Origin of the sequence: Catenuloplanes sp. NPDC051500, from assembly GCF_044454585.1 — a bacterium.
In the GTDB taxonomy this organism is placed as follows: Bacteria; Actinomycetota; Actinomycetes; order Mycobacteriales; family Micromonosporaceae; genus Catenuloplanes.
Genome location: NZ_JBITDX010000020.1, coordinates 112,309 through 156,261, shown reverse-complemented (window position 1 = coordinate 156,261; position 43,953 = coordinate 112,309). Strand labels below are relative to the sequence as shown.

Below are 43,953 nucleotides of genomic sequence, written 5' to 3'. Positions count from 1 at the left end.
CAGACGCGACACCGTGTACCTGTCGTGGAACTCCGACATGTCCAGCTGGATCAGCGCATCTTCCGAGCCGAACAGGAACTCGGCAAGCGCCTTGGTCAGCTCGGTCTTACCCACGCCGGACGGGCCGGCGAAGATGAACGAGCCGGACGGGCGCTTCGGGTCCTTGAGGCCCGCACGCGTACGCCGGATCGCCTTCGACACGGCCTTGACCGCGTCGAGCTGACCGACGACCCGCTTGTGCAGCTCGTCCTCCATGCGCAGCAGCCGGGAGGTCTCCTCCTCGGTGAGCTTGTAGACCGGGATGCCGGTCCAGTTGCCCAGCACCTCGGCGATCTGCTCGTCGTCGACCTCGGACACGACGTCGAGGTCGCCGGCCTTCCACTCCTTCTCGCGCTGCGCCTTCTGCGACAGGAGCTGCTTCTCCTGGTCGCGGAGCTGGGCGGCACGCTCGAAGTCCTGCGCGTCGATCGCGGACTCCTTGGCCCGGCGCACGTCCGCGGTCTTCTCGTCGAAGTCGCGGAGGTCCGGCGGCGCGGTCATCCGGCGGATGCGCATCCGTGCGCCGGCCTCGTCGATCAGGTCGATCGCCTTGTCCGGCAGGTAGCGGTCGGAGATGTACCGGTCGGCAAGCGTCGCGGCGGCCACCAGCGCGGCGTCCGTGAAGCTCACCCGGTGGTGGGCCTCGTAACGGTCGCGCAGACCCTTGAGGATCTCGATGGTGTGCGCCAGCGACGGCTCACCGACCTGCACCGGCTGGAAGCGGCGCTCGAGCGCGGCGTCCTTCTCGATGTACTTGCGGTACTCGTCGTTGGTGGTCGCGCCGATCGTCTGCAGCTCACCCCGGGCCAGCATCGGCTTCAGGATGTTCGCCGCGTCGATCGCGCCCTCGGCCGCGCCCGCGCCGACCAGGGTGTGGATCTCGTCGATGAACAGGATGATGTCGCCGCGCGTGCGGATCTCTTTGAGCACCTTCTTCAGGCGCTCCTCGAAATCACCGCGGTAGCGGCTGCCCGCGACCAGCGCACCCAGGTCAAGCGTGTAGAGCTGCTTGTCCTTGAGCGTCTCCGGGACCTCGCCCTTGATGATCTTCTGGGCCAGACCCTCCACGACGGCGGTCTTGCCGACGCCGGGCTCGCCGATGAGCACCGGGTTGTTCTTGGTGCGGCGGGACAGCACCTGCATGACCCGCTCGATCTCCTTCTCGCGCCCGATGACCGGGTCGAGCTTGCCCTCCTGGGCTGCCTGGGTCAGGTTCCGGCCGAACTGGTCGAGCACCAGGCTCGTCGACGGCGCGGACTCGCCCGGCGCGGTACCGGCCGTGGCCGCCCCGCCCTTGCCCTCGGAGTAACCGGAGAGGAGCTGGATGACCTGCTGACGCACCCGGTTCAGGTCGGCGCCGAGCTTGACCAGGACCTGCGCGGCGACGCCCTCACCCTCGCGGATCAGGCCGAGCAGGATGTGCTCCGTACCGATGTAGTTGTGCCCCAGCTGAAGAGCCTCGCGGAGCGACAGCTCCAGCACCTTCTTGGCCCGGGGCGTGAAGGGGATGTGTCCGCTCGGGGCCTGCTGCCCCTGACCGATGATCTCCTCAACCTGCTGGCGAACGCCCTCCAGCGAGACCCCGAGGCTCTCCAGGGCCTTCGCGGCGACGCCCTCACCCTCGTGGATGAGACCGAGCAGGATGTGCTCGGTGCCGATGTAGTTGTGGTTGAGCATCCGGGCTTCTTCCTGAGCCAGGACGACAACCCGACGCGCTCGGTCGGTGAACCGCTCAAACATGCCCATCACGTCCTCACTGCGGAATCCCACGCACTCCCGCTGAAACGTACGGCACAAGCAGCACTTCAACCACAGCGCCACCAGTGCAGCACTGTCGAAACACCAGCACCACAACGACAGGGCGCCCGATTTATCCCCAGGGTTGCGCTGAGGAAAGCCTCTTGGCCGCGATCGCATGGGCTCTCGCTGTGCCCCGTCGTCACGCTCGGGACCGCCATGCAGGGCTCGGGCAGGCGCTCTGCCGCATAGCTCACCCTACCGCAGTGAAGATCTTTCACAGTGCGGGAACGGCTCAAAACGGACCACTTCCGCTGTCAGGTGAATGCCTTCCGCCCTTAGCGGAATCCGCCGGGTGTGTGTGGATGGTCGCGGCGGTCAACCTGGGCAGCGCGTGGATCAACGCGTGCTCCGCCTCGTGCGCGATCAGGTGTGCCTCGTCGACCCGCAGCGCGCCCGGCACCGCGATCTCCGCCTCCGCGTGCAGGCTGTGTCCGAGCCAGCGCAGGCGTACCCGGTCCACGCCGGTGACCTGCGGCGTCGCCCGCAGTGCCGCATGCGCCCGATCCACAAGCGCAGGGTCCACCGCGTCAAGCATCCGGCCGCACACCTCCTTCGCGGCCACCGCCAGCACAATCGCGATCCTGGCCGCGATGCCCAGCCCCGCCACCGGATCCGCCCACCGCCAGCCCAGCGCCGCACCACCGGCCGCGAGCAGCACCGCGAGCGAGGTGAAGCCGTCCGCGCGGGCGTGCAGACCGTCCGCGACAAGCGCCGCCGAGCCGATCCGCCGCCCCACGGTGATCCGCCAGCGCGCGACCGCCTCGTTCCCGGCGAAGCCGATCAACGCCGCGATCGCGACCGCGCCGGCGTGGGTCAGGTCCCGCGGATGCAGCAGCCGGTCGGCCGCCTCCGTCGCCGCGAACACCGCCGACGCGGCGATGACAAGCAGAATCACCATTCCGGCGAGATCCTCCGCCCGCCCCAGTCCATAGGTGAAACGGCGACTCGCCCGACGGCGCCCAAGAACAAAGGCGATCCCGAGGGGTACGGCCGTGAGCGCGTCACCGACGTTGTGCACGGCATCCCCGAGCAGCGCGACCGAGCCGGTCCACGCGACGACGGCACCCTGGATCGCCGCCGTCACCGCCAGCACCGCAAAGGACCACCAGAGCACACGCATGCCGGTACGGCTGTCCGCCAGGCGCGCATCGACCCGGTCCGCCGCGTCGTGGGAGTGCGGTGTGAGCGCGTGCCTCAGCCGCTGACCGTGTGCGTGACTCATTGACTGCCCCCAGTGGTCGTCCCCGCCTGCCGGATGGCATCATATGTGCTCATGTACGCACGCGACTACCCGTCAACTGCCGCTCCTGTGCAGGAACCCGCAGCTCACAACGGTCACGGCCACGCAACCGGGCCGGTGTTCACCGCCGCCGTCGCCGCACTGCGCATGCTCGGCGACGAGACCCGTCTCCGCCTCCTCTGGCACCTGCGCGACGACGAACAGGACGTGACCGCCCTGACCGCCGCCCTCACCACCGCCGCCCGCCCCGCCGTCTCCCAGCACCTCGCGAAACTCCGCCTGGCCGGCCTGGTCACCACCCGCCGCGACGGCCGGCGCGTCCTCTACCGCCTGACCGGCCCGCACGTCCGCCGCCTCGTCCTCGAATCCCTCGCCCAGGCCGAACACTTCCTCGCCACCACCCCGGACACCCAACGCTGATCTTGGCCATATTGGTGGATCGAGCCGAGCCGAGAAATGGGCCCGGTCCGGTCGCGGGCTTCTGGCCAGTGCGGATGCCCTCCTGCCCGATCCGGCGGGTAAGGCGCAGACGCAGGTGGGCGTAACTGAGCTTTCGGGTTCAGGGCCCATGCCCGGCGAGACCGTCCAGCCCGCCGGCCGGAAAAGGATCTTCCGCTATGCGGGAATCAAGATCCTTGTTTTGCTCACGGTCCTTTGCACCGCTGGGAAAGGACCGTGAGCAAAACAAGGATCTTGACCATCCCCGGCCACGTGCTCATAAGACGACATTTCCGATGCAGGAGGCTTCGTCCTTACGCGCGAAGCCTGCCGCTCCTGATCCAACCTGCGGGACAGACGGACCTTCCGGATTCACGGTGAGCATCGCCGAGCCAGGCGGGCCCCTACTGACCCTTTGCGGTCCAGGTCCGGTCCCACGTACCGCCGGGTGCGTCGCGCCCGAACGTTCCGTGATCCAGCGGGCTGCGGCGGCGCTCATCCCGCCCCCGAAAGGTCAGTAGCAAAAGCCCAGGTCGGAAACCATGATCAAGCTGAGTGGCATTGGGCGCGGGTCAGCGCGAGGCCCGCGGTCAGCGAGAGTGCCGCGGCGCCAAGCAGGACCGGCCGGTAGCCGCTCACCTGCAGCAGGACGGCGCCGGCCGGGGTGGCGACCGCTGGCGCGGCGAAGATCAGCGAATTCGCAGTGGCGGAGACGCGGCCGAGGGAGGACTCCGGGGTGGCGCGCTGAATCGCGGTGAACGCGGCCACCACCGCCCAGGGCAGGCCGATCCCGGTCAGTAGGCTGCCGGCAAGCACGGCCGGGAGCCACGGTACGGCGCGCAGCACCAGCCCGGCCGCGAGCACGATCGCGCCCACGGCGGCAAGCAGCATCTCGCCGGTCATCCGCCGGCCGGTCGACGCCATGATCCGGCCGGCCGCGAGCCCGCCGGCGATCGCACCTCCGCCCTGCGCGGCACTGAGCACGCCGGCGAACGCGGGCGACCGGCCCAGACCGTTGTCGATCATCGCGTAGAGGACGCCTGACGCCAGCCCGGCCGCACCCATCCCCACGGCCGCGACAAGCACGATCGCGCCCAGTCCCGGCTGCCTGCGCAGATGCCCGGCACCCACGGCCCACGACGACCACCAGCCAGCCGCCTGACCGCTCCGCGTCGACCCCGCAGCTACCCGGTCACCTCCCGGAGACGCCCCACCGCTCGCCGGCTCGGCCCCCAGCCCAACCCGATCGCCGACCGGCCGCGCGCCACGGGGCCAATCGGCCGGCAGGGTCCGCGCCCCCGACGAGGCCTGCGCGGCCGGAGCGACCTGCGCGGCCGTGGAGGCCCCCGCCGCTGGAACGATCTGCGCCGCCGGAGCGATCTGCGCCGCCGGGGAGGCCTGCGCCGCCGGGGGTGCGTGTCCGCTTTTCGGCAGGTGGAGGGAGGCGTAGAGGAGGGCGGAGGTGGCGAGGAGGGTGGCGGACAGGGCGATGACCGGGGGTGCGCCGGCCAGAGTGAAGAGGGTGGCGCCGGCCAAGGGGGCGAGGAGTTTGACGCCCTCCTGGGCGCTCATCCGCAGGCCGTTGACCGTGCCGAGCGTGGCGGCGGGCAGGGCGGCGGGGAGCAGGGCGGCCTCGGCGGCGTCGACGATGGTGAGTGCGGCGCCGTAGCCGAGCATGACGGCGCAGATCAGCCAGAGGTGGCCGGGGCCCCGCACCGCGAGCAGCGTGAGCAGCGCGGCCGCGGTGATCAGACAGGTGTGGACGAGCAGGGAACGCCGGGAGAAACGGTCCGCGAGCGCACCGAGCAGCGGGCCGGCCAGCGACGGGAGGTAGACGCAGGCGGGGGCCAGTGCGGCCAGGCCGGGGTCGCCGGTCAGGTCCATGACCCAGATGCCGGAGGTGAGGATCATCGCGGTGCCGCCGAAGCCGGCGACAAGCGAGACGGTCACGAACAGCACGGTGTTGCGTCGCGCAATGTTGAGTTCCACCGGCTCAACTCTGGCTGCTGCGCCGATCACTGTCAATGCCGGTCTCGCGCACCGCCGACTCCATCGCCGCGAGCGCGAGGCGCTGCGCCTGCGGCAGCGCGGCCCGGGGCACCTCCGCGAGATCACTGAGGACGTCGTTGACCAGGCTGTAGAGGCCGCCGGGCGGATCATCGGGATTCAGCGAGGCCGCGATCTCCAGACATTGCCGGGCGAGTGCGGCCCGCGGGGTGCGCCCGTCCCACTGAGGGTCGTCGGCCACGGCCGCGGACAGGGCGCTCACCGCGTCGCTTAGCGCCACTGACTTGTCAACAACCTGTTGACGAGGGGCGCGGCGGCGGAGGCGGGCGAGGCGCTGCTCGCCGGCCTGACGGGAGCTCAGGCCGAGCGCGGTGGCGATCGCGGACCAGCCGGCGCCGTCATCGCGGGCCGCCTCGATCAGCGCGGCCTCGGCGGCGTCGAGCTCGGCGCGCGCCTGCGGGAGGCGGGTGAGGGCGGCCAGCGCCGAGGCCGCGTCGGGGGTGGGAGCGGCGAGGGCGGCGTGGACCTCGTCGAAGGCGCGCATGGTGGCGATGCTCTCGTCGTACCCCGCTGATTGTCAATGGTTTGTTGACGTTGGCGCTGGTAGCGTCGCGACGTGAGTGCAGAGGCGCAGCAGGTGTTCGAGGAGTACGTGGTCGCCGGCGCGATGTTGCGGGATGCGGAGGCGGTGGCCGCGCTCTTCGCGGAGGACGGCGTGCTTGAGTGGCCGCTGCAGCGGGTGCGCTTCGCGGGCCGGGACGAGATCCGGGCGGCGCTGAGCGAGTTCTACGCGCTGCAGCCCCTGCTAGAGGCCGATCCCGAGCGTTCTCGCTACGAGTTGCACGCGTCCGCGGATCCGGACACCTTCTTCGTGGAGATCGACACGGCCTATCCCGGCAGCGACGAGATGACCTCAATGGCGCAGATCTTCCGGGTACGGGACGGGGCGATCGTGCGGCTGCGTGACTACTTCGGTGGGCAGCCGCAATGACGAACTTCGGCGGGCGGGCGTGATGAGCGGGCTACTGCGGGTGGATCTCGGCGAGGTCGCCTACGACGAGGCGAACACCGCGATGACCGGCTGGGCGGACGAGCGCCGCGAGGGACGCGCGCCGGACCGGTTGTTCCTGCTCAGCCATCCCCCGGTGATCACCTACGGGCGGTTGACGCCGCCGGGCGAGCTGCCGGGGCTGGACGCGATCCCGACCGTGCCGGTGGACCGGGGCGGCTACGCGACCTATCACGGGCCGGGTCAGCTGGTCGGCTACCTGATCGTGAACGTGCGGGAGCGGCAGAGCGGCCCGGTGGACGTGGTGCGCTGGGTGGAGAACGCGCTGATCGAGGCGGTCGGCACGCTCGGCCTGGACGCGGTGCGCCGGGACACGCCGAAGGGCGCGAGCAGCCTGGTCGGCGTGTGGACGCCTGAGCACCGCAAGCTCGCGTCGATCGGCATGCGCATCCGGGGCGGCGTGACCACGCACGGATTCGCCATAAACATCGATCCGGATCTGTCCGCGTTCGACACGTTCGTGGTGTGCGGGCTCGCGGACGTGGAGATGACCTCGCTGCGCCGGATGGCGGAGGCGCGTGGGCTCGCGGCGCCGAGCTTCGAGGAGGCGACTGAGGCGGTGGCGGCCGCGTTCGGCGCCACGTCGTGACCGATTGCACAGGCCTCCCACCTCCGGCGCCCATGATCGTTGAAACACGCGTTCGAGTGTGCCTAGGATCGAGCGCATGACCGCAGCTCACCAGCCTTCCCTGCTGGACATGGCGTTCGGCGCCCCGCCCGCGCTCGGCGCGCTGGCCGACGCCGTCCGCACTCCGCTGAGCCGCGGCGCCTGGGTGGACCACCTGCCCGGCTGGGTCTCCTCCTCCGACGAGGTGTTCCAGACCCTGCTCGGCGACATCGGCTGGCGGGCGGACCGGGTGCGGATGTATGAGCGGGATGTCGACGTGCCCCGCCTGCTCCGCTGGTTCGGCGAGGGTGAGACGCTTCCGCACGCGCTGCTGACCGAGGCGCGCGAGCGGCTGTCCGCGCACTATGCGCCGGAGCTGGGCGAGCCGTTCACCACGGCCGGCATGTGCCTGTACCGCGACGGCCGGGACAGCGTGGCCTGGCACGGTGACACCAAGGGCCGGTCCGCGGCCTCGGACACGATGGTGGCGATCGTGTCGTTCGGCTCGCCGCGGGTGCTGACGCTGCGGCCGCGCGGTGGCGGCGACAGCCTGCGCTTCCCGCTGGGCCACGGCGACCTGATCGTGATGGGCGGCTCCTGCCAGCGCACCTGGGAGCACGCGGTGCCGAAGACCGCACGGGCGGTCGGGCCACGCGTGAGTGTCCAATATCGACCGTACGACGTGGCTTGACCTGGAGCGCGCTCCAGGTCCTAACGTCGTGACTCGCCAGACCACATCAACGGGGAGGAAAATCCATGCGGACCAGGGATTTCGGGCGGCTCGGTCAGGTAAGCGCGCTCACGCTGGGCGGTGGCGGGATCGGCGCGGTGTGGGGCGAGACCAGCCGTGCGGAGGCGGTCGCGACGGTGCACGCCGCGCTTGACGCCGGCATCACGCTTGTGGACGTGGCACCGAGCTACGGGCCGGACTTCGAGGCGGAGCGGGTGGCCGCCGACGCGCTCAAGGGCCGCGACGTGCTGCTCGCCACGAAGGCGCAGGTGCACGACAGCGAGTTCGGCGACCCGGTGGCGCGACTGACCGAGAGCCTCGAGGAGAGCCTGCGGCGGCTCGGCCGGGACTCGGTGGACATGTTCCTGCTGCACACGCAGCTGCGCCCGGCCGGCACCGACGGGCCGGCCGGCACGCTCGACTACGAGCGGTACGCGAATGACGTGGCGCCCGCGTTCGACAGGCTGCGTACCGAGGGCAAGATCCGCTCCTGGGGCCTGACCGCGGTCGGCCACCCGGACAGCATCATCGCGGCGATCGGGCACGCCGCACACCGGCCGGACTACGCGCAGGTCATCGTGAACGCGCTGGACATGAACGGCGACATGTGGATCTTCGACGGCGTGGCTCCGCGCAGCCGGGAGATCGTCGATGCGGCGAACGCGGCAGGCGTGGCGGTGATCGCCATCCGCGCGGTGGCGGCCGGGTCGCTCGCGTCGTCGCTGGACCGGCCGATGGCGCCGGACTACCCCGCGGCGGTGGACTTCGCGCGGGCCGCGCCGTTCCGGGCGCTCGCGGCGGAGCTGGGTGAGTCCCCGGCCGGGCTGGCGCACCGGTGGGCACTTACCGCGCCGGGCGTGGCGACGGTGGTGCTCGGCGTGAAGAACCGTGAGGAGCTGGCCGAGTGTGTGGCAGCTGAGGATCGCGGGCCGCTCTCGGAGGAGGAGATGACCGCGATCGCGGCGCTTCACGTCTGACGGCTGTGGCCGCGGCCCGCGCTCCACGCGATCCGCGGCCACGCGTGCCACCCAGGCCCACACCCTCCCCGTACCCCGGAAGAATGCATTGTCATGGATCTTATGACCTACACGCCGGCCGAGGCGGCCGAGAAGACCGGGCTGACGCTCGACACGCTGCGGTACTACGAGCGGTCCGGGCTGCTCAACGACGTGGAGCGGACGTCCGGTGGGCGCCGCGTCTACACGGAGGCGCACCTCGGGTGGATCGACGTGCTGGTCTGCCTGCGGCGTACCGGGATGCCGATCCGGCAGATCCAGCGCTTCGTGGACTCGGCCGGGCGAGGGGCGGCGAGCGTGCGGCTGCGAATCCTCGCGGAACACCGGGCGGATGTGTTGCGGGAGATGGAGGAGCAGCGCCGCGCGCTCGGCGTGATCGACGGCAAGATAGACGCCTATCGGCGTCTCGCCCAGGAGGAACACCCGAACGAGTAACCCATCGAGGAATATTCCGGGCGAAGTTGAACTGTCTCGTGCAGCAAACCCGTATGAGTCGGCAACCAGGTCACCCGCTGCAGAGTCACCAGGACCCGGAGGATTACACACATGACGGAGCTGGCACAGATCGGTGTCACCGGTCTGGCGGTCATGGGCCGCAACCTCGCCCGTAACCTCGCTCGGCACGGCCACGTCGTCGCGGTGCACAACCGCACGGAGATCCGCACGAAGGAGCTGATCGAGGAGTTCGGGCACGAGGGCGCGTTCCTGCCCGCGCACAACACTGCCGAGTTCGTCGAGTCGATCGCCCGCCCCCGGAAGATCATCGTCATGGTGAAGGCCGGTGACCCGACGGACCGGGTGATCGACGAGCTCACGCCGCTGCTGGCGCCGGGCGACATGATCATCGACGGCGGCAACGCGAACTTCTCCGAGACCATCCGCCGCGAGGAGGCGCTGCGCGAGAAGGGCCTGCTCTTCGTGGGCGCGGGCATCTCGGGCGGCGAGGAGGGCGCGCTGCACGGGCCGAGCATCATGCCGGGCGGTTCCGACGAGGCCTACGCGGCGGTCGGCCCGATCCTGGAGGGCATCGCCGCGCGCGTCGACGGCCGCCCCTGCTGCACGCACGTCGGGCCGGACGGCGCCGGGCACTTCGTCAAGATGGTGCACAACGGCATCGAGTACGCGGACATGCAGCTCATCGCGGAGGCGTACGACCTGCTCCGCAAGGCCACGAACCTGGTGCCGGACGACATCGCCGAGGTCTTCGCGGGCTGGAACGAGGGCCGGCTCGCCTCCTACCTCGTCGAGATCACCTCTGAGGTGCTCGGCCAGGTCGACGCGGAGACCGGCCGCCCGTTCGTCGACGTGGTGCTCGACCGCGCGGAGCAGAAGGGCACCGGCCGCTGGACCGTGCAGGCCGCGCTTGACCTGGGCACGCCGGTCCCGGGCATCGCGGAGGCGGTCTTCGCCCGTACCCTCTCCGGCCAGGCCGAGCTGCGGGCCGCCGCACTGGAGCTGCCCGGCCCGCCGCCCGGCGCGCGCGAGGCGTCCCGCGCGCTCGTCGACGACATCGAGAAGGCGCTCTACGCGTCCAAGATCGTCGCCTACGCGCAGGGCTTCCACCAGATCGCGACCGCGTCCGCCGAGTTCGGCTGGGACATCGACCTCGGCGCGATGGCCCGGATCTGGCGGGGTGGCTGCATCATCCGCGCCCGGTTCCTGGACCGGATCTGGTCCGCCTACAACGCGAACCCGGAACTGCCGACGCTGTTGACCGACGAATACTTCCGCGAGGCGCTGACGGACGCGCAGAAGGCGTGGCGGCGGGTTGTCTCCACCGCGACCTGGCTCGGCATTCCGGTGCCGGGCTTCAGTTCCGCGCTCGCCTACTACGACGGGCTGCGCTCGCCCCGGCTGCCGGCCGCGCTGATCCAGGGCCAGCGCGACTACTTCGGCGCGCACGGCTACCGGCGGGTGGACCGGGCGGGCACGTACCACACGTCGTGGTCAGGTGACCGCTCCGAGTCGCCGAGCTGAGCCCCTCTCGCTGGTGATCCAGGCGTCCCACCTCCACGCCCCGCAGCAGGCGACGGGTGTCCGGATCCATGGTGCGAGTCTCGACCGTGGCCGCGCGGCTCAGCGCGGCCACGGTCGCCCGCCCTCGGGTCACGGGAGATGGGTCACGGCCAGAACAGCACCTCCGGGTGACCGGCGTCCGGCCCGCGCAGCAGCGGTGCCGGCTGGCCCTTCAGATGGCGTCCCACGAACTGCCCCACATAGTCCGCCGCGATCTCCGCGCACCGTTCGCCGTCAAGCGTCTGCAGCGGCACGCCGACCTGGTCGCTGAGGATGCCGTAGTCGGTGAGCGAGCTGTGCGTGGTGCCCGCGACGGTGAGCCACCGCTTCCAGCCGGTCAGGTTCGGATAGGTCGCGTCCCAGCTCGCGTCGTTGCCGGGCTCGCCGTGGTTCTCCGCGCCCAGCATCAGGAACGGCCTGTCGATCGGCCGGGTGACGGGCGGGAAGAAGGTGCCGTCGATGTTCACGCCGGCATCGATGCGCCTGTCGCGGAGCATGGTCTCGGCCGCTGAGGAACCGCCGATCGAGTGCCCGGCCATCGCCACCCGGTCCCAGTCTGCCTGCATGTCAGGGCGCTTCGACAGCGTGTCGAGCACGAACGACACGTCCGCCGCCCGGCCCGCCGTGACCTGCTCCGGCCGCACGGTGTCGTTCTCGAACAGCGCGCAGACCGTGCAGGTGGTGATCCGGCCGTCCGGGAACGTGATCGCGGCCGCCTCGTACGTGTGGTCCACGCCCACCACCAGGTAGCCACGGCTGGCCAGGTCCTCCGCGAGCCCGGTCAGCGACCCGCGCGGGAACGAGAAACCTGGTGACAGCACCACGACCGGCCAGTGGCCCCGGCGGGCCGTCCCGTTCGTGTGGGCGTGCGCGCCGACCCTGGTCAGCGCGTCGAGCGGCACGCCCGGCGCACCGATCTGGGTGAGGATCAGGCGCGATTCCTCCTCCGTCGCGTAGGGGTCGATGGGGCCGCGGTCGTTCACGGCCGGGTACCACAGCGTGAGCATCAGTTCTCGGCGGCGTTCCGGCACCCACGGGTCGGCCCGGTCCCGGTCGACCAGGTGCAGGTCGCGGGTGCCGACCGGAAGCGGCCCGCTCGGTGCGAGCAGCTCAAGATCAAGCCCCGGATCCGCCTGTACGGCCGCGGCCGGCGCCGTGACCAGCAGTGCGGCCGCGGCGAACACGGTCATCAGTCTGCGCATCGTCATGCCTGCCACTCTTCCGGGCCGCAGCGGAGGGCACATCGGGGATCGATCCCGGTGCTTTCTCAGGGTCCGCGGACGACTTCCGGCAGGTTGACCGGATCGGTCCGCCCCGGGACGGGATCGTGCCTGTCCGCGCAGCTCAGGCGTTGGCACGATGGGGACATGACACGAGCGCTTATCGTCATTGACGTGCAGGAGTCGTTCCGGCAGGGTGCCCGCTGGGCGTCCGTCTCGGTCCCGGACATCGCGGAGCGGGTGGGCCGCCTGGTGACTGCCGCGCGCGACCGGGACGAGACGGTGATCTGGGTGCTGCACACCGAGCCCGGCGGCGGCGCGTTCGACCCGTCGTCCGAGTTCGTCCGCATGATCGACGGCCTGGAGCCGCTGCCCGGCGAGGCGGTCCTGACCAAGACCACCCGGAACGCGTTCACCTCGACAAACCTGCAGCAGCTGCTCACCCAGGCCGGGATCCGTGAGTTGACCATCTGCGGGATCCAGACCGAGCAGTGCTGCGAGACCACGGCCCGGGTCGCGGGCGACTTCGGCTACGACGTGGAGTTCGTGACCGAGGCGACCGCCACGTTCCCGATCCCGCACCGGGACGCGCCGGCGGGCCGGTCCTGGGACGAGGTGCTTGCCGACCCGCGCACGCTCGGCACGGACGCGATCGCGGAGCGGACCGAGTACGCGCTGGCCGGCCGGTTCGCCACCATCCGTACCCTCGACGAGGTCTTGAGCCGGTGACCTCTGTCGTCTTTCTGCTCGTGCCGGGTCTGCACCTGCTGGATCTGGCCGGTCCTGCGCAGGTCTTCGGGACGGCCGGCTACGACCTGCACTACGTGGCCGAGCAGGAGGACGTCCGTTCCGCGCAGGGCCTGACGATGCGCGCCCGCCTGGACTGGCCGGACGCGGATCTGATCGTTGTACCGGGCTGGCGCGTCTCCCCCGGCGCCGGCTTTCTGACCGGCCGCACCCTCGACCGGCTGCGCGCCCACCACGACCGTGGTGGCACCGTGGCAAGCGTCTGCGCCGGTGCGGACGCGCTCGGCCGGGCCGGACTGCTCGACGGCCGCCGCTGCACCACCCACCACGAGCTTCAGGACGAGTTGGCCGCCCGCTATCCGCGCGCGACTGTGGTCCGCGACGTGCTCTTCACTGTCGACGGCCGGGTGGTGACCTCGGCCGGCATCGCCAGCGGCATCGACCTGTCGTTGCACCTGATCGCGGCCGCGCAGGGGCCCGCCGCGGCCGCCCGGGTGGCCCGCGCGATGGTCGTCTACGCCCGCCGCAACGGCGACGAGCAGCAGCACAGCGCCATGCTGCGGCACCGCGCCCACCTCAGCGACGTCGTGCACCGCGCCCAGGACGTGATCGACGCCCGGTTCGCCGATCCGCTGCCGCTGGCCGCGCTCGCCACGTCCACAGGCGTCGCGGAGCGCACGCTGACCCGGCTGTTCCGCGCCGCCACCGGCCTGACGCCGCTGCGCTATCAGCAGCTGTTGCGGGTGGAGCGCGCGGAGCATCTGATCGGCCAGGGCGCCACTGTCGAGTCCGCCGCGCACGCCACCGGCTTCGCGGACGCGCGCATGCTCCGCCGCCTCAGATCCAGACCTTCCTGACCACTGGGGTACGCCGTCGTCGCACACAGCGAGCCCGGTGGATGCCCGATACGGTGGATCGGGTGATCGTTGACAGATAAAGATCCGCCTTTAAACGGACAAATGCGCTTCCAGGTCCCCGCACGGACGTGACCGGTACGGCATTCTTGTGCAGGGCCCGCAGCCGGGCCTCCCGCACCCCGCAGAATGGTGCGGTCCCCCCTGTCTGCCGGCCGGAAACTGCCTGGAAGGAGCGTCTGGTGGAGAAGTTCATGTCGGGCAGTCGGATCTGGCCGGACGAGCAGACACGCCTGCACTTCTACCTGCTGCCGTCCCTCGATCTGAACGCCGAGCTCGACGCGCTGATCACCGACTACCGCGACGTGGTGGAGGAGTTCCCGTTCGTCTCGCTTGTGCAGGACGAGTGGCTGCACGTGACGCTGCACATGGTGACCGGCGTGGCGGCGGAGGAGGTCGGTGACCGGCAGCGGCGCGGGCTGATCCGGACGGTCGGGACGTATCTGGAAGGGCTCGGGCCGCTGACGTTGACGGCCGGGCCCGCGCTCGCCACCCGCAACGCGGTGGTGCTTGACGTGGACGGGGACCTGCCGGGCGACCCGTTCCACGAGGTGTACACGCGGATCCGGGCCGCGGTGGAGGACACCATCGGCGTGGAGGCTGTCGAGTTCGACGCGATGCCGCCGCACATCACGCTCGGCTACGCGAACAGCAGCGGCGACTCCGGGCGGGTGCAGAGTCTGCTGCGCCGGAAGGTGCGGCCGAGCCGGGCCGTGTTCACCGTGGACGAGATCCACCTGGTGGAGGTCGAGCAGGACGCGATGCGCACCGAGTACCGCTGGGATCCGATCGCGACGTTTCCCCTGCTCGGGTGACCTATCCCCGCCGGTCCTCGGCCATCCGGGCCGCGCTGAGGTAGTCGACGCCGACCGCGGCCAGCGCCTCGGCCAGCACCGCGTCCGCCGGGGTGGCGGTGACCGGGTCGGCGATCGCCCGGAGCAGGCCGAGCAGCAGGTGCTCGGTGCCGGTGCGGGGCTCACCGAGCCGGCGGGACTCCTCGATCGCGCGCAACAACGCGGCCTCGGCGGTGCTCGTGAACGGCAGGTTGGCGGGTGAACGGTCGTCGCCGGGCGTGAGCAGCGGGCGGACCGCCTCGCCGACGACGGCCTTGCCACCGGCCAGGTCGCGCAGGATCTGCGCGCCGGGGCCGCGGGCGCCGAGCACGCCCAGGATGAGGTGGATCGGGGCGATGACGACGTTGTCGACGTCTGTGGCCTCGGCGTGGGCGAGGCCGAGCACGCGCTTGACCCGGTCGGTGAGATCCATGGTGGGTGAGATCATCGGCTTCTCCCTCGGAGGTGGCGACCCGTCCACTGTCGCGCCGCACTCACATATGAGGCAAGGATTCCCGCTCGTTCGGTCACATTCACTCACCACCGCGGAAGCGCGGTCGCCCGTCCTAGGAGGCTAGCTCCTTACCCGGAGCCCACCGGTGCGATAGCGTCTCGGAATGATCTCCGGCGCCGCGCACGGCGTACCCCCGGCGGTTTTCGATCTTCTGGACGGCGACCCCGCGTCACCCGTCGTGCTGCATGTGCCGCACGGCGCGCGGGAGATGACGGACCTCGCGCGTGACGGGCTCCGGCTCACCGGCGCACTGCTTGAGCGCGAGCTGGACCTGCTTACCGACGCGCACACGCGGGAGATCGCGGCCGGGGCCGCCGGGCGGGCCGCGCGCCGGCCGTGGACGTTCGCAAACGCGTTCTCCCGGCTGGTGGTCGACCCGGAGCGTTTTCCTGACGACACCGAGGAGATGGCGCGGGTCGGCATGGGCGCGGTCTACACGCGCACCGCGCACGGCGAGATCCTGCGCGACGACAATCCCAGCCGTGACGAAGAGCTGCTCGCCACGCACTTCCGGCCCTACGCCGAGGGCATCGCCGACCTGGTCGACAGGCGACTCCAGGCGACCGGCCGCGCGGTGATCCTGGACGTGCACTCCTACCAGACCGACAGGCTCCCCTACGAGCTGCACGGGGACGGCCCGCGCCCGGCGATCTGCCTGGGCGTGGACGACTTCCACACGCCGCCGTGGCTGCTCGACGCGGCGCGCAGCGCGTTCGGGACGGACACGGGCATCAATTCCCCCTTCGCGGGTACGTACGTGCCGCTGCGCCACTACCGCAAGGAGGCTGCCGTGACCGCGCTGATGGTGGAGATCCGCCGCGACACCTACATGACCGAGCCGGGCGGCCCACCGCACGACGGCCTCACCACGATCGCCGAGCGGCTCGCGACGCTTGTGGACGCGGCATGAGCGAGCGTGCGAGCGAATCAAGGGCCCGGCGCGCCGCCTCAGGCCGGCGGAGGAGCGCAGCGGGGGAGGCGGCATGAGCGCCGACATCGCCCGGGTGCTGCGCGACTCGCCGGTCGTCGACGGCCACAACGACCTGCCCTGGCAGCTGCGGGTGCATCGTGGCTGCACGGTCGGGGGCCTCGACGCCGGGATTCCCGAGCTGCACACCGATCTGCCCCGGCTGCGGGCCGGTGGTGTGGGCGCGCAGTTCTGGTCCGTCTACGTGCCGTCCAGCCTGCCGGAGCCGGAGGCGGTGGTGGCCACGATGGAGCAGATCGACGCGGTGCACCGGCTGGCCGCGGCCTACCCCGCCGATCTGGCGCTCACCACCACGGCCGCGGCGACGCTCGCGGCGATGAAGGACGGCAGGATCGCGTCGCTGATCGGGGTGGAGGGCGGGCACAGCCTCGCCTCCTCCCCCGCGGTGCTGCGCTGCCTGGCCCGGCTGGGCGTCCGGTACGTCACGCTCACCCACAACCACCACACGCCGTGGGCGGACAGTGCGGCGCTGCCCCCTGTGCACGGCGGCCTGACCGGTGAGGGCCGCGCGATCGTGCGCGAGATGCAGCGGATCGGCGTGCTTGTCGACCTCGCGCACGTCGCGGAGGTCACGATGGACGCGGCGCTCGACGTCGCGACCGCGCCGGTGATCTTCAGCCACTCGTCGTGCCGCGCGCTCACCGGCCACGGCCGCAACGTGCCGGACCGGGTGCTCGCCCGGCTGCGGGACAACGGCGGTGTGGTGCAGGTGACGTTCGTGCCGGCGTTCGTGTCCGAGGAGGTGTGGGCCTGGGAGAAGGCGGCCGCCGAGGAGGCGCGGCGTCGTGGGCTGCCCGGCGACACGGTGGCCTGGCCGCCGGCGCCGAGGGCCCACGAGGAGGCGACGATCGGCCATGTCGCGCCGGACGATTCACCGATGCGCGACTGGCTTGACGCGAACCCGGCGCCGAAGGCCACTGTCGCGCAGGTCGCTGACCACGTCGAGCACGCGCGGGAGGTGGCGGGCGTCGCGCACATCGGGCTCGGCGGCGACTTCGACGGCACCGGGACGCTGCCGGCCGGGCTTGAGGACGTCGGGGCGTACCCCCGGCTGCTTGAGGAACTCGCCGGCCGGGGCTGGTCCGAGCCGGATCTGGCCGCGCTGACCGGCCACAACGTACTCCGCGTGCTGCGTGAGGCGGAAGACGCGGCCGAGGAGTTACTGGGGTAGCCGCTTCTTGAACCGGAAGGACTCGTCGTTCGCGTCCTTGAAGCCGAGCCCCCGGTAGAACCGGTGCGCCGCCTCGCGTTCCGGCCGCCGCCCGCTGGTGACCTCGACGAACAGGCAGCGGAACGCGCGCGCATACGCCTCGACCGCGGCCATCAGCGCCCGGCCGATGCCGCCACCGCGCGCGTTCTCGTCCACCACGAGTGCGATCAGCCGGGCGAAGTGGCCGCTCACCTCGAGCAGCGGGCTCACGTGCACGGCCGCCACGCCGACCACCACGCCGTCCGACACGGCCACGAACACCGCCGCGGCCGGTTCGTCGCCGAAATAGTCAAGGCGCTCCGCGACCGAGGCCTCATCGGTCGGGTAGCCGAGCTGGCCGAGTAGCTCCGCGAGCCGCTCGCAGTCCGCGGCCGCCGCCTGCCGCACCAAGATCGCCATGCGGCACAGTGTGGCAGAAGATTCACATTCAGGGGGTACGGCGGGGCGGCTCCGGATCGTGGCCGCGCACCGTCCGGCCGCCGTCGACCGGAAGCGTCACCCCGGTGATGAACGAGGCCCGCGGGGAGAGCAGGTAGGCGACCGCGTCCGCGATCTCCCCGGCCTCGGCGATCCGCCCGAGCGGGTGCAGGCGGGCCATCTCGTCGTCGTGCGCGCCCCCGAGTTCGCGGTAGCGGGCGGTGTCCACCGAACCGGGCGCCACCACGTTCGCGCGGATGCCGTGCGGGCCGTAGTCCACGGCGAGCGCCCGGGTGAGCGCCTCGATCGCACCCTTGGCGGTCGCGTACGGCAGACATCCCGGCACCGGCATGCGGGCCTGGTGCGAGGAGAGGTTGACGATGCTGCCACCGGTGCCCGCGGCCAGGAAGTGCCGCACGGCCGCCCGCGCGCCGGAGACCACCACACCCAGGTTAAGCGTGACAAGCGCGAGCAGGTCCGATGTGGTCGCGTCGTGCAGCGACGCGTCCCGGAACGCGGCCGCGTTGTTGACCCAGCCGGTGAGCGGCGCGCGCTCCGCGGCCAACTGTGCCGCGTGCTCGGTGACCTCGTCGTCCGACGCGTCACCGAGGACCGGGATCGCGCCGTCCGGCAGCGCGACCGCGTCCCGCTCGATCACCACCACCGGGTGGCCGTCGTCGCGCAGGCGTTCCACGATGGCCCGGCCGATACCGCGGCCGCCGCCGGTCACCACGACGGACCCGGTCATGCCGGGGTCAGCCCGTGCAGCGCCGCGAACGCGGACAGCTCGTCACGCTGCTCCGCAAGCGTCTCGCCGGCCGTGTTGATCACGAGGCGGTCCACGCCCTGCCGCGCGAAGCTCTCCACGCTCTCCGGCGTGGTGGAGGTGGAGCCCCAGCGGGTGTGCTCGATCGGGCGGCCGGACGAGCGGGCCGTCTCGAGCTGCGCGATGCGCTCGGCCGGTCCCAGCATGCCGCCGGGGAACCAGCCCGCGCCGAACCGGGCGGCGCGCCGGGCCGCCGCCATCGAGGAGCCGCCCACGTGGATCGGCAGCGCGCCGCCGACCGGCTGCGGCATGCTTGTCACCCGGTCGAGCTGGAAGAACTCGCCGTCGAAGGTGACCGAGTCCTTGGTCCACAGCAGATTCAGCACCTCGAGCGCCTCGTCCGCGCGCCGCCCACGGGTCTCGAACGCGACGCCGCTGACCGCCGCCTCCTGCGGGAACGCGCCGACGCCGACGGTGAGCAGCCGCAGCCTGCCTTTGGCCAGCACGTCGAGCGTGGCCAGGCGCTTCGCAAGCGCGACAGGGTGGTGGTACGGCAGCAGCAGCACGCCGGTGCCGAGCAGCAGCCGGGTGGTCGCGGCCGCGACGAACGTGAGGCAGACCAGCGGGTCCGGGAACTGCCTGTCGACCGGAAGCTCGTACTCGCCGAACCGCATGCTGGGCGAGAGCGCCATGTGCTCCGGCAGGTAGAGGCCCTCGAAGCCGGCCGCCTCCGCGTGCTGGGCGTAGCCGACCAGGTGATCCGGATCGACGCCGTTGACCGACCTGCCGTAACTGACCGCGAACTTCATGCCCGAACCCTAATTCATCCATAACAGTCTTCCGCTGCACTGTTAACAGTCCTAATAATTCCGGTGACGGCGGTCGACCCCCAACCGCCATGACCATGGGAGGCTGTCATGCGACGGTCCCGGCTAGCGGCGCTGGTGAGCGCGTCCGCGCTGATACTGATGGGCGGGGCGGTGGTGTGGGCCGCCGGGCCCGCTGCGGCCGCGGCGAACACCGCGACGTTCACGAAGACGTCCGACTGGGGTTCCGGGTGGGAGGGCCGCGTCACAGTCACGAACGGCGGCGGGTCACCGATCACCTCGTGGACCGTGGCGTTCGACCTGCCGGCGGGCAGCGCGGTCAGCTCGGCCTGGGAGGCGGACCTGACGGTCTCCGGGTCGCGGTACACGTTCCGGAACAAGTCGTACAACGGGACGATCGCGGGCGGGGCGTCGCTGTCGTTCGGGATGATCGGCACGGGCTCGGGCAGCCCGTCGAACTGCACGCTCAACGCCGTGGCCTGCGGCGGCGGGGTCACCCCCACAACGCCCCCGCCGACGACCACGTCCCCGTCGCCGACCACTCCCCCGCCCACGACACCTCCACCCACGACGCCTCCGCCGAACACGGGAACGCTGCCGAAGCACTTCCTCACCGGCTACTGGCACAACTTCGTCAATAACGCGGTCGAGCTGCGGCTGCGGGACACCCCCGCGCAGTACGACCTGGTCGCCGTCTCGTTCGCGGAGGCGACGAGCACGCCGGGCGCGGTCTCGTTCGGCCTCGACCCGCAGCTGTCCACCGCACTCGGCGGCTACTCGGACGCGGACTTCCGCGCCGACGTCCGCACACTCCAGGCACGCGGCACCAAGGTGATCCTCTCGGTCGGCGGCGAGGCCGGCCGGGTCGCGGTGTCGGACGCGACAAGCGCGACCGCGTTCTCCACCACGATGTTCACGATCATGCAGCAGTACGGGTTCGACGGCGTCGACATCGACCTGGAGAACGGCCTGAACCCGACGTACATGGCGCAGGCGCTCCGGTCGCTGCGGTCCAAGGCCGGCACCAACATGATCATCACGATGGCGCCGCAGACGATCGACATGCAGTCCACCGGCGGGTCGTACTTCGCGCTCGCGCTGGCCATCAAGGACATCCTGACCGTGGTGCACACCCAGTTCTACAACTCGGGCGCGATGCTCGGGTGTGACCAGGTGGGGGCGTACAGCCAGGGCTCGGTCAACTTCCTCACCGCGCTCGCCTGCATCCAGCTGGAGAACGGCCTCCGCCCCGACCAGGTGGCGCTCGGTCTCCCGGCCGGCACCGGAGCGGCCGGCGGCGGCGTCGTCTCGCCGAGCGTGGTCAACGCCGCGCTCGACTGCCTGGCCCGCGCCGTCAACTGCGGCACGTTCAAGCCGCCGCGCACCTACCCGGGCATCCGCGGCGCGATGACCTGGTCCGTCAACTGGGACGTCACCAACGGCAACGCGTTCGCGAACACTGTCGGACCGCACCTCGACACGCTGCCCTGACCGATCTCCAGTCCCGTTCGAGGCGTCGGCCGTACCCGGGCGGCGCCTCGAACGGCCTGCGCGTCTTTCCGATCGCGGCGATCACCGATACTGTGTCGCCCGCCGAGCACCGGCTCCGCACGGTTCCGTACCCCTCCGACGATCGAGGACTGTAACGATGCGCCCCCTCGCCACGCTCGCGTCGGCACGTCACGCGGACCCGACGCGGCGGCGCGAGCGCCCGGCCCTGCCCGTACCGGCCTGGCCGCTCCTGCCCGGACTGTTGTTCCTCGCAGCCTCGCTCGCCGTCTACTACCAGTACCAGCGGCACTTTCCGGCTGTCCCGCTCGACCTGGAGGTGTACCGGGGCGGCCTTGCGGCGTACCGGGACGGTGCCGCGGTCTACCGGGCCGACTACGGCCAGATCCACATGCCGTTCACGTACCCGCCCGCCGCGCTCGTGCTGTTCTACCCGCTGGGGCTGGCGAGCCTCACGGCCACCCAGGTCACGCTGACCGCGCTCGGATTCGCCGCGACGTACCTGGTGGCCTGGGCGGTGACCGGGATGCTCGGCTACCGGGGCACGGCCGGCCGGATCGGCATCGCCGCCGCGTTCACCGGGCTCGCGCTGTGGCTGGAGCCGTTCCAGCGAAGCGCCGACTTCGGGCAGATCAACGCGATCCTGCTCGGCCTTGTGGTGGTGGACCTGGCGCTGCTGCGGCGCACCCGCTTCGCCGGGGCGGGCATCGGCGTCGCGGCCGCGATCAAGTTGGTGCCGGCCGTCTTCGTGCTCTACCTGCTGCTCTCCCGCCGGTTCCGGGCCGCGGCCACCGCCGTCGGCACGTTTCTCGTGATCAGCGTCGCAGGCGTGGCGGCCGTCCCGCACTCGGCGGAGTTCTGGCTGTCCGGCCTCTTCATCAGAGGTGACCGGGTGACCGGCGGCAACGGTCCCGACTCCTCGGGCAACCAGTCGCTGCGCGGCTTCTTCGCCCGCCTCCTCGACGAGCCGTCGTCCACCGCGTCGCTCGCGCTCTGGGTCATATCCGTCGTGGTGGTCGGCGTGCTCGGCCTGGCCCTGGCGGTGCGCGCGGAGCGCCGGGGGGAGGACGCGGCCGCGATGTGCCTGGTCGCGCTGACCGCGCTGCTGGTGTCACCTGTCTCCTGGACCCACCACTGGGTGTGGGTCCTCCCGTTCCTGATGGTCCTCGCGGATGCGGTGCTCCGGCTCCGCGGCCCGGTCCAGACGCTCGCCGCCGCCGTGCCCGCGCTGCTCGCGGCCGCGTTCGCCGTCTGGCCGACCCAAATGACTGACGACGGCCCGCTCAAGGCGCACGGCATCATCTGGGTCGCCCACCGGCACGGCGGGCTCGGCTACCACCTCGGCCTGCAGCTCTATGTCTACGCCGGTCTGGCCGTGCTCGCGCTCGCGGCGCTGTGGCTGTGGAGTGATCGCCCGGCCGTGACCGAGCAGTCCGTCCCGGCCGTGCCGGCCCAGCGCGTACCGGTGGCGGTTCCCGGGCTGACCCGCACGGCCGCGCGCACTGAACCCGAAACCTTGACAGTACGCCGAGAGTGAGCGCTAACATGCCCTAAATCCATCGATGACCCTGATTGCGTGCCGGGCCGGTCTCCACCCGGGCGGCGCGCGGGTCAGCCGACCCCCGAAGGGGGACGCCCCATGCCCACGTCCCGGATCGCCCGCCGGGCACTGCTCGCGACCGCCACCGCTGCGGCACTGCTCACCGGCGGCCTCGCCACCCTGCAAGCCCACGCGGCGGAGGCGCCGCGGATCCTCGCCACACCGACCGTGCCGCCCGCGGCGTACCCCGGGCCGGGGGTGGTCAGCGGCGACATCGGGGTGCACGATCCGACGATCGTGAAGACGCCGGCCGGCACCTACCTGGTCGCGCACACCGGGGACAACATCGCGCTCAAGACGTCAGCGGACCGGACCGCGTTCCGTAACGCGGGGACCGTGTTCCCGAACGGCGCGTCCTGGACCACTGCCTACACCGGCGGCAGCCGCAACCTGTGGGCGCCGGACCTGTCGTACCGCAACGGGCAGTACTACCTCTACTACTCCGCCTCCACCTTCGGGTCGAACAAGTCGGCGATCTTCCTGGCCACGTCCACCACAGGCGCGTCCGGCAGTTGGACGCACCAAGGGCTGGTGATCGAGAGCTCGACGAGCAACGACTACAACGCCATCGATCCGAACGTGGTGGTCGACGCGTCCGGCGCCTGGTGGCTGAGCTTCGGCTCGTTCTGGTCCGGGATCAAGACTGTGAAACTGAACGCGAGCACCGGCAAGCGGGCGGACAGCACCGTGCGCAGCCTGGCCGGGCGAGGCGGCGGCGCGATCGAGGCGCCAGTCGTGTTCAAGCACGGCAACTACTACTACCTGTGGGTGTCGTTCGACAGGTGCTGCCAGGGCGCGTCAAGCACGTACCGGATCTTGGTCGGCCGGTCCACAAGCTCCACCGGGCCGTTCGTCGACCGGAACGGGACCGCTATGACAAACGGCGGCGGCACCCAGGTGCTGGCGAGCCACGGCAGCATCCACGGGCCGGGGCACCAGGCGGTTTTCGCGGACACCGACGCCGAGGTGCTCGTCTACCACTACTACACGAACAGCGGCGCGTCGCAGCTCGGCATCAACCTCATCGGGTACGACTCGGCCGGCTGGCCCTTCGTCTACTGAGGACTTCCGCCGAGGTAGGTGTCCCGGATCGTGATCTCCGCGATCCGGGACACCTCCGTCTCCAGCGGGTTCTCCTCGAGCACCACGAAGTCCGCGAGCCGGCCCGGTGTCAGCGCGCCCAGGTCGTCCTCCCAGCCGCAGGCCGCAGCCGCGCCGGTCGTGTAGGCCCGCAGCGCCTCCGCCACGCTGAGCCGCTCGTCCGCACCGACCAGGCGCCCACCCGACGTGAGACGGGCGGCCATGAACTGGATCGCGCGCAGCGGCGGCCCTTCGGTCACCGGCCGGTCCGAGCTGGCGGCCAGCCGCACCCCGCTGCGCAGGAATCCCGCGCCGCGGTAAAGCCAGTCCGCGCGACCCGGGCCCATGATCTGCGCATAGTCGTCGCCGAAACACCAGAGGAAGTCCGGCTGCACCACAGCCGTCACGCCCAGCTCCGCGAACCGGGCCAGCTGATCCGGCCGCACCAGCCCGGCGTGCTCGATCCGGTGCCTGGCCACCGCCGGCTTGAGCTTCTGCGCGAGCGCGATCGCGTCCAGCGCCAGATCCACCGCACGATCGCCGATCGCGTGCACGGCCAGCTGCCAGCCGGCGCGGTGACCTGCCACGATCGTCTCGGTCAGCGCGGCCGGATCGTCCGCAAGCACACCGCCGTCGTCAGTGCCCGCGTAGGGCTCGGTCAGCGCGGCCGTGCGCGCCATCATGCCACCGTCGGTGAACACCTTCAGCGCGCCGATCGACAGCCACTCGTCGCCGAAGCCGGTCCGTACCCCCAGATCCAATGCTCTGGGAATGTCATCGTCCGGATGCGCGGCGACCGAGTGCAGCACGTCCGCCGCCACCATCAGCCGCGCCCTGACCGGCAGCCGGCCCGCCTCCCGCGCCGCCTGATACGCCGCCAGCTCCACAGGCGTGTGCCCGACCAGCCCGCCCGCGATCCCGGCCTCCGACACCGCGGTCACGCCCTGCGCCCGGCACTCCCGGCCCGCGTGCTCGATCGCACCGACCAGCTCAGCGATCGCGTACGGCCAGCGCAGCCGCCGCACCGCCGCCATGTCCCCCTCGGTCAACAGCGCGTCCTCGTGCCGCACGCCGTCCGGCAGCATCGCGAGCACCGCGCTGTTTACCAGGCACGCATGCCCGGAATCATGCGTGACGAACACCTTCCGGCCCGCGCTTACCGAGTCCAGCTCCGCCGCGGTCAGGTGCCGGCCGAGCGGCCGCTGGTCATATCCGCCGACGTCCACCCAGCCGCCCTCGGGCGTCCGCAGCGCCGCCTCCGCGATCACCCGCAGCATCGCCTCCGCGTCCCGGGACGGCGCCACGCTCGCGGCCCGTGCCTTCAACCCGGTCCAGGCCAGATGCACGTGCGCATCCACAAAACCGGGAATCACAGTGGCACCGCGCAGATCAAGCACGTCACGCGCGGGCATCGCCGCCGCCGCATCTCCCACCGCGAACACACGGCCCCGCCAGACCCCGAGCGCCCGCACCACCGGCAGGCCCGGATCCATTGTCAGAATCGTGCCGTTCTCGATCCGCAGGTCGAGCACCCTGAACTCCTTCGGCGACAAGCATGAAGATCCGACAAGCCATCTTCCCGCTTCCGCGGTGGTCCGGCCCGCACGCTCCCGCGGGCCGCCGGCCCGTGGGCGGCCGGGCCCAGAACCACACCCTCGCGGCGGGTCGGGGTGGATCGGGGCGAGTCAGGCCGCGGTGAGGATGAGGGGGCCGGAGGCGGTGACCGCGATGGTGTGTTCGGCGTGGGCGGCGCGGGAGCCGTCGCGGGTACGGAGCGTCCAGCCGTCGCGGTCGGTGCGGTAGTCGTCGCGGCCGCTGGCGATGAGCATGGGCTCGATCGCGATGACCAGGCCGGGCTCCAGGGCGATGCCCCGGCCGGGACGGCCCTCGTTCGGCACGGAGGGGTCCTCGTGCATGGCGCGCCCGACGCCGTGGCCGCCGTGGTCGGCCATGATTCCGTAGCCCTCGAGACGGGCCACGGTGCCGATCGCGTCCGCCACGTCTCCTATCCGCGCGCCGGGGCGGGCCGCCGCGATGCCGGCGGCGAGCGCGCGGTCGGTGGCGGCGATCAGCGCCAGGTCGGCGGGACGTGGCGTGCCGACCGTGAAGCTGATCGCGGAGTCGCCGCACCAGCCGTCGAGGTGGGCGCCGGCGTCGATGCTGACCAGGTCGCCGTCCGCGAGCCGGTAGTCGGTGGGGATGCCGTGCACGACCGCGTCGTTGATGCTGGCGCAGATGACCGCGGGATACGGCGTCCGTGCGGACCGCGGCTGGTAGTGCAGAAACGACGGTACCGCGCCCGCGTCCGCGATCACCGTCGCCGCGATCCTGTCCAGTTCGAGGAGGCTGACGCCGACGGCCGCGTGCGCGCGCACAGCAGCCAGCGCGTTCGCGACGACGCGGCCGGCCTCACGAAGTGCCGCGATCTCGGAAGGTGATTTCAGCGCGATCATGTCGTTCTCCTCAGGTGCGACCTCACGATAACTATACCGGTATTACTATCGTGGGCATGGTACGGGTGCCGTTGAGCGAGGAAGAGCGGGAGCGCGGCGAGCGGCTGGGACGCGTGCTGCGGGACGCCCGCGGCGTGCGCAGCATCGTGGCGGTCGCGGCCGCGGCCGGAATCTCCCCGGAGACGCTTCGGAAGATCGAGACCGGCCGCATCCCCACGCCCGCGTTCTTCACGGTCGCGGCACTTGCCGGCGCGCTCGGCCTCTCCCTGGACACGGTCTCCGCCGCCGCAACACCCCCGCAGGCCAACGACGACGCGCCGGACATCCTGGCCGCCTAGAAGTGCACGGCACGCGCCCCCGCATCGGGGCGACGCCACTGCTCACGACCGGTCTCGCTCCCGGCCCGGCCACCACCACAAAGCCCACCCGGGCGCTCCGCACGTCGCTTTGACGTTGCCCTGGCTCGGTCCGGAAAACCTCCGCCCAGTCGGGTCGGCCGCATGGGGGACCGGCAGGGGTTTTGTTCTATGCGGGACCGCCCATGGGCGGGGAGCCCGCGGGAGCGTGCGGGCAGCACCACCCGCAGAGTGGGAAAGGAAATTCTGGATCTTGAATTGGCCGGCCATCTCGATGATGGGCGGGTCGCGGCGATGGTGGCATGCGGCGGCGGGAATACCAGCGTCCGTCGCCGATCGCCCTAAGATACGAAAAGTCCGGAAATCGTGGGCTGGGCGCGGTATCAAGGGATGGCAGGTGTGCCGAAACCGGAGGTGGGGCTCAGCATGACGACCGCTCGCGAGATCATGACGACCGATGTGACATGTGTCGGTGAGAACGAGTATCTGTCGGCGGCCGCCAAGAAGATGGCCGACCTGGACGTCGGGTCGCTGCCGATCTGCGGCGTCGACAACAAGATCAAGGGCATCATCACGGATCATGACATCGTGCTGAAGGTTCTTGGCAAGGGGAAGGATCCGGCGACGATCACCGCGGGCGCGCTGGCGCAGGGCGAAACGGTCACGATCGACGCGAACGACGATGCCCGCGCGATCCTGGCCACCATGTCGCAGCACCAGGTGCGCCGCCTGCCGGTGATCGACGACAACCACCTGGTCGGGATGATCGCGCTGGCCGACGTGGCCCGGTCGATGTCCGACCGTCCGGTCGGCGAGCTGATCCAGGCGCTCACCACGTCGGGCCGCTAGCGACAGAGCCCGTCCGCACTCAGCTAGCATGACCCGGTGCGGACGGGCGACTTCCACTACACCGCGAGTCCACAGTGCACTCCGGTGGAGGCGATGGCGCTGCTCGCCGATCTGACCCGGCAGGGCGAGCTGCATCCGCTGATCATCGCGGTGGTGCGGGAGACGGCCCGGCCCGGCGCGCTCCGCAGCTACACGATCACGGACGCGATGCGCTTGGGGCCGCTGCGGTTCCGGATCACCTATCAGGCCGACATCCTGCGTCAGGACGATTCGACGCTTGAGACTGTCGCCCGCCAGTCGCCGAACGTCACGGTCCGCAACCTGACCACTGTCAGCCCGGACGGCGATTCGACGCGCATCGCCTGCCACGTCACGCTTACCGCGCCCACGCCGCTGTTCGGCTACGCGTTCGGCCAGGCGCGGCGAGCCCACACGGAGCTCGCCGCGCGCATCGAGAAGCGGTTAAGCCCAGGCGGTCACCGGGCGGAATGAGCTGTCCGCCCGGAACGTGTCCGAGTCCTGGTAGAGGTCGAGCCGCAGCTCATAGTTGTAGTGCCGGAGGTAGCGGCCCGGGTAGTTGTACGACTCCAGCGCCACGGTTCCCGACGCCGATCCGACGCGCGCGCAGAACGTGGCGTCCTTCGCGTAGGTGGAAGTCCCGTCGTTCGCGTCCAGCCGCAGCCGGTAGTCCCAGTGCCGCAGGAAGTACCCGTTCGCCGCGCGCAGCGAGTAGCAGTTCGCGTCCGCCAGACCGGGCACGATTGTGAACGTCGCGTCCTGCTTGACAGTGGCCGCGGACGCGGATGTCACCTGGTCCACATATCCGAGGTAGTCGCGGTGCCGCACGTACCTGTCGGTGTAGTTGACCGACTGGAACGACCGGGTCACGTTCACCGGCAGCGACGCACCCCCGGACACGACCTCCTTGAGCACCGTGAAGTGCCGGGCGAACCCGGACAGGCCGGGCAGCGTCTGCGGCGCGCTCCACGACAGAAACCCGTCGTAGGAGTCACTGAAGTAGTACTGCCCGACCGTGTACCCGTCGAAGTAGATCCGCCAGCCGCCGTTGTCGAGCGGCACCAGCGCCTGGCCCTCGCGCGGGTTGCCCCAGCCGGCCCAGTTTCCGGTGCGGGAGATGGTGTACGGCCCGGTGAGCGACGACGCCGTGGCGTACTCGATGTATTTGGTGGTCTCGTTCTTGGTGAACGCGTGGTAGGTCGCGCCGACCTTCACCACGTACGTGTCGATGTTGTTCGGCCCGATGCCGCTGAGCACCTGCGGCGCCGACCACGCGCTGAGCGCCGCGTTCGACGCGGTGAGCTTGTAGGGCTTGAAGTCCGCCCCGTTCGTCGACAGGGAGACGATCACGTTCACGCTGCCGTTGGAGTCGATGAAGAACTCCGGCGCCCAGGTGTTCTGCACGGTCAGCGGGATCGTCACGTTCCGCACGAACGTCCAGTTGAGACGGTCGGTGCTGCTGGCGAGCCCGATCGTGTTGCCCGTCCAGTTCGTGGTGTAGACGACCCAGTACTTCCCGTCCGAGTGCTTGATGATGCTGGGATCGCGGATCAGCCCGGTCGGCGGCGTGAAGGCCGGCCCGCGCAGCAGCCGGAACCCGGTCGCGTCCGGCGACTCGTACACGTACATGTTGGACTCGCTGCTGTTGGTGAACGCGGTCATCGTGTACCGCGTCCACGAACCGGCCGGTGGCGCGGCCGCCTGAGCAGGGGCGGAAAGACCGAGAAGAGCACAGACCACAACCACAAACCCTGCGAGGGTACGTCTCACGGTGAGCCTCCATGGCAGCTGACACGCACGTGTCCGGCGTGTTGCTTCGATGTGTCGGCGAGGCATGTGGGAGACAGTGTTAGCGCTCACACGGTTTAAGTCAAGCTCGTCGATGGCCTTCGCAGATAGGCAAGCACCGCGAGCACCCGGCGGTTCGACTCGTCGTCCGGCGGGAGTCCCAGCTTGGCCAGGATGTTGCCGACGTGCTTGCCGACCGCGGCCTCCGAGACGTGCAGCGCCCGCGCGATCGCCGCGTTTGACAGCCCGGTGGCCATCGACGCCAGCACCTCCCGTTCGCGGGCGGACAGCTTCGCCACCGGGTCCGCGGGCGGGCGTCTGAGCAGCTGCTTCACCACGCTCGGGTCGATCACGGTGTCGCCGGCCGCTACCCCCCGCAGCACGCTTACGAACTCCTCCACGTCCGCGACCCGGTCCTTGAGCAGGTATCCGACGCCGCGCCCGCCGTCCGAGTCGAGAAGCGCGGACGCGTAGGAGCGCTCCACGTACTGGCTCAGCGCCACCACCGGCAGGCCCGGCGTGATCCGCCGCAGTTCCAGCGCGGCACGGAGACCGTCGTCGGACATCTGCGGCGGCATCCGGATGTCGGTCACCACCAGGTCCGGCGCGTGCTCCGCGACCGCGTCGATGAGCGCGGGCGCGTCCCCGACGGACGCGACCACAGGCAGCCCGAAGCGGTCCAGCAGCCCGGTGAGCCCTTCCCTGAGCAGCACGCCGTCCTCGGCGAGCACCACCCGTACCGTCATGACGCACGCACCCAGGGCAGCTCGACGCGGACCACGGTCGGGCCACCGGCCGGGCTGGACAGCAGCATTCTGCCGCTCGCCACCGCGGCCCGGTCCGCGAGCCCGGTCAGGCCGGAACCCTTGTCCGGATTCGCGCCACCCTGCCCGTCGTCCGTCACCTCGATCACCAGCAGCCCGTTCTCCCGGATCGCGGTCACCCAGACCGCGGTGGCGTTGCCGTGCCGGACCGCGTTGGTGAGCGCCTCCGCGACTACGAAGTACGCGGTGCTCTCCACGTGCGCGGCCGGCCGCTCGCCCAGATCGCTGCGTACCGTCACCGGCAGCCCGGTCCGGTCCGCGAGCTCGCGAAGCGCGGCGGGCAGGCCCAGGTCCGTGAGCACCTGCGGGTGGATGCCGGCGATCAGGTCGCGCAGCTCCGCCATCAGCCGTTTCGCCTCCTCGTGCGCCTTCGCCACCGAGCCCGCGGCCGGCGAGTCGGCCGGCACGTCGAGCTTCGCGAGCCCGAGTTGAAGCGTCAGGCTGACCAGCCGCTGCTGGGCGCCGTCGTGCAGGTCGCGCTCGATCCGCCGCCGCTCCGCCTCGAAGCCGTCGACCAGCCGGGCCCGGGACCGGGACACCTCCACAAGCTCGGTGTGCAGGCGGGCGTCGGCGGGCGGATCGTGCAGCAGCGCGGCCGCGGCCAGCCCGTGCAGACCGGCGATCACACCTACCACGTACGGGGAGCCGACCAGCAGGACCAGGCCCACAAGCGCGTACGGCACCGCGCCGCCGCTCGTGCTCACCTCACCGAAGACGATCGTGATCGGCTCCTCCTCGGAGACCACGAGCGGGGCTGCCACCATCCCTACCGCGAGCCCCACCCAGAGGAGCCCGACCAGGCTTGCGAACGACCCGACCGCGGCGAGCAGCGTGCCGTAGAGCGCCTCCCGCCAGGTCGCGACCTCGGTGTAGCGGGTGGTCAGCCACGACCACGGCCCGGTAGCCGGCGGGCTCCGGTGCCCCGACCGGACCGGCCCGGTGCGGATCAGCCGCAGCCGGTGACGCTCCACGGCCGCGAGCGGCAGCGCCAGCAAGGGCGCCCCGGCCGCGTAGCAGCAGAGCAGGAAGCCGAGCACGACGATCAGCACGCCGGGCTGCGCGGTCCGGTCACCGGTAAGCATCGCGATCAGCGCGACCACCGGGATCAGCGGGACGGCAAGCGGAGACGCCAGCGTGGCGGTCACCAGCGTGGTGAGAAGGTACAGCAGCGACCGCCAGGGCCACGCTGTGAGCAGGTAGTTCCGCCGCCGCATCACGGACAGCGCGTTCTCGGTCATGGCGGAAACGCTATGCGCCCGCGCCGCGCCGCAGAACAGTCCTGCGGCTACACCCGGGGTAGGTCTACCCCTACCCGCGCGCTGTCCAGGTGCGCGATCGGCGTGACCTCCGCAGGCGCGAACGCGGTGCCGCGGAGGCTGACGACGACCAGGACCAGCACCCCACCCACGGCCGTGAGCAGCGGCACGGCGGCGAGCAGGCCTGCCGAGTTGGCGGCGGCGCCGAGCGCGGAGCCGGTCACGATGCCGATCTGGAAGACGATGCCGGTGATCGCGTTCGCGGTCTCGGCGCGCGGGCCGAGCGCGCGGCGCAGCACGGCCAGCGCGACACACACGTTGAGCACGGAGAACGCGCCGCCCCAGAGCACGATCAGCGGGAGACCGGCGACAGCGAACTCACGCGTACCGGCGACCCACAGACCGGCGAGCGAGACAGTGAACGCGGCGGCCGCCACCCGTACCCCTGCGATCGGATTCCTGTCCGCGACGCCGCCGGCGAGCGTGCTGCCGACCACCGCGGCCGCGCCGTAGACAAGCAGCAGGACGGTCAGGCCGGTGCCGCTGACGCCGAACCGCTCCCCGACATAGGGCGCGATGTACGTATAAAGCGTGAAGTGTCCGGTGACGGCGAAGAGCACCACACCGAGGATCGGCAGTACGCCGGGCAGCCGCACGGTGGAGAGCACGCTGCCGCCGCCGCCCCGCACCTCCGCACCGCTCAGCGGGGGCAGCAGCCGCGCGACGAGCACGCCGAGCGCGACCGCCACCACGCCCACGGCGAGCATCGCCACCCGCCAGCTGGTCAGCTGGCCGAGCAGCGTGGCCAGTGGGGTGCCGACCACGAGCGCCATCGAGCCGCCGACCATCACCCGCGCGCCGGCCCGGCCCCGCGCCTCCGGCCTGGCCAGGCGCATCGCCGCGGGCGCGGCCACCGCGAAGTAGACGCCGTGCCCGAGCGCGGCCAGCCCACGACCGACGCCAAGCACTGCCACGTCCTGCGCGAACGCGGCCACCAGGTGCCCGGCGCCGAACACGGCCGCGCTGGCGAGAAGCACCTGCCGGCGGTCGATCCGGGACGTCCAGCGGGTCAGCGGCACCGCGGACGCGGCGGCGATCAGCGCGTACCAGCTGACGGTCAGCCCGACCCGGCTCTCCGAGGCGCCGATGCCGTCCGCCACCTCCGCGATCAGCCCGATCGGCAGCGTCTCGCCGGTGACCACGATGAACGCGATCGCGGCCAGCGCCACCGTCGCCACCGCCTCACCGCGTCGCGACAGCACGGCCGTCATCACATCCACCCCCGAGTCTCCGGCCCGGCACGGGCCACCGAACTCCATCATCCGGATGACCGTCCGCGATCTGAAGCCGGTGGGAGCCGCATCACCGGTGGGGCGTCGCGCGCCACACCGGGCGCTGGCATAATCGCCTGTCACACACGGGGAGAGAACAAGTGAACGGACAGCGGTCCGGCTTCCGGCCGGACGTGCAGGGCCTGAGGGCCGTCGCCGTGCTCGCGGTCATCGCGGATCACCTGGCACACTGGCCGACCGGCGGGTTCGTCGGCGTCGACGTCTTCTTCGTCATCTCGGGCTACCTGATCACCGGGCTGCTGCTACGTGAGTACACACGCACCGGGACCATCTCCTTCCGCGACTTCTACGTGCGCCGCATCAAGCGCATCATCCCGGCGTCCGTGCTGGTGCTGGCCGCGACCGTGGCGGTGGCGTACCCACTCCTCGACGCGGACCGGTTCGGCCGGCTGACCACTGACGTCGGCGCCTCGCTTGTCTTCGCGGCGAACTGGCGGTTCGCGGCCGAGGGCACCGACTACTTCCAGGAGGGCCTGCCGCCGTCCGCGGTGCAGCACTTCTGGTCGCTCGCGGTCGAGGAGCAGTTCTACGTCGCCTGGCCGTGGCTGATGCTCGGCCTGCTGCTGCTCCTGCGCCGCAACGCGCGGCTGGCCCGCACCGCTGCCGGCGCGGCGATCGGCGTGATCACGCTGACGTCGCTGGGCTGGGCGCTCTGGGAGACCGCGCACTCGCCCGCGATGGCGTACTTCTCCACCTTCTCCCGGGCGTGGGAACTGGGCATCGGCGCGCTGATCGCGGTGCTCGGCAACACGCTTGCGATCAGGTCGGCCGCGTGGCGTACCACCCTGGCCTGGCTGGGTCTGGGCGGCATCGCCGTCGCGCTCTTCGTGGTGCCGCAGTCGCCCGGCTTCCCGGCCCCCTGGGCGCTGCTTCCGGTGCTTGCCACCGCGCTTGTGCTGGCCGCGGGTGCGGGCGGCGAGCAGCGTCACCTGTGGCCGCTGACCAACCGGGTCAGTACCTACGTCGGCGACATCTCCTACTCGCTCTACCTGTGGCACTTCCCGGTCATCGTGCTGCTGGCCACGGTGCTGCCCACGGACGGCCCGGCCTACTACGCGGTCGCGGCCGTGCTGATCCTGGGCCTGTCCGTGCTCGGCTACCACGGCGTGGAGGACCCGCTGCGGCGCATGTCGTGGCGGCGGCCCCGCGCCGGCTCGTACCGGCCGGTGCTGGTGATGGCCGTGATCCTGCTCGGGCTGACCGTGCCGGTGGCGGTGTTCGCGCCGGGGCGGGACAGCACGCCCGCGGAGGCCACGCCGTCCGCGGTCGACAACAGGTGCCTCGGCGCGGCGGTACGGGACGCGGCGACCGGCTGCGCGCCGGTGCAGGGCGACTTCGTGCTGCCCGCGGTCGCCGACATGGCGAACGACACCGCCGGCGCGTTCGACTGCTGGATCGCTGAGGGCCAGCCGCTGAAGTCCTGCTCGTTCGGCACCGGCGGCACCTCGGTCGCGCTACTCGGCGACAGCCACGCCGCGATGCTGCTCCCCGGCCTGCAGCCCCAGCTGGCGGCCCACGACTGGAAGCTGGACAGCTACGTCGGCTGGGGCTGCCAGTGGATGCGGACCGGCACCGGCAGCACCTGCGACGCGACGATGCACGACATCCAGCAGCGGCTGGAGACCGGGCCGAAGTACGACTTCGTGATCGTCACGGCCGCCCGGCAGAAGACCGCGCCGGACAAGGACTGGGTGTCGGACATGTACGCCGCCGCCTGGCGCCCGGTCGCCGCGCGCGGCACGAAGATCATCGTGGTGGCGGACAACCCGGGCGTGCCGCAGAAGACGCTCGACTGCGTGCGGCGGGTGACGTTCTCCGTGCTCGACAACGACTGCGGGACGCCTGTCGCGGAGGCGTACAAGGAGACGGACGCGATGCTCAAGGCGGCCACGCTTGTGCCGGGCGTCGAGGTGGTGGACCTGCGGGCACACTTCTGCGACGACACGGTCTGCCCGGCCGTCATCGGCAACGTGATCACCTACCGGGACACGGTCGGGCACATCACCGGGACGTACAGCAGGACGCTTGGACCGTACCTGGCCGCGGCGGTGTCCACCGCCGCGGCCGGGTAGCACCGGGTCTACCGGCGCCTGGTCGCGCGCCGGTAGACCTTCGCGGACAGCGTCGACGGGCTGGAGGCCTCCGCCGGGGCGGCTGTCGACTCCGGGCCGCCGGCCACCGGCGCCGGCTCGTTGCCGCGGGCCAGCAGCCCCTTGCCGAGCGCGGTGAGCGTGGTCACGAACGCCACGTTCAGCGCGGTCGTCCAGTCGAACTCGACCACGTTGAACACACCGGCCGCCGCTATCGAGGCCAGCAGCGAGGCGAGGAACGTCTTGCCCAGGCGCACGAACACGTCGGGCCAGAACGAGAGATTCGTGGTACGCGTCAAGTACTGCAACGCCGTGAGCAGGATCGACGCGAGCGCGGCGCTGAACGAGACGGTGACCGCGTACTTCCAGGGCAGGTTCGCCACCGACGCGGACGTGCCGCCGGCAAGCAGCGTCGCGAAGAAGACCTGACCGGCGGACCAGCCGGCGCGCTCGGCGAAGTCGAGCAGGACCGGGTTGCGCCGCAGGTTCTCGAACCACATGTCGTTCCCTCCGAGATGTCCGGGATGGATGTCGCGCACATCCCACCACGGTGGTCACTCGACGCGAAAAACCCCCGGCCCTCAGGGCGCCGGGGGTTCTCTCGTGCGGAACGGTCAGCTGTGGTGCCAGGAACGCCCATCCCGCTCCAGCAGCCGGTCCGCCTCGGTCGGGCCCCAGGACGCGGCCTCGTAGAGCGGCACCGGGCTGCGGTCGTCTGCCCAGGTCTGCAGGATCGGGTCGACGATCCGCCAGCACTGCTCGACCTCGTCGGAGCGGATGAACAGCGTCGGGTCGCCCTTCAGCGCATCAAGCAGCAGCCGCTCGTAGGCCTCCGGCGACTCCTCCTTGAACGAGCTGCCGTAGGAGAAGTCCATGGTGGCGGACCGGACCCGGAAGTCGTGACCCGGCACCTTGGCGCCGAACCGGAGCGTGATGCCCTCGTCCGGCTGGATGCGCAGGATCAGCGCGTCAGGCGCGAGATCCTTGGCCTGGCCGACCGGGATCGGCAGGTGCGGCGGCCGCTGGAACTGCAGCATCACCTCGGTGACGCGCTTCGGAAGGCGCTTGCCGGTGCGGATGTAGAACGGCACGCCCGCCCACCGCCAGTTGTCGACGTCGAGCCGCAGCGCCGCGAACGTCTCGGTCCGGCTGAGCGGGTTGACGCCCTTCTCGTCCCGGTAGCCGGGCATCAGGTCCGCCTCGGTGCCGCCGCGCGTGTACTGGCCGCGCACCGCGATCCGGGAGATGTCCCGGTTGGTGGGCAGCCGGATCGCCTGCAGCAGCTTGACCTTCTCGTTGCGCACGTTCTCCGCGTCGAACGAGGCCGGCGGCTCCATCAGCGCGAGCGCGAGCACCTGCAGCACGTGGTTCTGCAGGATGTCGCGGGTGGCGCCGGCCGTCTCGTAGAAGCTGCCGCGGGTGCCGACGCCGAGCGTCTCCGCAACGGTGATCTGCACGTGGTCGACCCAGGTGCGGTTCCAGATCGGCTCGAAGATCGCGTTGGCGAACCGGAGCGCGAGCAGGTTCTGGACTGTGTCCTTGCCGAGGTAGTGGTCGATCCGGAAGACCTGCGACTCGTCGAACGCGTTGTGGACGGTGCCGTCGAGCTCGCGGGCCGATTCGAGGTCGTTCCCGTACGGCTTCTCGATCATGATGCGGGAGAACGAGCCCGGCCGCGGCTCGTTGAGCCCGGCGTCCTTGAGCCCGTTGACCACAAGCGGGAACGCCTCCGGCGGTGTGGCCAGGTAGAACAGGCGGTTCCCGGAGGTGCCGCGCTCCGCGTCGAGCGTGTCCAGAAGCTCACGGAGCCGCCGGTACGTCTCCGGGTCGTCGTAGGGCCCGGACACGTACCGGAAGCCGTCGTTAAGATCCGGGAAGACCGACTGCCCGCCGGTCATCCGGCTGCGGAAATCCTCGTCGGACATCGGCGAGCGGGCCACGCCGACCACCGCGAACTGCGACGGGAGGCGCTTGTGGCGGGCCAGGTTCTCGACCGCGGGGCCGAGCTTGCGGGCGGTCAGGTCACCGGAGGCACCGAAGATCACCAGCACGCCGGCGGGCGCGCGGCGATGATCCTCGGGGAACACGGTTTCCGGGGCCGGCAGTTCGTCAGTCATCAAGACCTCCACGGTTGATGCGGTACACACGACATTGTGTCGGGCCGGCCTGAGGCCGGACCGAGCCGGGCATGATCACTGACACCCCCGTTGTCACGTGTACCGGGGCGCATCCGGTTCAAGTCTTCCCAATGTGAATGCGGTTCGGGGGACGGATAGGTTAAAGACATGGGTGATCTTGGACAATCCGGCGCCAGCGCCGCCTCAGTCCTGCGGAAACTCGGGCTCACCGTCTACCTTCCGGCTACCGTGTACACACTTGGGCACGCGTCCATCCTGCCCGTCGTCGCGGTCCGCGCGGTCGAACTCGGCGCCTCACTGAGCGTCGGCGGCCTGATGATGGGCCTGATCGGACTCGGCCAGGTGACCGGCGCACTCCCGGCCGGCTCGCTGATCGCCCGCTTCGGCGAACGCGCCGCCATGCTGCTCGCCACCGCCGTCATCGTTCCCGCGCTGCTCGTCGCGATCTACGCGCACACGGTCTGGGCGCTCGGCGCCGCCGTCTTCGTCATCGGACTCGCGGCCGCGCTCTGGGGCGTCGCACGCCAGGCCTACGTCACGGACGCGGTCCCGGTCGCGATGCGCGCCCGCGCACTCTCCACGCTCGGCGGGGTGAGCCGCATCGGCGCGTTCATCGGCCCGTTCGCCGGAGCCGGAGCCGGAGCCATGATCTTCCTGGGTACGGCCGGCGCGTACTGGGTCTACGTCGTCGCCGTCCTCGCCGCGGCCGGCCTGCTCTTCCTGCTCCCGCCCACCTCCCACGACCGGGCCGCCGCCGGCCCGCCAGCCCGCCTCTTCGACGTGGTCCGGCAGCACCGGCGCGCGCTCGGCACGGTCGGCACGGGCGCGCTGATGATCTCCGTGATGCGCGCCTCCCGGCAGACCGCAATCCCTCTCTGGGGCACCCACCTCGGCCTGTCCCCCACCACGCTGGCCCTGATCGTCGGCATCTCCGGCGGCGTCGACATGCTCCTCTTCTACCCCGGCGGCGCGATCATGGACCGCTTCGGCCGACGCGCCGTCGCCCTCCCGTCCATGTCCACGCTTACCGTCGCGCACGCGCTGCTCCCGCTCGCGTCCGGTGCCTGGACGCTCACGCTTGTCGCGATGCTGATGGGCCTCGGCAACGGCCTCTCCGCCGGCATCGTCATGACCCTGGGCGCCGACGCCTCCCCGGACACCGGCCGCGCCCAGTTCCTCGGCGCCTGGCGGCTGGTCGCAGACCTCGGCAACGGCGGCGGGCCGCTGCTGATCAGCGCGCTCATCGCCGGCTTCTCACTGCCGGTCGCGGTGCTGACCATGGCCGGCGTGGGGGTGGCCGCAGTCGGCACGCTGTGGCGCTTCGTCCCCCGGCGCCAGCCGACGGTCGCGACGGGCGGCGGTTAGAGGCCCACGCGCAGCACCAGGTTAGAGGCCCACGCGCAGCACCAGCAGCGACCTCGCCAGAAGGCCGTACCCCCTCGCCGATCTTGGGGTTATCAGCAGGACTGCGGGAGAGCTGAGCGGAAGGTCAGCCGGACTTCGGGCGGGCGCGGAGGTGGGCGCGTTCGCCCTGGCTGCCGAAGAGGCTCAGGAACTCCACCGGGTCGGCGTCTGCCGCGCCGAACCAGTGCGGGACGCGCGTGTCGAACTCGGCGGCCTCGCCGGCTGCCAGGATCAGATCATGCTCGCCGAGGACGGCACGGAGGCGGCCGTCGAGGACGTAGAGCCACTCGTACCCCTCGTGGGTCTTCAGGTCTGGGGTGCGCCGGCTTCCGCCGGCCGGGATGACCATCTTGAACGCCTGGATGCCGCCCGCCCGCCGGCTCAGCGGCAGCACAGTCATGCCGTGGTGGCTCACCGGCCGCAGATGCACCCGCGGATCGCCTGTCTGCGGCGCGCCGACCAGGTCGTCGAGCGTGACGCCGTGCGCGCGGGCCAGCGGCAGCAGCTGTTCGAGCGCGGGACGGCGGTCGCCGGACTCGAGGCGGGACAGCGTGCTCACCGAGATGCCGGTGGCGGCCGCGAGCGCCGCGAGCGTCACCTTCCGCTGTTTGCGCAGCGCGCGCAGCCGGGGCCCGACCGCGTCGAGCGTCCTGCCAAGTTCCTCGTCCATGCGGCAAGTCTGCCAACCTCACGTGATCATCTTGGCGAGCGCGGTCCGCGAGCTGATCCCGAGCCGGTGGAAGATGTTGCGCATGTGATGGTCGACGGTCCGGGTGCTGAGGAACAGGCGCGCCGCGACCTCCCGGTTCGTCGCGCCGTCCGCCACCAGCCGGGCGATCTGCAACTGCTGCGCGGTGAGCGGCGCCGGGACCGCCCGCGGGTCACCACCGCACACCCGCAGCTCGGCGCGCGCCTGCTCCGCCCACGGCCGCGCGCCGCACCGCTCGAACGCGTCAAGCGCCGCCCCGACCTGCTCCCGCGCCTGCCCCGGCCGCCTCCGACGCCGAAGATCACGACCGAACAGCAGCTGGGTACGCGCCCGCTCGAACTCGCTCTCCCCCGCCAGATGCAGGCGCACCGCCTCCCGGAACCCCGCCTCCGCCGCCGCGCTCCCCCGTCGTGCCAGCAGCGCGTGACACCGTGCGGAAAGCGCCAGGCGCAACGGCTCCCCGGTGCTCGCCGCCCACCTGTCGAACGCGGTCAGCACCGTCCCCGCCATCCCCGGCTCCCCCGCCAGCACCGCCGCCTCCACCAGGTCCGGCGCGGCCATCACCTGCACAAGCGCGTGTCCGCGGCCGGCCAGGACGTCCGCGATCCCGCCGATCCGCGCCGCCGCCTCCAACGGCCGGCCGGCCTGCAGATCGAGCAGCGCCAGCGCCCACCGCCCCAACGCCCGCGGCCGCCCGTACCCGCCGCTCAACTGCGCCAGCCGCCACCGGCACGCGGCCCGATCCCCGCGCAACGCGGCCAGCAGCGCCACCATGGCCAGGTGGTTGTCCGCCTCATTCGGCTGGCCCGCCTCGACGGCCGCCCGTGCCCCGGCCAGCGCGGTGCTCTCGGCCGCGTCATGCGCCCCACGCCACAGCTCGGCAGAGCTTTTCAACTCCAGCGCCCGGGGTACGACCGAAGCCTCCCCGGCCGCCCGCGCCACCGCCTCCGCCCGGGCCGCCAGCCGCAACGCCGCACCGTCATCCCCGCAGGCCAGCGCCGCCGCACTCCCCCTGACCAGCCTGTTCGCCTCGGACCTGGCCAGCTCCGGGCCGGGAGGCCCGAGGTCGCGCATCGCGGGCCTGCCCGGGTCCAGCCCACCGGCGGCCCGCCTGCTCACCTCAAGCAGGTCCGGCTGCGGCCTGCCGCTCTCCGCCGCCGTGACGACGCGGCGGAGCGTGGACACGGCCCGCGGATACCGCCCCTCGAAGAGCGCACCGAACCCTTCGATCTGCGCGGTCAGCGCCCCCGTCTCGCCACAAGCGCCGACCGGGCCGCCACGCCGCCGGTCGTCGGCCGGGTCCGCGGTGGCCTCACCGGGCGGGTTTCCGCCCCGGACGAGACCGAGCCGAACGGCGCGGCGGGTCACCCCGTCGTAGCGGAGGTGGTCACCCAGGAAACAGATCGCCTCACCGACCCTGACCAGCGCGTCCGCCTCGGGCCAGCGTGAATCCGCAGCTCTGCCGGCGCCCGCGCCCGGTGTCTCGGCCCGCGGGCGGGCGGCGAGCAGGTCCGCGGCCTCGAACATGCTTGTCACAGCGTCGCCCGGCCCGCCTGTGCGCAGCGTGATCTCGCCGGTCAGCAGACGCGCCGCGGCGGCGGTCTCCGCGGACAGCGTCGCCGGGTCGAGCCGCCGCAGGAGTGCCGAAGCCCGTGCCGCGTCGCCGGACGCCCACGCCCGAGTCGCCTCCGCCAGCCCACGCCGCGCGTCCCACACGCGGTCCGCGGGCGGGGCGTCGCGCGGAGCAACGCCGACGCGGTCCGCGGGCGGGGTGTCATCGGGTACGGCGTCGCCGGGCGGGGCGTCGCCGGGCGGGGCGTCGCCGGGCGGAGCCTCGCCGAGGCGAGCCGCGAGGGCGGAGACAGCCAGCGGGTCGCGGTGGGAGCGATCGAGGGCGGTCGCTATCAGGGCGGCGAGGGCGTCACGCAGCTCCGGGCCGGACACTCGGGATATCTGCACCGACAATGCATCATCCACCCGGACAGTGTTACCCCGAGGTTACGCAGAAGGGAAGACCCCGGCGATTCTGCCGATGCGAAAACAGGCGGCCGGGGCGGACACTGACCGGATGCCGCACAGATTCGTGTCGTTCGACGGGATCGAGATCAGCTATCACGACTGGGGCCAGCCCTCCGGCGTACCCCCGGTGATTCTTCATCACGGTTTTGCGGTCGACGCCCGTACCAACTGGATCCTGCCTGGCATCGTCGACGCGATCGCGTCCTCCGGCCGCCGGGTCATCGCGCTCGACGCCCGCGGCCACGGCGCCTCCGGCAAGCCCACCGACCCCGCCCGCTACGGCGAGGACACCATGGCCCGTGACCTCTCCGTCCTGATCGACCGCTTGGGCGAGGCCGAGGTCGACCTGGTCGGCTACTCGATGGGCGGCGTCGTCGCCGCGATCGCCGCCACCATCGACCGCCGCATCCGCCGTCTGATCATCGGTGGCGTGGCCGCGAGCCTGGCCGAGTCCGGCGGCGTCGACTCCCGCGTCCTCCCCCGCGCCGAGGTCATCGCGGTCCTCCTGGCCGACGACCCCACCACGATCGCCGCCTCGCCCGCGCTCCCGTTCCGCACGCTTGCCGACGCCACCGGCGCGGACCGCCGTGCGCTGGCCGCCCAGGTCACCGCCGCCCACCACACCCCGATCCCGCTTGACACCATCACGGCCGAAACCTTGATCCTGTGCGGCCGCGACGACCTGTTCGCGGCCCGGCCGGAGGCGCTCGCCGCGGCAATCCCACGGGCCCGCCAGCACCTGATCCCCGGCGACCACCTCGGCGCGGTCCGCGACCCCGCCTTCAGCCGGGCCATCGTGGACTTTCTCAACGCCCGGCACGGGTCCCCGCTCGCGACCCCCGCTGAGATTCCCTGACGGCCCGGCCCACCGCGGGCCGGTCGAGGCGCACCTGAACAAGGTGTACAGGCCTCACCCGACGCTAGGCGCCGAGCCGGACCTGTCAGCGCTTCTCGCAGGCGATCTTGTCCTGGTCGCGGTCGAGGCGCTTGTTGAGGGCGTAGACCTTGGGGGCGACAGTGAAGTTGTGGACCGGCTTGGTGTTGCCCTTGACCTTGTCGACGGCGTAGCGCTTGGCGACTCCGTGCGGGTAGACCTCGCGCAGTTCCGTGCAGTTGGCGAAGGACGTCGCGGTCGGCTCCACCGGCTTGGCGGCCACGGCGGCCAGATCCGCGGTGGCCACGACCGGGCTCGCGAAGGCTCCGGCCGGCGCGGCCGTGGCGGGCTGCGAGAGCGGAGCCGCGAGCAGCAGCAGCGGTGCGGCAAGCGTCGTGAACAGCGTGTTCCTCAGTGTGCGTGACATGACGACATTCCCCCGTCGACGATCCGAATAACAATCACCGAGATCTTGACGGGTACGGGAACCCCGCGCGGCGCAACGATTCCATGTCACCCGACGGGGTGATGGGTGTGATCGTGCGACCGCGGATCGCGCAGAGAGGAGCCCTCGGCGACGACCGGTGCCCGCGGGAGCGAACGGTCGCAAGCCCGGCGGAAGCGGGTAGATCCGGCCCTTGACCTGCGCTCTGGAACGACGACGCTCTACAAAGTCCGCGCTCTGGAAGGGCTGCGTTCTAGAACGATGACGCCATCGCCGTGACCAGCAGGGCGGTCACCGTGCGCGACATGGCGGCGCGGGCGTCGTCGATGCTGAGGGACAGTTCGTCGCGGAGGAGTGACCAGCCGGCCCAGGTGGTGGAGATGCTCAGTGCGTCGAGGAGCTGGCCCCGGCCCGGCCCGGCGGCGAGCAGTTCGTGGGCGAAGAGGGCCTCGATCTCGGTGCGGACGCGGGCGATGTGGCGGCGCCGGTTGTCCTGGAGTTGGGCGGAGAACGGCTGCTTGATCGTCGCGGCGCGGGCGAGCGGCGCGACGATCTCGAGCATGCGGGCGCGCTGGCGGCAGAACTCGTCGACCCGGGTGGTGAACGGCAGCGCCGGGTCGATCTCGGTCCAGGCCGCTTCCTGCCGGGCGACGAGCAGCTGGTCGGTGGCGGCGAACAGCGTCTCCAGGTCCTTGAAGTTGGTCCACAGCGCGCGGAGGGAGACGCCGGCCCGTTCCGCGATGCGTTCGCCTGTGGGTTTGAGGTCGCCCTCGGAGATCAGCGAGTAGTGCGCGACGACGATGGCGCGGCGGGTGCGTTCGGCACGGGCGGTACGGCCGTCGACTCTGCCCGGGGTGGCATTCCCGCCATTGGCTATGGCGGTGCGTGCCTCAGCCATGTCCTTTACCGCCCCATGTCGCCGGCGCCGGGCACCGGGTGTCGTTGCCGGAACGGATCCCGGCGCCATCACAGTCACGCACCACCACAGTCACGCACCACCACAGTCACGCACCACCACAGTCACGCACCACCACAGTCACGCACCACCGCAGTCACGCACCGTCAACGGAACAGCGTCAGGAGGCGAGTTTCGCCCGCAGGCGCTTGCGGTCCACCTTACCGACCGAGGTCAGCGGGATCGCCTCGACGATACGTATCTCTCTCGGGTACTTGTTCGCGGACAGCACCGTCTTCGTGTAGGCGATCAGCTCCTCCGAGGTGCAGTCTGGCGCATTGACCGTGACCATCGCGACGACCTCCTCGCCGAGCCGGTTGTCCGGCCGCCCGACCACGGCGCACCCGGTCACCGCCGGATGCCGGATCAGCGCCTCCTCCACGTCGCGCGGATAGACGTTGTACCCGCCCCGGATGATCACATCCTTCTTCCGGTCGACGATGGACAAATAGCCCTCATCATCAAAAATGCCGATATCGCCGGTGCGCATCCACCCGTCGGCGGTGAAGTCACGCGTCCCGTCCCAGTAGGCGGACATGACGTTCGGCCCGGACGCGACCACCTCCCCGGCCTCCCCCACGGCCACCGGCTCGTCGTCGAAGCCGACCAACCGCAGCGACACGCCCGGCACCGGCCGCCCCACAGTCCCGGGACGGCTCTTCCCCGGCGGCGTCGACGTCAGGATCCCGGCCGTCTCGGTGCAGCCGTACCCCTCCAGGATCTGCACCGACGGCACCCGCCGCTGGAACTCCTCCGCCACCGCACGCGGCAGCGCGGCCGCACCGGAGAACACGTTCCGCAGTGACGACAGGTCGAAGTCCTCAAGCGGCTGGGCC

At 71.4% G+C, this 43,953-nt stretch carries 43 protein-coding genes (1 of these 43 only partly in view); 21 read left to right on the top strand and 22 right to left on the bottom strand.

Annotated elements, in window-relative coordinates; translation table 11 throughout:
• The coding region (locus tag ACIA8K_RS32045; RefSeq protein WP_396066044.1) for an ATP-dependent Clp protease ATP-binding subunit at window positions 1-1,779 on the bottom strand (1,779 nt) is incomplete at its 3' end.
• Window positions 1,780-2,071: 292 nt separating this feature from the next.
• Window positions 2,072-3,061: a cation diffusion facilitator family transporter gene (locus tag ACIA8K_RS32040; protein WP_396066030.1), complete on the bottom strand. Its 990-nt coding sequence runs from the start codon at window positions 3,059-3,061 to the stop codon at window positions 2,072-2,074.
• Between the two features lie 51 nt (window positions 3,062-3,112).
• Between ACIA8K_RS32040 and ACIA8K_RS32035 the strand changes: the two genes are divergently transcribed.
• Complete coding sequence (locus tag ACIA8K_RS32035; protein WP_396066028.1) at window positions 3,113-3,499, top strand: ArsR/SmtB family transcription factor; 387 nt, start codon at window positions 3,113-3,115, stop codon at window positions 3,497-3,499.
• 564 nt (window positions 3,500-4,063) lie between these two features.
• Here ACIA8K_RS32035 and ACIA8K_RS32030 read toward each other — a convergent pair.
• The gene (locus ACIA8K_RS32030) at window positions 4,064-5,506 is read right to left on the bottom strand and encodes an MFS transporter (RefSeq protein ID WP_396066026.1); all 1,443 of its coding nucleotides are present in this window, start codon (window positions 5,504-5,506) and stop codon (window positions 4,064-4,066) included.
• Between the two features lie 4 nt (window positions 5,507-5,510).
• Window positions 5,511-6,068 carry a hypothetical protein gene (locus tag ACIA8K_RS32025; protein WP_396066024.1) on the bottom strand — a complete coding sequence of 186 codons (558 nt, stop codon included), beginning with the start codon at window positions 6,066-6,068 and terminating at the stop codon, window positions 5,511-5,513.
• Between the two features lie 72 nt (window positions 6,069-6,140).
• Between ACIA8K_RS32025 and ACIA8K_RS32020 the strand changes: the two genes are divergently transcribed.
• The 6 genes from ACIA8K_RS32020 to gndA all read left to right on the top strand — a co-directional run bounded on the left by ACIA8K_RS32020 (window position 6,141) and on the right by gndA (window position 10,923).
• Window positions 6,141-6,515 carry a nuclear transport factor 2 family protein gene (locus ACIA8K_RS32020; protein WP_396066022.1) on the top strand — a complete coding sequence of 125 codons (375 nt, stop codon included), beginning with the start codon at window positions 6,141-6,143 and terminating at the stop codon, window positions 6,513-6,515.
• A complete protein-coding gene (gene lipB / locus ACIA8K_RS32015) occupies window positions 6,487-7,182 on the top strand; it encodes a lipoyl(octanoyl) transferase LipB (protein WP_396066020.1) in 696 nt (231 codons plus the stop codon). The genes ACIA8K_RS32020 and lipB overlap by 29 nt, the downstream gene beginning before the upstream one ends.
• A gap of 76 nt (window positions 7,183-7,258) precedes the next feature.
• Window positions 7,259-7,891: an alpha-ketoglutarate-dependent dioxygenase AlkB gene (locus ACIA8K_RS32010; protein WP_396066018.1), complete on the top strand. Its 633-nt coding sequence runs from the start codon at window positions 7,259-7,261 to the stop codon at window positions 7,889-7,891.
• 65 nt (window positions 7,892-7,956) lie between these two features.
• Window positions 7,957-8,907 (top strand): aldo/keto reductase, encoded by a 951-nt coding sequence (locus ACIA8K_RS32005; protein WP_396066016.1) that lies wholly within the window; start codon window positions 7,957-7,959, stop codon window positions 8,905-8,907.
• Window positions 8,908-9,000: 93 nt separating this feature from the next.
• Window positions 9,001-9,381 carry a MerR family transcriptional regulator gene (locus ACIA8K_RS32000; RefSeq protein WP_396066014.1) on the top strand — a complete coding sequence of 127 codons (381 nt, stop codon included), beginning with the start codon at window positions 9,001-9,003 and terminating at the stop codon, window positions 9,379-9,381.
• 111 nt (window positions 9,382-9,492) lie between these two features.
• Window positions 9,493-10,923, top strand: a complete 1,431-nt coding sequence (gndA, locus tag ACIA8K_RS31995; RefSeq protein ID WP_396066012.1) for an NADP-dependent phosphogluconate dehydrogenase — start codon at window positions 9,493-9,495, stop codon at window positions 10,921-10,923.
• Window positions 10,924-11,066: 143 nt separating this feature from the next.
• On the opposite strand, the gene ACIA8K_RS31990 is transcribed toward gndA, so the two are convergent.
• A complete protein-coding gene (locus ACIA8K_RS31990) occupies window positions 11,067-12,170 on the bottom strand; it encodes an alpha/beta hydrolase family protein (protein ID WP_396066010.1) in 1,104 nt (367 codons plus the stop codon).
• Window positions 12,171-12,329: 159 nt separating this feature from the next.
• Between ACIA8K_RS31990 and ACIA8K_RS31985 the strand changes: the two genes are divergently transcribed.
• From ACIA8K_RS31985 to ACIA8K_RS31975, 3 genes are all read left to right on the top strand, one after another.
• Entirely contained in the window at window positions 12,330-12,911 is a 582-nt protein-coding gene (locus tag ACIA8K_RS31985) for a cysteine hydrolase family protein (protein WP_396066008.1), read from the top strand.
• The gene (locus tag ACIA8K_RS31980; protein WP_396066006.1) at window positions 12,908-13,786 is read left to right on the top strand and encodes a GlxA family transcriptional regulator; all 879 of its coding nucleotides are present in this window, start codon (window positions 12,908-12,910) and stop codon (window positions 13,784-13,786) included. The genes ACIA8K_RS31985 and ACIA8K_RS31980 overlap by 4 nt, the downstream gene beginning before the upstream one ends.
• 239 nt (window positions 13,787-14,025) lie before the next feature.
• The gene (locus tag ACIA8K_RS31975) at window positions 14,026-14,658 is read left to right on the top strand and encodes a 2'-5' RNA ligase family protein (protein ID WP_396066004.1); all 633 of its coding nucleotides are present in this window, start codon (window positions 14,026-14,028) and stop codon (window positions 14,656-14,658) included.
• 1 nt (window position 14,659) lies between these two features.
• Here ACIA8K_RS31975 and ACIA8K_RS31970 read toward each other — a convergent pair whose 3' ends face one another.
• A complete protein-coding gene (locus tag ACIA8K_RS31970) occupies window positions 14,660-15,124 on the bottom strand; it encodes a Clp protease N-terminal domain-containing protein (RefSeq protein ID WP_396066002.1) in 465 nt (154 codons plus the stop codon).
• Between the two features lie 169 nt (window positions 15,125-15,293).
• Here ACIA8K_RS31970 and ACIA8K_RS31965 point away from each other — a divergent pair, with 169 nt between their 5' ends.
• Together ACIA8K_RS31965 and ACIA8K_RS31960 are read left to right on the top strand one after the other, a co-directional pair.
• Entirely contained in the window at window positions 15,294-16,100 is an 807-nt protein-coding gene (locus ACIA8K_RS31965) for an N-formylglutamate amidohydrolase (protein ID WP_396066000.1), read from the top strand.
• 73 nt (window positions 16,101-16,173) lie between these two features.
• Complete coding sequence (locus tag ACIA8K_RS31960) at window positions 16,174-17,349, top strand: dipeptidase (protein WP_396065998.1); 1,176 nt, start codon at window positions 16,174-16,176, stop codon at window positions 17,347-17,349.
• Here ACIA8K_RS31960 and ACIA8K_RS31955 read toward each other — a convergent pair.
• The 3 genes from ACIA8K_RS31955 to ACIA8K_RS31945 are packed head-to-tail and all read right to left on the bottom strand — an operon-like array spanning window position 17,338 to window position 19,380.
• Window positions 17,338-17,787: a GNAT family N-acetyltransferase gene (locus ACIA8K_RS31955; protein ID WP_396065996.1), complete on the bottom strand. Its 450-nt coding sequence runs from the start codon at window positions 17,785-17,787 to the stop codon at window positions 17,338-17,340. The two genes, ACIA8K_RS31960 and ACIA8K_RS31955, sit on opposite strands and share 12 nt — an antisense overlap.
• Window positions 17,788-17,815: 28 nt before the next feature.
• The gene (locus ACIA8K_RS31950; RefSeq protein ID WP_396065994.1) at window positions 17,816-18,553 is read right to left on the bottom strand and encodes an SDR family NAD(P)-dependent oxidoreductase; all 738 of its coding nucleotides are present in this window, start codon (window positions 18,551-18,553) and stop codon (window positions 17,816-17,818) included.
• Complete coding sequence (locus ACIA8K_RS31945; protein WP_396065992.1) at window positions 18,550-19,380, bottom strand: TIGR03619 family F420-dependent LLM class oxidoreductase; 831 nt, start codon at window positions 19,378-19,380, stop codon at window positions 18,550-18,552. The genes ACIA8K_RS31950 and ACIA8K_RS31945 overlap by 4 nt, the downstream gene beginning before the upstream one ends.
• Window positions 19,381-19,488: 108 nt before the next feature.
• On the opposite strand from ACIA8K_RS31945, the gene ACIA8K_RS31940 reads away from it, so the two are divergent.
• The 3 genes from ACIA8K_RS31940 (at window position 19,489) to ACIA8K_RS31930 (ending at window position 23,569) form a co-directional block, all read left to right on the top strand.
• Window positions 19,489-20,889: a chitinase gene (locus tag ACIA8K_RS31940; RefSeq protein WP_396065990.1), complete on the top strand. Its 1,401-nt coding sequence runs from the start codon at window positions 19,489-19,491 to the stop codon at window positions 20,887-20,889.
• Between the two features lie 157 nt (window positions 20,890-21,046).
• The gene (locus ACIA8K_RS31935) at window positions 21,047-22,444 is read left to right on the top strand and encodes a glycosyltransferase 87 family protein (protein WP_396065988.1); all 1,398 of its coding nucleotides are present in this window, start codon (window positions 21,047-21,049) and stop codon (window positions 22,442-22,444) included.
• 102 nt (window positions 22,445-22,546) lie between these two features.
• Entirely contained in the window at window positions 22,547-23,569 is a 1,023-nt protein-coding gene (locus tag ACIA8K_RS31930; RefSeq protein ID WP_396065986.1) for an arabinan endo-1,5-alpha-L-arabinosidase, read from the top strand.
• Here the strand turns inward: ACIA8K_RS31930 and ACIA8K_RS31925 are convergent.
• Complete coding sequence (locus tag ACIA8K_RS31925; protein ID WP_396065984.1) at window positions 23,563-25,119, bottom strand: amidohydrolase; 1,557 nt, start codon at window positions 25,117-25,119, stop codon at window positions 23,563-23,565. The two genes, ACIA8K_RS31930 and ACIA8K_RS31925, sit on opposite strands and share 7 nt — an antisense overlap.
• A gap of 153 nt (window positions 25,120-25,272) precedes the next feature.
• The gene (gene map / locus ACIA8K_RS31920; RefSeq protein WP_396065982.1) at window positions 25,273-26,040 is read right to left on the bottom strand and encodes a type I methionyl aminopeptidase; all 768 of its coding nucleotides are present in this window, start codon (window positions 26,038-26,040) and stop codon (window positions 25,273-25,275) included.
• A gap of 56 nt (window positions 26,041-26,096) precedes the next feature.
• On the opposite strand from map, the gene ACIA8K_RS31915 reads away from it, so the two are divergent.
• The 3 genes from ACIA8K_RS31915 to ACIA8K_RS31905 all read left to right on the top strand — a co-directional run bounded on the left by ACIA8K_RS31915 (window position 26,097) and on the right by ACIA8K_RS31905 (window position 27,737).
• Window positions 26,097-26,378 (top strand): helix-turn-helix domain-containing protein, encoded by a 282-nt coding sequence (locus tag ACIA8K_RS31915; RefSeq protein ID WP_396065980.1) that lies wholly within the window; start codon window positions 26,097-26,099, stop codon window positions 26,376-26,378.
• A 444-nt stretch (window positions 26,379-26,822) separates the two neighbouring features.
• Window positions 26,823-27,245, top strand: coding sequence for a CBS domain-containing protein (locus ACIA8K_RS31910; RefSeq protein WP_396065978.1), 423 nt, complete (start codon window positions 26,823-26,825; stop codon window positions 27,243-27,245).
• Window positions 27,246-27,281: 36 nt separating this feature from the next.
• Complete coding sequence (locus tag ACIA8K_RS31905; protein ID WP_396065976.1) at window positions 27,282-27,737, top strand: SRPBCC family protein; 456 nt, start codon at window positions 27,282-27,284, stop codon at window positions 27,735-27,737.
• Here the strand turns inward: ACIA8K_RS31905 and ACIA8K_RS31900 are convergent.
• From ACIA8K_RS31900 to ACIA8K_RS31885, 4 genes are all read right to left on the bottom strand, one after another.
• A complete protein-coding gene (locus tag ACIA8K_RS31900; protein ID WP_396065974.1) occupies window positions 27,708-29,033 on the bottom strand; it encodes a glycoside hydrolase family 43 protein in 1,326 nt (441 codons plus the stop codon). The two genes, ACIA8K_RS31905 and ACIA8K_RS31900, sit on opposite strands and share 30 nt — an antisense overlap.
• Before the next feature lie 95 nt (window positions 29,034-29,128).
• Entirely contained in the window at window positions 29,129-29,797 is a 669-nt protein-coding gene (locus ACIA8K_RS31895; RefSeq protein WP_396065972.1) for a response regulator transcription factor, read from the bottom strand.
• Window positions 29,794-31,113, bottom strand: coding sequence for a sensor histidine kinase (locus ACIA8K_RS31890; protein WP_396065970.1), 1,320 nt, complete (start codon window positions 31,111-31,113; stop codon window positions 29,794-29,796). The genes ACIA8K_RS31895 and ACIA8K_RS31890 overlap by 4 nt, the downstream gene beginning before the upstream one ends.
• A gap of 47 nt (window positions 31,114-31,160) precedes the next feature.
• Window positions 31,161-32,402, bottom strand: a complete 1,242-nt coding sequence (locus tag ACIA8K_RS31885; protein ID WP_396065968.1) for an MFS transporter — start codon at window positions 32,400-32,402, stop codon at window positions 31,161-31,163.
• A 161-nt stretch (window positions 32,403-32,563) separates the two neighbouring features.
• On the opposite strand from ACIA8K_RS31885, the gene ACIA8K_RS31880 reads away from it, so the two are divergent.
• Window positions 32,564-34,555, top strand: a complete 1,992-nt coding sequence (locus ACIA8K_RS31880) for an acyltransferase family protein (RefSeq protein ID WP_396065966.1) — start codon at window positions 32,564-32,566, stop codon at window positions 34,553-34,555.
• Between the two features lie 8 nt (window positions 34,556-34,563).
• Here ACIA8K_RS31880 and ACIA8K_RS31875 read toward each other — a convergent pair whose 3' ends face one another.
• A complete protein-coding gene (locus ACIA8K_RS31875) occupies window positions 34,564-35,073 on the bottom strand; it encodes a hypothetical protein (protein ID WP_396065964.1) in 510 nt (169 codons plus the stop codon).
• A 114-nt stretch (window positions 35,074-35,187) separates the two neighbouring features.
• Window positions 35,188-36,690, bottom strand: coding sequence for a glucose-6-phosphate dehydrogenase (zwf, locus tag ACIA8K_RS31870; RefSeq protein WP_396065962.1), 1,503 nt, complete (start codon window positions 36,688-36,690; stop codon window positions 35,188-35,190).
• A gap of 168 nt (window positions 36,691-36,858) precedes the next feature.
• Here zwf and ACIA8K_RS31865 point away from each other — a divergent pair, with 168 nt between their 5' ends.
• Window positions 36,859-38,076, top strand: a complete 1,218-nt coding sequence (locus ACIA8K_RS31865) for an MFS transporter (protein ID WP_396065960.1) — start codon at window positions 36,859-36,861, stop codon at window positions 38,074-38,076.
• Window positions 38,077-38,200: 124 nt separating this feature from the next.
• On the opposite strand, the gene ACIA8K_RS31860 is transcribed toward ACIA8K_RS31865, so the two are convergent.
• Together ACIA8K_RS31860 and ACIA8K_RS31855 are read right to left on the bottom strand one after the other, a co-directional pair.
• Complete coding sequence (locus ACIA8K_RS31860) at window positions 38,201-38,785, bottom strand: helix-turn-helix domain-containing protein (protein WP_396065958.1); 585 nt, start codon at window positions 38,783-38,785, stop codon at window positions 38,201-38,203.
• Window positions 38,786-38,803: 18 nt separating this feature from the next.
• On the bottom strand, window positions 38,804-40,801 hold the full coding sequence (locus ACIA8K_RS31855; protein ID WP_396065956.1) for a LuxR C-terminal-related transcriptional regulator: 1,998 nt from the start codon (window positions 40,799-40,801) through the stop codon (window positions 38,804-38,806).
• Window positions 40,802-40,892: 91 nt separating this feature from the next.
• On the opposite strand from ACIA8K_RS31855, the gene ACIA8K_RS31850 reads away from it, so the two are divergent.
• Window positions 40,893-41,699: an alpha/beta fold hydrolase gene (locus tag ACIA8K_RS31850; RefSeq protein ID WP_396065954.1), complete on the top strand. Its 807-nt coding sequence runs from the start codon at window positions 40,893-40,895 to the stop codon at window positions 41,697-41,699.
• 85 nt (window positions 41,700-41,784) lie between these two features.
• On the opposite strand, the gene ACIA8K_RS31845 is transcribed toward ACIA8K_RS31850, so the two are convergent.
• The 3 genes from ACIA8K_RS31845 to ACIA8K_RS31835 all read right to left on the bottom strand — a co-directional run.
• Entirely contained in the window at window positions 41,785-42,144 is a 360-nt protein-coding gene (locus ACIA8K_RS31845; RefSeq protein ID WP_396065952.1) for an excalibur calcium-binding domain-containing protein, read from the bottom strand.
• Between the two features lie 271 nt (window positions 42,145-42,415).
• A complete protein-coding gene (locus ACIA8K_RS31840) occupies window positions 42,416-43,060 on the bottom strand; it encodes a TetR/AcrR family transcriptional regulator (protein WP_396065950.1) in 645 nt (214 codons plus the stop codon).
• Between the two features lie 178 nt (window positions 43,061-43,238).
• Window positions 43,239-43,953: the 3' portion of a class I adenylate-forming enzyme family protein gene (locus tag ACIA8K_RS31835; protein ID WP_396065948.1), read on the bottom strand. 743 nt of this gene lie beyond the right edge of the window; the window shows 715 of its 1,458 coding nt (coding positions 744-1,458); the start codon falls outside the window, past its right edge; its stop codon occupies window positions 43,239-43,241.

Bases quoted from the DNA above. Each gene is read 5' to 3' on its own strand.
- ACIA8K_RS32040 (WP_396066030.1), bottom strand. From the start codon at position 3,061: ATGAGTCACGCACACGGTCAGCGGCTGAGGCACGCGCTCACACCGCAC.
- ACIA8K_RS32035 (WP_396066028.1), top strand. From the start codon at position 3,113: ATGTACGCACGCGACTACCCGTCAACTGCCGCTCCTGTGCAGGAACCC.
- ACIA8K_RS32025 (WP_396066024.1), bottom strand. From the start codon at position 6,068: ATGCGCGCCTTCGACGAGGTCCACGCCGCCCTCGCCGCTCCCACCCCC.
- ACIA8K_RS32010 (WP_396066018.1), top strand. From the start codon at position 7,259: ATGACCGCAGCTCACCAGCCTTCCCTGCTGGACATGGCGTTCGGCGCC.
- ACIA8K_RS32005 (WP_396066016.1), top strand. From the start codon at position 7,957: ATGCGGACCAGGGATTTCGGGCGGCTCGGTCAGGTAAGCGCGCTCACG.
- ACIA8K_RS32000 (WP_396066014.1), top strand. From the start codon at position 9,001: ATGGATCTTATGACCTACACGCCGGCCGAGGCGGCCGAGAAGACCGGG.
- gndA (WP_396066012.1), top strand. From the start codon at position 9,493: ATGACGGAGCTGGCACAGATCGGTGTCACCGGTCTGGCGGTCATGGGC.
- ACIA8K_RS31990 (WP_396066010.1), bottom strand. From the start codon at position 12,170: ATGACGATGCGCAGACTGATGACCGTGTTCGCCGCGGCCGCACTGCTG.
- ACIA8K_RS31985 (WP_396066008.1), top strand. From the start codon at position 12,330: ATGACACGAGCGCTTATCGTCATTGACGTGCAGGAGTCGTTCCGGCAG.
- ACIA8K_RS31970 (WP_396066002.1), bottom strand. From the start codon at position 15,124: ATGATCTCACCCACCATGGATCTCACCGACCGGGTCAAGCGCGTGCTC.
- ACIA8K_RS31965 (WP_396066000.1), top strand. From the start codon at position 15,294: ATGATCTCCGGCGCCGCGCACGGCGTACCCCCGGCGGTTTTCGATCTT.
- ACIA8K_RS31960 (WP_396065998.1), top strand. From the start codon at position 16,174: ATGAGCGCCGACATCGCCCGGGTGCTGCGCGACTCGCCGGTCGTCGAC.
- ACIA8K_RS31955 (WP_396065996.1), bottom strand. From the start codon at position 17,787: ATGGCGATCTTGGTGCGGCAGGCGGCGGCCGCGGACTGCGAGCGGCTC.
- ACIA8K_RS31950 (WP_396065994.1), bottom strand. From the start codon at position 18,553: ATGACCGGGTCCGTCGTGGTGACCGGCGGCGGCCGCGGTATCGGCCGG.
- ACIA8K_RS31945 (WP_396065992.1), bottom strand. From the start codon at position 19,380: ATGAAGTTCGCGGTCAGTTACGGCAGGTCGGTCAACGGCGTCGATCCG.
- ACIA8K_RS31940 (WP_396065990.1), top strand. From the start codon at position 19,489: ATGCGACGGTCCCGGCTAGCGGCGCTGGTGAGCGCGTCCGCGCTGATA.
- ACIA8K_RS31935 (WP_396065988.1), top strand. From the start codon at position 21,047: ATGCGCCCCCTCGCCACGCTCGCGTCGGCACGTCACGCGGACCCGACG.
- ACIA8K_RS31930 (WP_396065986.1), top strand. From the start codon at position 22,547: ATGCCCACGTCCCGGATCGCCCGCCGGGCACTGCTCGCGACCGCCACC.
- map (WP_396065982.1), bottom strand. From the start codon at position 26,040: ATGATCGCGCTGAAATCACCTTCCGAGATCGCGGCACTTCGTGAGGCC.
- ACIA8K_RS31915 (WP_396065980.1), top strand. From the start codon at position 26,097: ATGGTACGGGTGCCGTTGAGCGAGGAAGAGCGGGAGCGCGGCGAGCGG.
- ACIA8K_RS31910 (WP_396065978.1), top strand. From the start codon at position 26,823: ATGACGACCGCTCGCGAGATCATGACGACCGATGTGACATGTGTCGGT.
- ACIA8K_RS31895 (WP_396065972.1), bottom strand. From the start codon at position 29,797: ATGACGGTACGGGTGGTGCTCGCCGAGGACGGCGTGCTGCTCAGGGAA.
- ACIA8K_RS31890 (WP_396065970.1), bottom strand. From the start codon at position 31,113: ATGACCGAGAACGCGCTGTCCGTGATGCGGCGGCGGAACTACCTGCTC.
- ACIA8K_RS31885 (WP_396065968.1), bottom strand. From the start codon at position 32,402: ATGACGGCCGTGCTGTCGCGACGCGGTGAGGCGGTGGCGACGGTGGCG.
- ACIA8K_RS31875 (WP_396065964.1), bottom strand. From the start codon at position 35,073: ATGTGGTTCGAGAACCTGCGGCGCAACCCGGTCCTGCTCGACTTCGCC.
- zwf (WP_396065962.1), bottom strand. From the start codon at position 36,690: ATGACTGACGAACTGCCGGCCCCGGAAACCGTGTTCCCCGAGGATCAT.
- ACIA8K_RS31865 (WP_396065960.1), top strand. From the start codon at position 36,859: ATGGGTGATCTTGGACAATCCGGCGCCAGCGCCGCCTCAGTCCTGCGG.
- ACIA8K_RS31860 (WP_396065958.1), bottom strand. From the start codon at position 38,785: ATGGACGAGGAACTTGGCAGGACGCTCGACGCGGTCGGGCCCCGGCTG.
- ACIA8K_RS31850 (WP_396065954.1), top strand. From the start codon at position 40,893: ATGCCGCACAGATTCGTGTCGTTCGACGGGATCGAGATCAGCTATCAC.
- ACIA8K_RS31845 (WP_396065952.1), bottom strand. From the start codon at position 42,144: ATGTCACGCACACTGAGGAACACGCTGTTCACGACGCTTGCCGCACCG.
- ACIA8K_RS31840 (WP_396065950.1), bottom strand. From the start codon at position 43,060: ATGGCTGAGGCACGCACCGCCATAGCCAATGGCGGGAATGCCACCCCG.